Origin of the sequence: Oxynema mangrovii CENA135 (genome assembly GCF_016632315.1) — a bacterium.
GTDB lineage: Bacteria > Cyanobacteriota > Cyanobacteriia > Cyanobacteriales > Laspinemataceae > Oxynema > Oxynema aestuarii.
In genome coordinates this window covers 535,409-589,710 of the sequence record NZ_JAEOXH010000002.1, presented here as the reverse complement: position 1 = coordinate 589,710, position 54,302 = coordinate 535,409, and the positions used below count along the sequence as shown (strand labels likewise).

The following is a 54,302-nucleotide window of genomic DNA, read 5'->3' as shown; positions in this document are numbered from 1 at the left end:
CCTTCGGCACCCGTGGTGGTGTCGTCGCCTTCGGCACCCGTGGTGGTGTCGTCGCCTTCGGCACCCGTGGTGGTGTCGTCGCCTTCGGCACCCGTGGTGGTGTCGTCACCTTCGGCACCCGTGGTGGTGTCGTCGCCTTCAGCACCCGTGGTGGTGTCATCGCCTTCAGCACCGTCATCGGAATCGTCGTCACCTTCGCCACCAATCATGGTGTCGTCATAGTCGGCACCGTCACCGATGAGGATGTCATCATTGTCGCCACCGATTAAGGTGTCATCTCCGGAACCGCCGACCAGAATATCTTTGTCTTTGCTTCCTTCAAGCAAGTCATCGCCGCCGTTACCGAAGATGACTTCGCTACCGACTAAGGTTTCTCCTTCAGCCGAACCGAACAGAGCCGATTCAAAGTCGATTTCGAGATCGTCAATTTCGACTTTGTACTCTTCTTCTTCAATATCATCATCCGGCTTGGAGGCAATCAAACCTTCAAACTGACCGACTAAGAAGTAGTGTTCGAGGACAGTAGAGAACTCGCCACTGGCAATCAGTTGTTCGACTTCCGGATTCAGCTTCAGGTAGAGTTCTTCGTTGAATTCTTCACTGGCGGAGATACCTTGTTTAACACCCACCGAGATGAAGTGCTTGTAAACCAGTTGGAATTTTTGCGAAGCAGTCGCACCTTCGGGAATTTCGAGTTCAAGTTCGGGATTTTCCGCAACTTGTTCGGCGTTTTCGCTGATGAAGGCTTCGAGCTTCGCTAAGTATTGCTCGACATTGAAGAAAGGAATCGGGCTGCCAACTTCGCCGCCGTCATCATCACCTTCATCGTCATCCGATCCTTGAGATCCGCTTTGAGTGAAGGCTAAGAAAGCTTCAAAGGCACTGGAGAACTTGCCACTGGCAATGGCATCTTCAACTTCCGGATTGCTATCGAGGAAGAATTCGACGTTGAAGAAAGGAGTCGGGACTAAGCCTTGAGAGATTCCTTCTTTCAGGAAGAATTCGCGAACGCTGCTGAACTCGGCACCTTCGCCAATCCGGGCGAGGATCTCTTGACTCAACTGAGAGCTGAAGAATTCTTCGTTAAACAGTCCGCTTTCTTCTAAGGCACTGTCAACATCGACGTCAGGTTCTTCGGGTTCTGGGGGTTCGGGGATTTCGATGTCCGGAGGATTGGGAACGTCGGGCAGATCGTCGGGATTGGCGCTGTCTTCAATATCCCCACCGTCGGCATCGTCGCCGTCATCATCGGCGTCAGCACCATCGGCGTCGTCACCGTCATCATTGGCGTCAGCACCATCGGCGTCAGCACCGTCATCGATGTTGTCGCCACCTTCACCACCAACGGCGCCGTCATCGGAATCTTCCCCGGCGATGTTGTCGGAATCATCTTCATCCTCATCGCTGTCGGGGTCGGCACTGGCCAAGCGACCTTCTTCTAATCCAAATTGCAGGAAGTGGAGGAAGGCACTGAAGATCGAGCCTTGTTGAAGGGCTTCGGCAATGTCGCTATTGTTGTTGATGTAGGAGATCGCGCTAAATTCGCTGCTGAAAACGCGAGCTTCAAAAATCCCGAATTGGAAGAAGTGAGCGGCACCGCTTTCAAACTGACCGCTAGCAACAGCTTCTTGAACGTCAGTGTTGCTGGCGAGATATTCGTCTTCTTTGAAGAAGCGGCTGAATCCACGACGTTCTTTGCGACCGTGTTTCAGGAAGTGAGCGAAGGAACTGACGAACTCGCCACGGTTGACAGCTTGGGCAACGTCAATATTTTGTTCTTCGTAGTAGCTCGCTTCAAAGCCAACTAAAACGGTGCGTTGCTCTTTGTAGCCAAATTTGACGGCGTGTTCAAAACCACTGGAGAACTGTCCGGCTTCAATGGCGACGCGAACGTCTTCGTTGTACTGGAGATACAGTTCTTCATTAAAGCATTTAGAGAGAAACTCTTGGCTTTCGCCATCGAGACCGTCGGCGTCGTCCATGTCGTCGTCACCCATTTCGCCGCTCATGGCGTCGTCACCCATTTCGCCGTTCATGTCGTCGTCCATGTCGTCCATGTCGTCCATGTCGTCGTCCATGTCGTCCATGTTTTCAGTGACGGTGACTTCTCCTTCGGGAGCTTCTTGTCCTTCTTCAGGAACAACGGTAGTGGTGACGTCTCCTTCCTCACCAACATCATCCCCGGCATCGTCACCGACGACGTCATCTTCAGAGACGCTATCGTCGGTACTGTCATCGGCGACACCCGTGGTGACGGCTAATTCTTCGTCGGTTAAGCCTTCTTGAGGGGGAACGACTTCTCCTTCGGTTTCTGCAACGGGTTCGTCTACTGCGGTTGCCGTTGCTTCACCTTCGACGATGGGTTCTTCGGTCGCCGGGGCTTCTTCTTCGACCACAACAGGTTGTTCTTGTTGTTGTTCTTGTTCTTGTTGTTGTTGTTGTTCGAGTTCGTCCATTCCAATTCTCCTGGGTTATTTTTCGATCGCGAAAACTTGTTGGGAACACAAACCACCCCATGACGTTGACGAACGCCTGTTTGAGATGGATGATAACCGTGCTAGTTTCCGTGGCTAGCTAGTCGATGTAAAAATCTAGAATTTCTGGGTTGAGTGGCGACCCGATGGGGCGATTGCCAGATTGCTTGTTTCGATGACGCTCTCAAAATGTTAACCCCCTTTTAGCACTGAAGTTTATTTTCTAAGGGAACTGGTGTTGCGTATTGAGTCAGGTGGATTCAATTGGAAGTTGTGCAGTCGGTTTGGATGGGACTCGATGGACTCAGTTAAGCGGAACCAGTTTCATAGTCTACTACTTAGAAATTCTCAAAAACAGTAGGGTTTTTAGTTCGATATGGCTTGAGAGCGAATGGATTTGAAAGTTTTATCGTGTAGTTGCCACTTCGGGCGCTTACCCATTTTCTACTTTCACTCCATCCCATTCATCGGTCATCGATAATCTCAACCACCCATCATTTCATAATCCTCAACCTGTGAATATTAGGTTATAGATGAACCCTGCCAGACAAGTTATTGTTAACTTGTTGTTGCTCGGTCGTATGGTAGCGAGATCGTCGAACTCCGTTCGATCGATTGATTCCAATCGCGGGGGGTTCTCCAGACCTCAAGCTCAAGGCTTTACTAAAGCTAGAGACTACAACCAAATTGTTTGGGTTCCCAAAGGAGGTGCTAAAAATGCGACCTGCGTTGATAGACCACGGCTTGTTTGGGTTTGTTCCCCACTCAAAAGATTTTTTTTTAGAAATTTGTTGGCGAGTTGCCCGATCGCCTATCCGGCGCAATCGTCCGTATCTTCTATGCAGGCGATCGCGGTTCAAGTCTACCTTAAGGCACTTTTCAGGCGCTCCATTTCGTGCTTTCGCCCGTCGGACAGCCCGGTAATTTCAACCGTACACTCAGCAAAAAAATGACCGATCGCCCCGGCGATCGCGCCTTCATTCTTATTAACTTAGGAATTATCTTTTCAGGAAAAGTAAAATTTAAATTCCGTAATTCTTCGGGGGGAGTTTCGGGAATTACTCAACTTTTTTGAATTTCAAAAAAATCCTTAAAATTAACTTTTCTGAATTTTGATGAATTGACAAATTTGACAACCGTAGAAACACTGAATTTTGGAGTAATGAAAGATAACGATCGCAAAAAACCTGCATGGAGAGATCGGCTTTTCGATCGCGCCGTCCGGTCGTCTCCTGCTGTCCTTCGGCTCGTAGTGAGGCTGGGACTCGGCAGGTCGAGAGCGTGTCCGACCCCCTATAGGGCAGAATACCCAAATTCGCCGACAAGTTTAAAGCCGTCGCCAAAAAAATAAGGCGACCCCGGAAAAGAGATCGCCCGTTGCCCGTCAACAGAGCCGTCAACAGAGCCATAAAATGCCAAAATAACGCTCAATACGAGGAAATCGAAGCCGCTCGGCGTTGCGATCGGCAATTTCACCGAAAAACAGCGTAAATTTACCGATCGCCTCCTTCAATCGCCTATTTCCAATCCTCCCAAGAATTATTGAAAATCGAAGTATTCGGGAACGCCGTCGGATTCCCCTGACGGTTCAACCGCCCTTGTAAAACCTCCAAGTCCGGTTCCTTATAGGGCAAGTCATCCACCAACTCGTAAGGCAATAAATCCTTTTCCAATAACAAATCTGCAGTAACCCCTGCAGCGACACCGACAGACCATTCAAACGAATGAACCCGATAGGCGGCGGCGGCAATGTGACTGGTAGCGATACTCTTCCCCGCCACCAACAAATTATCGATCTCTTGAGGAATCATCGACCGCAGGGGAATTTGGAACGGATAAGCCGTTCCGGCGCCCCGTCGTTCCCCTTCCCGTTCCGTATTGCCGGGAGCTTCCGGGGGACTCTCCGTCATGCAGGGATGAAAGTCGATCGCGTAGTGAGCAATCCCGACGGAATCGGGGAAAATCGTAGAACGCGATCGGGTCGGTATATTCTCCGTATCCGGTTGTTCCCGAATCGCTTCCAACGCATTCAATCCGGCGAGGGATTCCCACAAGCGACGATATTCGTCCGGTAGCAAATTCAAACGATAAAAATCCTCGCTGTAGTCGGCGCGAGAAATATCGATTTCCCAGACTGTAAACCCATTGGGATGACCCCAACCGGGACGACCGATAATCCGGCGACCTTCGCGCATGTAAGGATATTTCGACAAGCCGTGAGCCGTCGCCATCGGCGAGTCCAACCCCGCCAAATAGCGATGATTCGGGTGTTTCTCCTTCACGCCGTCGCCGAGTTGGGAATCCGTCGTCCCTTCCACCAGCCAATAAAAAAACCCTTTGGCGTGTTCTTCTCCCGCCGCGAGGGTTTCGACGCGCAAACCGCCCAACCAGCCGCCGGGTTCGAGTTGTCCGTTGGCTTCGAGTTGGTCGCGGGTGTAGATTAAATTATCGACAGAAGTCCCCGGGCGGTAGTCGTTGCCCCAGGTCCAGTTTTGCATGGAAATATCCCCCGGATTGATGGGATATTGGCGGACGTTTCCGGGCAGATTTTTAGTATATTTGGCGCTCCAGATGCGGCGGTAGGTGTAGACCAGGGTAAAGTTGGCGAGGCGTTCGAGTTCGTAGCTGTAGTAGGGGGCGTAGCGATCGTAAAAGGGCGGTTTTTCGTGTTCTTGGGGTTCCTCCGTCGCTTGCATGGCAAACGTATAGGTGAAGCCCTGAGTGCAGTAGGGATCGCCCGTTTCGCTGGCGGAGGAAGGCTCGAAGCGCGATCGCGGGTCGATTCCGAGGCGGTAGGGAATGTCGGCGAGGGCGACGATTTCTCCAGTTTCCGTGGCTTCGATGACGTACCAATCGGCTTTACGGGAGCCGCCGTTACTCGCGGGGGTGGGAACGAAGCGGACGATCGTTTTGTCGAACCGCTCGGAATCTTCGTAGCGGTAGGCGTCTTCGAGCTTTTGGGAGAGGGTTTCGGTGTTGAGCGGCGGCGCCCCTTCCGCAGCCCGATGTTGGATGCCGATGGCGGCGGTAATTTGGCGTCCGTTGCCGCGATCGAGGATTTCGAGATCTTTAATCACCGTGTTCGGATACCATTTAAGCTGACCTTTCCCGCGTTTGGCAGCTTCTTCGAGTTGTTCCATGAGCAACTTGTGGCCGTCTTCGGGAAGAAAGCACGATTCGCTCACCCAACACTGACCGGGGTTGAGTTTGCCGTAGTGGTCTTGAATGCGATCGCGAAATTCTAAATACCCGCGCGGGTAAAAGAGTTTCTGCCGTTGGGTGGGGCGTTCGTCGAGGGCCGAGGTTCCTTGAGAGGAAATTTGGCCGCCCACCCAGTCGGTAATCTCGGTCATGCAAACGGTTCGTCCGGCGAGGAGGGCTTCGTAAGCAGTTCCCGATCCGGCCAATCCGCCACCGATAATCAAAATTTCGCACGTTTCTTCGAGATCGGGCGATCGCGGTGGGGTGGCACCGACTCCAGTGGCGAAGGGAGCCAGTTGCACGAGGCTCAAGAGCAAGCTCAATAAGGATCGGCGTTTCGAGATGCGCGGTAAACTTCCGGATGGCAATCGCTGCGGTTGACGCTGGATCATTTCCAAATGTGTTCGTCGGTAAAAAACAATCGATTTTGTTCGGGGATCGCCGAGTTCGCCAAGAACGATGACAATTCCCCCGTTCTCAATCATCGACTATACGCACCGACTGCGAACCGATCGGGCAAAGAAATCGATCGCGGTTGGCATAAGCGAAACCTATTGTATGGGTCGAAAAGCGACGATCGCGACGGTCGGCCAACGAAAAACCTGTCACACTGGTAAATGAGCGGTGGCCTGTCAAGTTCCGTGAGGGTGCTATTGCGATCGCCGCTTGCGATTGCAATACTTTCTACCAAGATCCCACACTCTCCCAATCTAACCCTAACCCAAGCTTCAAGCGAAAGAGGACTTCACGGTATCGTGCAATTTCCATCTCAACCTTCCCCCCGACCTTCGAGCAACTCTCCCGAAGCGCAATCGGTTCCGTCTTGCTCGCGCGATTGTGGCGCCGACTCGGAGGATCTGTTTGCCAGTTTGCTGGTCAATTTGCCGGGGGCCGTTTACCGTCGTGCGGCAGGATCCGGCTGGCCCGTACAGTATATCAGCGAGGGCATCGAAGCGATTTCCGGCTATCCGCGATCGGCGTTTACGGGCGATCGCCCCCGCACTCTGTGCAGTCTGATTCACCCCGAGGATCGCAGGCACGTCCGGGGGGCGATCGAAGGGGCGATCGCCGCCCAAACCTCGTTTGACGTCAAATATCGCCTGATCCGTGTCGATGGCGCTACCCGTTGGGTTCGCGAACGCGGTCGCCCAATTTTTGACAGCCAACAAACCCCCTGCTACCTCGACGGGGCGATTTTGGATATTGGCGAAACCCAAGCGGCGCGAGAGGTTCAGCGCGAAAGCGAGGAAACTTGCCGTCTGCTGGTCGAACATATTAAAGATTACGCCCTCGTGCGTCTCGATCGCCGGGGCCGGGTCGTCAGTTGGAATCTCGGCGCCCAAAATATTCTCGGCTACCAACCGGAGGAAATTTTCGGGCGACATTTCAGTTGTTTCTACCCTCCCGCCGAAGTTACCCGCGATCGCGCCAACCAGAAACTCGACCGTTGCGCTACTGACGGACGCCTGGAAGAACGAGGCTGGCAACTTCGCAAAGATGGCTCTCGTTTTTGGGCGGAAGTCAGTTTTTCCCCGTTATTCGACGCGGCGGGGCAACTGTGCGGTTTTTGCCAAGTCACTTGCGATCGCACGGAACGCAAAACCAGCGAAGACGCTTTGCACAAGGCTCACGCGGATATGGTCAACCTCCTCGACAATCTCAACGAAGCCTTTTTTAGTTTGGATTGGCAATTGCGCTTTACCTACATCAACAACCCGGCGGAATTGCTGCTGGAGCGATCGCGCCAAACCTTATTGGGTCAGCCGATTTCCGTGGTCTTTCTCGACCGCGTCGAATCCTTCGCCACCCAACTCCAAGCTTGCTTGGTCGAGCACGTCCCGGTCACCTTCGAGACCCGCGATCGCTTTGCGGATCGCTGGTGGGAGGTGCGCGCTTATCCCTCGGCATCGGGAATTTCCGTGTTTTTAAGCGATATCGGGGAGCGCAAAGCGGCGATCGACGCCCTCAAACACAGTGAAGAACTCTATCGCACCCTCGCTCGCAATTTCCCCAACGGGAGTGTCGCGTTATTCGATCGCGACCTGCACTATACCCTCGCCGAAGGCACCGAACTCGAACATTTCGGCAGGTCCGGCGATCGCTTCGTCGGATCGAGCCTCGATCGCGTCTGGCCCGCTTCTGTCGCCGAAATCCTCCACCCCTTGTACCGCAAAGCTCTCGACGGCGAACCGACGGAAATCGAAATCGCCGACGGCGATCGCGTCTACGCCATGCAGATCTTACCCGTCAAAAATGAGAGTGGCGAAATTTTTGCCGGAATGGCCGTGACTCAAAATATCACCGATCGCAAACAAGCCGAGGAGGAAAATCGCCGCCTGATCGAATCCCTCCAAAAAAGCGAAGCTCAAATGCGATCGATGGCGTCGTTACTCGCCGAAGCCGAAAAACTCGCCCACGTCGGCTGTTGGGAATTCGACCTCGAAACCGCAACCATGGCCTGGTCTGAGGAAATTTACCGCATTTTCAACCTCACCCCCGGCCCGCAGACGCCGACTTACGAGGACTATTTGCAGCAAATCCATCCCGACGATCGCGAGATGACCCAGCAGTTGCTCGACCGCGCGATCGCCGAATGCGAACCCTACGAATTCGACCAACGCCTCCTCACTGCTGACGGTTCGGTTAAATACCTCGCCGCCAAAGGCGAACCGATCCTCGACGAAAATGGTCGCGTCGTCAAATTGATCGGCAGCATTCTCGACATCACCGAACGCCAAAAAGCTCAAGAAGCGTTACAACAATCGGAAGCCGAACTCGAAAAACGGGCCCGGGAACTCGAACAAACCCTCAACGAACTGCGACGCACTCAAACCCAACTGATTCAAACCGAACGCATGTCCGGTTTGGGCCAGATGGTCGCCGGAATTGCCCACGAAATTAACAATCCGGTCAGTTTCGTCTACGGCAATATCGTTCACGCCAATTCTTATATCGAAGATATTTTTTATTTACTCGAACTCTACCGCCAGCACTATCCCCAACCCGTCCCGGAAATTGAAGAAGAAATTCAAGCGGTGGACCTCGAATTCGTCCGCGAAGACTTGCCCAAATTGGTGCGATCGATGCGCGTCGGCGCCGAACGCATTCGCGAAATCGTGCGCGGTTTACGCAATTTCTCCCGCTTGGACGAGGCGGACATGAAAGCGGTGGACATTCACGAGGGGATCGACAGTACGTTATTAATTCTGCAAAGCCGCTTGAAAGGTATCGGTCGCACTACCGAGGAGAGCGAAACGCCTTTTGTCGAAGTCGTGCGCGATTACGGCGATTTGCCCCCGGTCGATTGTTATGCCAGCGAACTCAATCAAGTCTTTCTCAATTTGCTCAATAACGCGATCGACGCCCTCGAACGCCAGCAACCGCCGCGTCAACTTCGCATCCGAACCTCGCGGGTCGATCCGCAAACGGACGACTTACCGGACGGCTCGACTTCGGATTGGGTGGAAATTCGGATCGCCGATAATGGGTTGGGGATTCCTCCGGAAATCCGCTCTCGTATTTTCGATCCTTTTTTCACGACCAAACCTGTCGGTAGCGGTACGGGTTTGGGCTTGTCGATCGGCTATCAGATTGTGGTCGAAAAGCACGGCGGTCAATTGATTTGTACGTCTGAGGTCGGCGAAGGCAGCGAGTTTATTGTTCGTTTACCCGTCCGTCAGGATTACGACGAGCCCGCTTTATTTGAAGATTAATCGGCCAGTGGAGGATCGATTCCGATTCGAGTCGCTTGACGATCCGCAGGATAAACCAGCAGATTAGGGCGCTGGTAAGGGCGATTTTCCACAAGCCGCAGCCGATCGCCGTTCCCAAGGCGGCGGATACCCAAATGGCGGCGGCGGAGGTCAAACCGCGTACTTTGCGATCGCGCAAGATCGTTCCGGCCCCAATAAAACCGACTCCGGAAATAATTCCACTCATGACTCGGGAGAGGGTTTCGGGATTTTGAACGGCTAAACCCAGTTGGATCGGCAGTAAGACGAATAAGCTGGAACCGAAACAGACGAGCATGTGGGTTCTCAGTCCGGCAGGTTTATTTTTGATTTCTCGTTCGCCGCCAATGAGAATACCGACAATCAGGGCCAGTCCCAATCTCAGGTAAAGGGATGGAGCATCAATGGGTTCGAGGGAGTAAAGCTCGGGCAATTTGTATCCTAGATCACATTCATGTCTTTAAATCCCAGTCTAGCGGCTTTGGGGAAGATCGCCTCCGCATTTCGAGGGCAACGGAGCAAAATGTAACAATAGTTACCAATATTTAGGGTGAAGTTCACCTAAATATGTCTTTTGATAGATGAATGCGCGGCGGATTATATACAAGAATAAACCGTCCCCAACGTTTGGTTTGCTCCTCGTGTCCTCACCCACTCGACCGCTATCACCCCCCCAAAACTCGGAAATTCTCTGCTATTATGTCAATCCGAGCGATCGCCTTCAAGTGCTTCGCAGTAGTTCGGATCGACGATGGCATTTCAAACGGATTATTTTTCCCGGCGAGCGCCTGTTTTTTAAAGCACCTTGTGGGGCTAGCGTTCGGATCGATCGCGGCCAAAATCAAACGGAAGTGTTAGGGTGCGATCGCCTCGAAGTTAGAGAACGGTAAATAATACTCATCTCTGGATTTAATCTATAGGTAATCCCTCTATCTCACATAAGACTGCGGGCTTTAGGTTCGTTTGCTAGAACGGAGAGCCACAAGTTCGCACTCGGGAATTATTAATTATCTAGAGATGGGACGAATTCCACAAAATACCGCGATCGCCTTGACTATACTTGTTTCTCTTCAAAAGTCACAAAAGCGATCGAAATCGCGATCGACAACAAACACAGATCTCCGACCCCCATCGATTAGAGTCTTCCTGTCTACGATGCGCCCGAAGCCCCAGATCGGATCGGCACCGAATCCACAACGGTCTCTTGTCATCGCTGGAGCGGGTTTGTGCTACAAATAATTCTATCAGCTAACCACTGACCAGATTGAGAGTGAACGTCAGGCTTGGCCGAGACCTCCAAATTCTGGGAACGGGATCGAACTTTGACCACCGGAGTTAGGCAGTTCCACCCAGAAACACCGAGCGACGGTCGGTGGTTGTGGGTGGGTACGAGGTAAGTAGACACCGATCGCCAGTTTGAGGAAAGTTGTCGTGGACGCCGATAAAAATCAACAAATTCTAGGGTATTTCATCGAAGAAGCTAAAGAACACCTAGAAACCTTAGAACGGGGGTTGCTCGACCTCAAAACGACCCTCCAAGACCCGGAACAAGTCAACGAAATGTTTCGCGCCGCTCACTCCGTTAAAGGGGGAGCGGCCATGTTAGGATTTAGCAGCATTCAGAAAACAGCCCACCGCCTCGAAGACAGTTTTAAAGTTCTCAAAGAACAACCCGTCGCCGTCGATCAAAAACTCGAATCCCTGTTTCTGAAAGGCTTTGACACCCTACAAGAATTACTCGAAAGCCTGCAAGGGCCGTTCGGTCTGCGGGAAGACGAAGCCGATAAAGTCGTCCAAAAGTCGGATCCGGTTTTTCAAGAACTACAAAATTACCTCAACAGCTTAGTCGGTGGGGGCGCCCCGGACGGCGGGGGCGACGGTGAGGCGGCATCGAAAAAGATGCCAGAAGATGCGGCCTTGGCGGCGATCGCCCTGTTGCGGCAAATGCTCGATCTATTCAGACAAGCAGAAGACGACAACAACCGCCAGCGTCTGAGAACCTTTTGCAATCAACTCGCCGAAATGCATTCCGATTTAGACGGGTGGCAGCAGTTAATCGCGATGGCGGACGCGGCGATCGCCCGCAGCGAAAATAACTACAAAACCTTAGCCCCGATCGTGATTAAAGAAATCAAACAAGCCACCGATTTAATCGCCTTGGACAAAACCGATCTGGTCGGTCCGAGTCCGGCTTTACTCGATTTAGCGGGAAAATCGGTCAAACCCGGGGTCACCCTCGCCGACAATCAAGCGATTATCGACCTCGAACCGAAAGCGGCGGCAAAAATCTTATTAAAAAATTTAAACAAACAGCAAGTGACCACCTTGGTCAAACTGCTCGTCAAAGCGGTGCAATCGAGTTAAAACCATCGGGAAATCGAGCGTTCGCGGGAGGGGAGTCAACGGGCGATCGTTCCGGGAAAGAACACTTTTCCCGGTAAAAACGGTCTAGATCTTGGCGATCTCCGCGCTTCGTGGAATGAGCTGGGGTAATCTGACAAGAACGGTCACATTACATCCCCTCCCATCGATTGTCCCGTTATTTTTGCATGACGTATGCCTAAAATTCCCTTTTTTGGCGGTTCCAAACCGAATAATCCGGTCAACCCGCCCAATACGAGCGGTAGTGGCTTGGGAACCTTTGGTGGCGTCTATACTCCGTCAATTCTGACGATTTTAGGCGTGATCATGTATTTGAGGTTTGGCTGGGTCGTCGGCAATGTCGGCTTAATCGGCACGCTGATTATCGTCAGTCTCTCGACCTCGATCACCTTTTTAACCTCCCTGTCCGTATCGGCGATCGCTACCGATCGCGTCGTCCGGACCGGAGGCGCCTACTACATGATCAGTCGCTCCCTGGGCATCGAAACCGGGGGCGCCGTCGGCATTCCCCTGTACTTCGCCCAAGCCCTCTCCGTCGCCCTCTACACCATCGGTTTTGCCGAAAGTATCGTCGAATCCTTTCCCGAATCCGACCTCAAATCGGTTCAACGCCTCATTGCCTTAGTCACCACTGTCGCCGTCGCCTTCTTGGCTCTCAAATCCGCCCGCACGGCGATCCGCGCCCAATACTTCATCATGGCGGCGATCGTCTTATCCCTGATTTCCTTCGCCTTCGGCCATCCCCTGGAAAACACCACGATCGAGATGTGGGGAGCCAAACCGGAAAATTCCGAGGATTTTTGGGTGGTTTTTGCCGTATTTTTCCCGGCAGTAACCGGAATTATGGCGGGAGTGAGCATGTCCGGGGACTTACGGGATCCGGCGCGATCGATTCCCATCGGTACCCTCGCCGCCGTCGGAACCGGATATGTCATCTATATGGGACTGCCGATTTTACTCGCCACGCGCGCCGACGCGATCACCTTGATTGAAAACCCCCTGATCATGAAACAGATGGCGTTTTGGGGCCCGGCGATTTCCTTGGGAGTGTGGGGCGCCACCCTATCGAGCGCCCTCGGCAGTATTCTCGGGGCGCCTCGGGTCATGCAAGCCCTCGCCCGCGACGGCATTTTACCGGGGTGGCTGCGGGTTCTCGGAACGGGTAAAGGTGCGGACGACGAGCCGTTTTACGCGACCTTAGTGACCTTGGGCATTGCAGTGGCGGCGGTTGCCGTCGGCGATCTCAATATCATCGCCCCAGTGCTGACCATGTTCTTTTTAACCACTTATTTAGTGTTGAACGTGGCGGCGGCGATCGAGGGATTTTTGCAAAGTCCGTCATTTCGTCCGGCGTTCCGGGTTCACTGGGCCTTGTCCTTGTTGGGGGCGATCGGGTGTATCGGCGTCATGTTGCTCATCGATCCGATCGCCACCGTCATCGCCGCTTTGATCGTCCTCGGCGTCTATCTCTGGTTGGAACGGCGCGAACTCGAAAGCGCTTGGGGAGATGTCCGACGCGGCTTGTGGATGGAAGTCGTTCGCACGGGGTTATTCAACCTCAGTCCGGTTCCCGATACCAAAAACTGGCGCCCTCACTTGCTCGTCCTCTCCGGCGCCCCCACCCGGCGCTGGGTGTTGGTCGAACTGGCTATGACCCTGACCCACAACCGAGGTATGGTGACCGTTTCTAGCGTGCTGCCCACGGGGGCTCGCGATGCCGCCCAACAGGCGGAATTAGAAACGACGATTCGCGAATATCTCGAACGTCGCGGCGTACAAGCTCTCGTGCGCGTGATTACGGCGCCCGATCCGTTTGTGGGCGCCCGACGGCTGATCGAAACTTACGGTCTCGGACCGCTCGTTCCCAATACGATTTTATTGGGGGATAGCGAGGAACCGTCCCGGCGCGATCGCTACTGCGAGACGATCTCCACCATCCACCAAGCCAAACGCAATGTGGTCATCCTACGGGAAAATGTCGAGCGCGGTTTCGGTCGTCGCCGTCGGATCGATGTCTGGTGGGGCGGTTTGCAAGCAAACGGCGGTTTAATGCTGATTTTGGCCTATTTGGTTCGTACCAGTGGCGAATGGCGCAACGCCCAAGTTCACCTAAAATTGGTCGTTCCCAACGCATCTGCCGCCCGCGATGCGGAACCGAACCTCAAGGCTTTAGTCGCCCAACTGCGGATCGGCGCCATCCCGCAAGTGATCGTCGCCGACGGCAAACCGTTTAACGAGATCTTGCACGAATCTTCGGCAAGTGCGGATTTAGTCTTTCTCGGCATGGCTTCCCCCGGAGAGCAGTTCACGGAATATTACGAAAATCTGCAAGTTAAAACCTCCGGCCTGCCGACGACGATTTTCGTGTTGGCCGCCCCAGACTTCGCTTTTGAGGAGGTTCTCACGGAGGGTACGACTTAAATCTCGCGATCGTCAAACAATTAAATACTGCATGTTTACACAAAAAAGGGATGGGATTTCCCATCCCCCGCCCGGTAATCGTTCAGGCGAATGCAGACGAGCCGAAATCCGGGGGGATATCCTGAAGGCGACCGGGACCGACGGCTTGCAAGGCATCTTTGAGAGACAGATCCCCGGTATAGAGCGCGCGACCGACGATCGCCCCGCTCACGCCTCGGGTTTCGAGGGCGAGCAAACTGAGTAAATCGCTGACGGAACTGACCCCACCGGAGGCAATAATCGGAATTTCGATCGCCTCGGCAAGTTCTTTTAAAGCGTCGAGATTCGGACCGCTTAAAGTGCCGTCGCGATGGATATCGGTATAGATAATCGCCGCAACGCCCAAGGCGGCCATATCCTGGGCCAAGGTCGGCGCGAGAACTTCGGAAGTTTCCAACCAGCCTCGGGTGGCGACGCGACCGTTACGGGCGTCAATTCCGACGACGATGCGATCGCGGAATTCCCGACAGAGTTCGCCGACTAATTCGGGTTGTTCCACCGCGACGGTACCGAGAATGGCGTAGCGCACGCCGAGGTCGAACAAGCGGGCGACGGCGCTGCGATCGCGCAATCCGCCCCCCACTTGCACGGGAACGGAAACGGTTTGGGCGATCGCCTCAATTGCCCCTAAATTCTTCGACTCCCCGGCTTTGGCCCCGTCGAGATCGACCAGGTGCAAGCGGGTTGCCCCTTGTTCGACCCACTCCCGGGCGACGGCGACGGGATCTTCATTAAAGGTCTGCGATCGCGCGTAATCTCCCTGGTAAAGCCGCACGCAGCGACCTTCTAATAAATCGATAGCGGGAATGACATCCATAGAATTGTAGATTTGAGATGTTAGATTTTAGCGTTTGCCGTTTAGATTTTAGATTTTTTAGTTTTATAAATTTGAGCGTCGAGAGTCATTTTTACTGAAATCGGATTCGTATTTTCCTGCACGATCGTCACCTACTGCAGAAAAGGCGATCGCTTGCCACCCTGGACGGGCGATCGCCCTTTGGTTTGCTATTGTTAGCATCCTGTTATCATACAAGCATCTCTGGCACTCGCTCAAATGCCCGAGAAAACTACCGTCGCGGACGAACTAACCGCCGAATTTACTCCCACTCTTCCCAGGCAAACCTTGCAAAAAATTAGCAACTCCTATGTGTGCAAGAGGCATTGACGTTTCCGACTGGCAAGATCCCGTCAACTGGTACAGTGTCGCTCAATCCGGTATGGCTTTTGCATTTACCAAAGCCACCGAAGGTGCTACATTCGTCGCCGATACCTTCCGAAGCAACTGGAATGCGATCCAATCCGTCGGTTTGGCACGCGGCGCCTATCACTTCTACCGCGCCAAACAAGACCCCGGCGCTCAAGCTGATTTATTCTTATCCACCGTCCCCTTGGGCCCGGACGATCTGCCCCCCGTCCTCGATATTGAAGCCACCGACGGTGTTTCCGCCAGTCGCATTCTCGACGGGATCGGCTACTGGCTCGATGTCGTCGAACGGGAAACCAAACGCCGACCGATTATTTATACTTATCCCAGTTTTTGGGAACGCATCGGCAATCCAAAAAGCTTTTCCGATTATCCCCTGTGGATCGCTCACTACGGCACCCAAAATCCTTGGGTTCCCGGGGGTTGGGACGGTTGGACTCTGTGGCAGTACACCGATACGGGAACGGTAAGCGGGATTAGTGGGGGGGTAGATATCAATTGGTTTAACGTGTCCCGAGAAGGGGCGCGCGGTTCCCACGTCCGCTACGTTCAGCAACGGTTAAACGAACGGGGGTTTTATCGGGGTTCGATCGACGGCCATTTTAGTTCGGCGCTCAGCCAAGCGGTGCTCAGTTTTCAGCGCGCGATGAACTTAACCGCCGATGGGATTGTGGGGATTAATACCTGGACGGCGTTGATGAGTTTGAGAGCGGCGTCTGCCACTCCTTCCCCACCACCGCCGCCACCGAGTCCGCCTCCGGTCTGGTCGCCGCCACCGCCGCCGCCACCGCCGAGAACGCCGACGCCGACGCCGATTATTCAACTGCTCGACGTTTTTCGTTTTTATCAAGGATTCGAGCATCAAACGCGGGCGATCGATTGGTTGCAAGGACAAATTTCTCAAGCGGTTTTGCTGGAGTTTGCCCGTTTGTGGCGCAATCAATCGACGAGCCAACCGAGTTTAATTCGTCTGCTCGACGTTTGCAAATATTATCGCGGTTTGCCTTATCAAGACCAAGCGGTGCGATGGTTGCAAGCACAGTTGAGTGAGGGGGTGTTGCAGGAGTTTGCCCGTCGCTGGCGCAGTCAAAATCCGGATCGGGAGGTGGCGCAAAGTTCGCCGCCGATTAGTTTGATTAATGTGTGCGAATACTATCAAGGGTTTGACGGACAAAAAGCGGCGTTGCAATGGTTGCAAGGTCAAATTCAGAGTTCGACTCTGGAAGAGTTTGCCCGTCGTTGGCGCAGTTGAGGGGGTACGGTTAGTGAGGGTCGGCGGTGGCGATCGCGATCGCCGACTGATGCAGCAGGGTTCGAGGGGGTTAAAAACAGTCTGTTGCTCAATGGGAATGGTTCGGTTTCGCTTCCCTTCTCAAATCCAAAATCTAAACGCTAAACGCTCTAAAAAAATTACAACACCAGTTTGGTGCCTTCACGGGCCAGACAGGCATCGGGATAGGCGGCGCTGACTTGCGCTTCGACATCGGCGAGAAAGTCGTCGCCGTGGGCCGGGTCGTGGTGAAAAATTACCAGTTTTTTAACTCCGGCGGCTTTACAAATTTTGACCGCTTCTTGCCAGGTGGAATGACCCCAACCGACTTTGGAGAATTGAGGGTGATAATATTCTTCGTCGGTATAGGTGGCGTCGTAGATAAAAACGTCGGCATCGCGAGCCAGGAAGAGAACGTTTTCGTCGAGGCGGTCGGCGTAATGTTCGGTGTCGGTACAGTAAACTGCCGTGCGACCTTGCCAGGTGACGCGATAACCGATCGCCTCGCTAGGATGATTGAGATGGGCGGTTTCGATTAAAATATCGTCAATTTTGACGCGATCGCCCGGTCGCAAATCGTGAAAGATCATCTCCGATCGCATTCCCCGCAAGGGAATCGGAAAATTCGGGTGCAGCATCTGATCGGACAGCCGTTGTTTGATGGTAGCGCCGTTGGGGGCGATCGCCCCGTAAATATGGAAGCTATTTCCCGGAATAAATGCGGGAACGAAAAAGGGAAACCCTTGAATATGATCCCAATGAGAATGGCTGAAAAATAGGTGCGCTTCGATCGGCATATTGGGGAGTAAGGTTTTCCCGAGAACGCGCAAACCCGTCCCGCCATCGAAAATTAAGAGTTTTCCCCCAACTCGAACCTCGACACAAGATGTATTGCCACCATACTCGACGGTTTCTTTACCGGGAGTGGCAATACTGCCGCGTACTCCCCAAAAGCGGACGAAGAAGTCAGAGGAACGGTTAGTTTCCATACTGGCTGATTCCATCAAAAGGCTGTGAACGAAGGGTTCGATCTGGCTACAATCCCACTGGGGTTTCACCCGGAGCGAGTTGGAGTCCGGCTCCCACGTTAAGATCTCGATAACGGCAGACTTGTTGCAAGCGGTTGCGCTCGTCTACAAAAACGACGGTGGGGGAGTAGGTTTTGGCTTCTTCCGAGGTAAATTGTCCGTAACTCATGATAATCACGCGATCGCCTGCCATTCCCAGCCGTGCTGCAGCACCGTTTAATTCGATATTGCCGGAACCGGAGGGAGCGGCGATCGCGTAAGTCATCAATCTCTGACCGTTAGCGACGTTAACAACCTGCACTTGTTCGTAGGGTAAAATGCCTGCGGCTTCTAGCAAGGCGAGATCGATACTAATACTACCGACATAATCTAAGTTGGCGCGGGTAAGCGTGCAATTATGAATTTTTGCCAAAAGGAGCGTTCGCTGCATGATGCTCGTTAAATAAAGAGTGACCGATCGCGATAGTCCTGACAAACTTTGCTGGCTAAAAGATTGGCCGACAATGAAGTTCTCAATGCTCTAATTTCCAAGAACTTCTACGGTGATTTTAGCGTTTCGGTTTTCGATCGGGAAGTCTTGGCGCTTTCTTTTACGCGAGCCGTCTCGTTGCAGTAGGATATTCCCCTTTATTTTTTAACTGCTTGAGTTGCTCGTTTCTCCAGTATATCCGACTCCCCCTTCGTCATACCCTTCGCCGTGCAATTCACTTCACTCTCGATGGGACGCCTGACAGTTGCCATTCCAACTGTCAGGTGTTGCAAGTACGAGCTAGGTTCAAACTCAAGCGCTCGTTGGTTCGCCACGGTTGCAACCGCGATCGTAAGGTGCGATCGATGCAACATCGGGAACATCGCCCCCTTTCCCGCCGTTCCCCCCGGTTAACGCCCGTGAGGGGGAAACGGGTTGGCAAAAGGGTGGTGCTTGGTGGCAAGCGCGCGATTATTTAGCCGCCGCTTTAATGCATTGTTCTACCAACGGCATGACGCTATCGACATCCTTCCAGCCGAGAATTTCTGTTTCTTTCTTTTCCAAGTTTTTGTAAGTTTTGAAAAACTCGGAGATTTCGTCAAGACGGTGACTGGCAACATCTTTAAGAGATTTGATGTTGGTATAGCGCGGATCGGTGACGGGAACGCACAACAATTTTTCATCGCGATCGCCGCCGTCAATCATCTCTAACATACCGATCGGTCGGGCGGCAATGACGCAGCCGGGAAAGGTCGGCTGGTCCATGATGACCAGACCGTCGAGGGGGTCGCCGTCATCGGCGAGGGTGTTGGGAATAAACCCGTAATCTAAAGGGTATTGAACCGACGAATACAAGACGCGATCGAGGGCAAAGGCTTGTAAGTCTTTATCAAATTCGTACTTATTTTTACTGCCCCCAGGGATTTCAATTAAAACGTTAACCGTACCGGGTTTGGGTTGAGCTGGAATCCGCGATAAATCCACTATTATCTCCTTGGCAACAAAAATCTCGGGATGTCGAGTAGGCGATCGCCCCTCCCACGCCGATCTCCGATAACTTTCAATGTTGTTGGCGATCGCGCGGGCGATCCGTGAGTCATCGTACCAGAAAGCCAGCTCTTACACACTCGATCCGGGTTTTGAATTCGGGTTTTTAATCGCGATCGCCTGGCGCGTCGGTTCGAGGGGACGATCGCGCGGCTAACCCCCCGGGTGAAACGGTCATTAAAATAATGCCGTCGTTCTGTTTCTAGAAGGGTTAACCTCCGAAAAGATCGACGACATTTTGAATTAAGTTTGCATTGTTATGGCGGCGATCCGAGCGCGGACATCAGCGAACGAACGCCATCGAGATCGTTAAACCGAAAACCGATCTAGGGCGAAGGGCAATCAATAGCGAAACCTACCTATCGGATAATTCCGTTGGGGTAAGGGATTTTGATTGCTCGGAGAATAGTGGGCGATCGCGAAGATCGGTAGGAGTAAAGTCAGCAAAGCAATAAGGGTTCCGACAAATTGAGAGAGTCTATGAGGAGGTTTTTCAGCCGAACTAGCAGACGGACTACCTGATTCCATACCGAATTGTTATAGGTGCGCTTTAAATTCAATCAGCTAAATCACTTTAACTGGGAAGGCTAAGGTTAACCCTCTATCCCTAGTATGACCTATTTACGAGTCCAATACTGTCGTACAGCAAACAATCTCAATGTTGCGCCGTGTAGCTCGAAGGAGACCAACGGTCAAAGGCTTATCGGAGAGTCGATCGCGGCGATCTCCACTGGATCGCGGCGGCGATCGGGATACACTTGCTTGTGTTCGGTTTCGAGGACGATGCGGGATCTATGTTGCTGTCCGTGCAGATTGAGAATTTTGCGTTGATCGACCGACTCCAAATCGAATTTGGCAAAGGTCTCAACGTTTTGACCGGGGAAACGGGAGCGGGAAAATCGATTATTCTCGATGCGGTCGATGTGGTCTTGGGGAGCAAAGTACAAGGGCGCGCGATCAGAGCGGGAGCCGATCGCGCCGCGATCGAAGCGACCTTTGAGTTAGACCCGCCGACGATCGCCTGGTTGCGCGAACAAGAAATCGACCCGCTCGACGACAATCTACTGGTCGTCAGTCGAGAATTGGTGGCGACCCGGGGGGGATCGATGCGGAGTCGATCGCGACTGAACGGGATTTTAGTCAACCGCCAACTGATGGAGCGCGTCCGCGAGCGTCTCGTCGAGATTACCGCCCAAGGGCAAACGGTACAACTGTTACAGGCGGCGCGCCAACGGGACTGGCTCGACAATTTTGGAGGCGACGCCTTACTCGCCCAACGGCAACGGGTCGCGGAAGCCTTTGCGAAAACGTCCCTCGCCTTGCAAGAACTCGAACGGCGGCGTCAGTCGGAACAACAGCGCTTGCAACGGATCGATTTGCTCGAATATCAACTCAAAGAGTTGAGCGAAGCTGATTTGAGCGAAGCGGACGAGGCGGAACGACTCGAACAAGAACGGCAGCGCTTGAGTCACGTGGTGGACTTGCAACAGCAGAGTTATCAAGCGTACCAATTTCTTTATCAGAATGATACGGGGGAGCAAGCTGCCGCCGATTTGTTGGGAGAAGTGCAATCGATCTTACAAGAAATCGTCGGTTATGATGGGAGCCTACAAGCGATTCTCGACATGGTCCAAGATGCGTTAGCGCAGACGATCGAAGCGGGACGGCAGATGAGTAGTTACAGCGCTAATTTAGAAGCCGATCCCGACCGTCTCGAACAAGTCGAACGGCGCTTGGTGCAGTTGCAGCAAATTTGCCGCAAGTACGGCCCGAGTTTGGGGGAAGCGATCGCCTACGCTCAAAGCATCGAAGCCGAACTCGAACAACTGACCGGAGGCGGGAAGTCGATCGAAGAGTTAGAACAGAATTATCGGGCGTGTCAGGGACAACTGAAGGCGGCGTGCGATCGCCTCACGGCCCTGCGGCGACGAGCCGCAAGAGCGTTGGAAACCCGCTTGCTCGAAGAACTCAAGCCCCTGGCGATGGAAAAAGTACAGTTCGAGGTGCAACTGTCCGAAATGCCGCCGAACAGTACCGGAGGCGATCGGGTGGCGTTCGCGATCGGGCCGAATCCCGGCGAACCCTTGCAACCGTTGCACGAAATCGCTTCCGGGGGCGAATTGAGTCGATTTCTACTGGCGCTCAAAGCCTGTTTTTCCCAAGCGGACGACGCGGTGACGCTGGTGTTTGACGAAATCGATGCGGGGGTGTCCGGACGGGTCGCCGGGGCGATCGCCCAAAAATTACACCAACTCTCTCTCTACCATCAGGTTTTATTCGTCACCCACCAACCGATCGTCGCCGCGATGGCAGAGTGTCACTTTCGGGTAGACAAGCAACTGATCGACGCGCCGACGCCTTCGGGAGAGGCGATCGATCCCGACATGGCGACCGCCACGGAAACGCGAACCGCCATTCGCGCGACCCGCTTGACCCCCCAACAGCGACGGGAAGAACTCGCCCAACTCGCCGGAGGAGAAGGGGCCGACGCGGCGATCGCCTTCGCCCAATCCTTACTCAACCAAGCCGCAGACTTACGCCAAGACCCCGACAATCGCCGTAAAAATACCAACGGTTCGAGGGAGGGTTGACCCAAACCCCCCGTAACATTCCCTACTTCGACGAAAAAATGTTAAAAATATGAGAATTCTCCCCGCAAAAGTAAGCGTTCCTTTAGGGAGATTCGTCAATGTTCAAATCTAAGTCGCTCAATTGAGTCAAGTAGAGCCGAGGCGATCGCCAACTTTTGTAATTTTTCCCAAAGCTCCCGGCTATTGTGTGTCAAATTAGTAGAGACAGTCACATCTATTTTTAAACAAGGATGCCAAAATATTTTTATCCCTGCCAAGCGCCTTTATAAAATGAAAATTCCTGTCGGTCCGATTTAGTTCCACCGCTCTCAAAGCGCTCGCCAAACGTAGGGCAATATCGTGCATCGGATGTCCTATTCTTCTCGACAGAGTACACTGGTGAGTAGTCTTCGATCTGCTCGGCGACGTGCCACGAATCTGCAAGGCTTGCTCCAGGCGATCGCTCGCCCGTCTGAGGAGGCAATCTCATCCCTGGTCTGAAGTAAAGAGTATAGATCTATGACAGCTGCATCTCCGAATCCGCATTCTTGGGACAGCCCTGGTGGTGCCGTCATCGATGTCACCCCCCAAGTGGAAGGCAAGAATGCGAATGCGAATCCATCATCAGCTCACCAACGTGCATCTGCTTCTGCCAACAGCAGCAGCGCCCTAACGGCAACCAGTGGAACGTTTTCCCAGTTCCTGGCACCGCTTACCCAAGATACCTTCAAACAGGTCGTCACCGACGTCGAGCAGAAACTCGAAGTCGTCAATCAAACCCTGTCGATGCTCGACAACCTGCTCGACTCTCAAGGGTTCGACGCCATTCTCGACGAAATGCTCCACTCGATTACCCTGAAGACCGGGGAACTCTTGGGAGCCGATCGCACGACGATCTTTTTATTAGATGAAGAAAAAAACGAACTGTGGTCGATCGTCGCCAAAGGCGAAGGTGAAGGCTCGTTAGAAATTCGCATTCCTGCCGATAAAGGCATCGCCGGAGAAGCCGCAACCTTTAAAAAAGAAATCAATATCCCCTACGACTTCTTTGACGACCCGCGATCGGGCGCCGCTAAAGAGCAGTATAAAAAAACCGGATATCGCACCTACACGATGCTCTGCTTGCCCCTGCTCAACGAGAAAGGGGATTTAGTGGCCGTCGTCCAACTTCTCAACAAACTTAAAAAAGAATACAACCCCCAAGCCGAACTCTTCGATCGCATCGATCCCAAAGGCTTTACCGACGAGGACGAGCGGGTTTTTGAAGAATTCGCCCCCTCGATTCGCTTAATTCTAGAATCGTCGCGATCTTTCTACAAAGCCACCCAACGGCAGCGCGCCGCCGCCGCCTTGATGTCGGCGACCCAATCCCTCAGTAAAAGCAGCCTCGACCTCGAAGAAACCCTCAAAAAGGTCATGGACGAGGCCAAACAACTGATGAACGCCGACCGCAGCACCTTGTGGCTGATCGATCGCGACAAAAACGACCTGTGGACTAAAATCCCGATCGGCGACCAACTCAAAGAAATTCGCATCCCGATGGGAGTCGGCTACGCCGGAACTGTCGCCAAAACCGGAGAACCGCTCAATATCCCCTTCGACTTGTACGACCATCCCGGCTCGGAAATGTCGAGAAAAGTAGACCAAACGAGCGGTTATCGAACCTGCAGTTTGCTCTGTATGCCCGTGTACAACGCCGACGGCGACTTGATCGGCGTGACCCAACTGGTTAACAAGAAAAAACAAGGGGACCATCCCGCTTACGACCCGGCAGAATGGCCGAAAGCTCCCGATTGTTGGAAAGCCAGTTTCAACCGCTCCGACCAGGAGTTCATGCAGGCGTTCAATACCCAAGCGGGAGTGGCGCTACAAAATGCCAAACTCTTCCAAACGGTCAAACAGCAAGAGCAAATGCAACGGGATATCTTGCGCTGTTTGAGCAATGGCGTGATCTCGACGGATAAATCCGGTCACGTGATCGCGGTCAACGAAAGCGCGATGAAACTGTTGGAAATTGACGACAGTACCCAGCTCGAAGGGAAACAGTTGCGCGATCTCATTCACGTCAAAGAAGGGGATTTTGCCAAGTGGTTTGACGCGGCCTTGAAAGGTGAAAATGAAAAGGCCAGACAGCAATATTATCCGGATCAAACCTTAGTTTCCGAAACCTCCGAAGAGCAGCACAGCGTTCATTTGTTCATCAATTCGATCGCCGACGCCACGGACCCGAGTAACGTTTACGGGGCCTTGGTGGTCATGGACGACATCAGCGACGAAAAACGGCTCAAGAGTACGATGTACCGCTACATGACCCAGGAAGTGGCGGAACAGTTGCTCGCCTCGGGAGAAACGGGATTGGGCGGCAAGCGCAAAGAAGTTTCGGTGCTGTTCTCGGATATTCGCAGCTACACCACCCTCACCGAAGGCATGGAAGCGGAAGAAGTGGTGATCATGCTCAACGAATATTTCGAGTCGATGGTCGATGCGGTTTTCAAGTACAAAGGAACCCTCGACAAGTACATCGGCGATGCGATCATGGCGGTGTTCGGTTCGCCGTTGCCCCTTAAAGATCATGCCTGGTGTGCGGTGCAAACGTCGTTGGAAATGCGCAAGCGGCTGATCGAATTTAACAAGCGCCGTTCGGCGGCGGGCAAACAGATTATTAGAATCGGGATCGGGATTCACTCGGACGAGGTGGTCAGTGGCAATATCGGATCGAGTAAGCGCATGGAGCTGACTTCGATTGGCGACGGGGTGAACCTCGGTTCGCGTCTGGAAGGAACCAGCAAAATGTACGGTACTGATATCGTGATTAGCGAAGATACCTACAAGCCCTGTGCGGATCTGATTTGGGTTCGCGAACTCGACTGCGTGCGGGTGAAAGGGCGCAACGAACCCGTGAATATTTACGAGGTGGTCGGATTGCGATCGGATCCGATTCCGGATGACAAGCTCGCCTTGTTGGAGCATTACCAAAAAGGACGGGAATGTTATTTGGGGCGGCAGTTTGCCAAGGCGCTGATCGAGTTCGGTCGCGTGATGGAAATCGATCCGAATAATAAAGCGGCCAACATCCACATGGAGCGCTGTCAGAACTTGTTGGAAGCTCCGCCGCCGGAGGATTGGGATGGGGTGGAAACTTTAACCTCGAAGTAGGCGATGGCTTGGGGTCTGGCGGTTGGCTCGAACCCTCGGCCCGATCGCCGCGCGGCGCTCGAGGATCGTCGATCGGCGGTCGAACCGAGCGTGTTAGGGTTAGGAGAGGACAAATGCACTTCCCCGGATCCGACGGGGGAGCCTTGTCATAAGTGAGTTGGTTGACGTTGTGTATGGAATATGGAAGTAGGGAGCCAGTTTGAGACATCTGCCCGAGGCATGTGCCACGAGGTCTCCGTTTTATTTTCGGAGATTAGCGGTTACGGCAGCTTGACGAAAGATTTGGAAAGTCAAGAGGTGGCCGACCTCCTCCATGAGTATTTCGAGTCGATGGTGGAGGCGGTTTACAAGTACAAAGAACGGTGTAAGAACCAGATAGAAATTGCCTGTGTGGGCAATTCTTTGATTGCCGTTTTCGGTTCGCCCCAACCCCTAGAAAATCATGCTTGGCTGGCGTTACAGACGGCCATCGAAATGCGTCAAAAACTCGAAGAGGTGAACCGACGACGCCGGGGGGCGAACAAGCCCGCGATCGAAATCGGTATGGGGATCAATTCGGATACGGCGATCGGCGCTCAGATTGCCTCGAAAAGACCGTTGGAGTTCAGCGCGATCGGGGAAGGGGTGAATCTGGGTTTCCGTCTCGAAGGGGTCAGTCGGCAGTACGGCTGCGATATTGTCCTCGGGGAGAATACGTATCATTATTGTGCCGATCGCATCTGGGCGAGAGAACTCGACACGATTCGCATCCGAGATAACCACAATCCGATTGCGATCTATCAGTTTTTGGGACTGAATTCGGAACCGATTCCCGACGATCGCAAGCAGTTGATCGAGCATTACGATAAGGGACGCGAGTTATATCTCAATCGGAAATTCGCGATCGCCATGGGGGAATTTGCCACGGTTTTAGAAATTGACAGCAACGATAAAGCCGCCGCGTTTCATTTGAAACGCTGTCAGCGTTTGCTGCGCGAACCCCCCAAGGAGCCGTGGGATGGAGCCTGGACCTTGGTCGAAAATTAGAGGAGCTTGGGGTAGCGATCGCGACCGTCCGGCTTCGTCGTCGCGCTCCTTCTCCTCACTGCCGGGGGTCGGGCGATCGGGCTACCGCTTTTGACCGAAAATTGGGGTTGGAGAGTGCGAGGCGATCGCGATCGCCAATGTTCTAATTCTCAACAATTCTCAACGGATGTCGAGTATCGATCGAGCCTTCGCGAGGGGCGATCGCGCGAACTCACCCCCTTGAGCTTCACCACAAGCGGTCACGAGTCTTGAGAGAGCTTTGGGAAAGTCTTCAGAAATCAATTGTTACAATCTATTAAGCGCTCGTTTCTAGACGATCCTCCATCTATGAATGCCAAGACCGTATCTCGTTCTGCCAACCCCGTAGAATCCAACCCCCTCTCCCGACCAGACGAGGCCAAAACCGCCTCCTCCCAGAGCATCCCCGTCTCTAGTGTCGCCGTCGAAGGCGAAGCCGACCCCGCCCGGAGCACCCCCCTCAAATCGGCTGCCGCCCCGGACGAAGAACTCGTCACCGAGAGTCGAGACTACGATGCCGTTGCGATCACCAACTACTACCGACCGCGCGTTTGGCTAGTTTGGCGGCGTCGCTTTGCCATCCTCTGGCCGATGCTCAAATTGGCATTCAAACTCTGGTTCGATCGCCGACGCGGTACCCTCAAGCAACACGAGTTGCAACGAGCCGAAGAACTGCGCGAAATGCTCACCCAACTCGGCCCGGCGTTTATCAAAGTCGGACAAGCCCTCTCCACCCGTCCCGACCTCGTACCGCCGTTGTATCTCGAAGAACTCGCCAAACTTCAAGACCAACTGCCGCCCTTCCCCAACGAAGTCGCCTACCAATTTATCGAAGAAGAACTCGGCGATCGCCCCGATCGCATCTACGCCGAACTCACCCCCGACCCCGTCGCCGCCGCCTCCCTCGGCCAAGTGTATAAAGGCAAACTGAAAACCGGGGAAACCGTCGCCGTCAAAGTCCAGCGTCCCGGCCTCGCCGAAAGCGTCGCCCTCGACATCTACATCCTGCGCGAACTCGCTCTTTGGGCCCAGAACAACATCAAGCAGATTCGCAGCGATTTAGTCGCGATCGCCGACGAATTCGCCGCGCGCATCTACGAAGAAATGGACTACACCAAAGAGGGCCACAACGCCGAACGCTTTGGCGACCTCTACGGCCACCTGCGCGATATCTACGTCCCCAAAATCTACTGGGACTACACCGCACGGCGCGTCCTGACGATGGAATGGGTCAACGGCACCAAACTCACCCAACTCGAAGCCCTCAAAGCTAAAGGCATCGACGCCAAATACCTCATCGAAGTCGGCGTCCAATGCTCCTTACGCCAACTCCTCGAACACGGCTTTTTCCACGCCGACCCCCACCCCGGCAACCTCCTCGCCACCAACGACGGCAAACTCGCCTATCTCGACTTCGGCATGATGAGCCAAGTCAAACCCTACCAACGCTACGGCTTGATCGAAGCCGTCGTTCACCTCGTCAATCGCGACTTTGAAGGATTAGCTCGCGATTACGTCAAACTCGAATTTCTCACCGAAGATACCGACCTCACCCCCATCATTCCCGCCCTCGCCGGGGTCTTTAACAACGCCTTGGGAGCCAGCGTCGCCGAACTCAATTTCAAAAGCATCACCGACCAACTCTCGGAAGTCATGTACGAATACCCCTTCCGAGTCCCCGCCTACTATGCCTTGATCATTCGATCGCTCGTCACCCTCGAAGGCATCGCCATCAACGTCGATCCTAACTTTAAAGTCCTCAGCAAAGCCTATCCCTACATCGCCAAACGCCTGCTGACCGACTCCTCCCCGCAATTGCGCGCTTCCTTGCGCGACTTACTCTTCAAAGACGGTGACTTTCGCTGGAACCGCCTCGAAAACTTGTTGCGAAACGCCCGCAGCAGCGACGATTACGACCTCTCCCAAGCCTTAAATCAAGCCTTAGAATTTCTCTTTTCCGAACGCGGCGAATTCATTCGCGAACGGATCGTCGAAGAATTGGTCAAAAGTATCGATACCCTCTCCCGCGACGCCGTCGGTAACGCCAGTGCGGTGTTGAGCGAGTGGTTCGGGCTGAAAATGCACCAACCGACCCCAGCTAGCGCCGCCGATACCCAAAAAATCGAACATATCAAACGAATTTGGGAAATCTTGCAAGAAACGCGCGGTTTCGACCCCACCAAACTGCTGCAAGCCTTACCCCCCTTGCTCATGAAGCGAGAAACTCAGGAAATGGGCCGTCAAATCGTCAATGGCTTGGCGGAACGAGTGGTCGCCCGTTTGATTCGGGAACTGTTACTCGAAGACATGCCCGCCGAACGCAACGGTCAGTACAACGGTCATAAACCCCCGTTGACCTTGCCGCCATCGAGTCGCAATGGCAAATCGGCTTGAGGCGATCGCGCAATAGAATAGTGGGGACTCGTAGGGACACCAACAATCTTGTCCCTGCATTCCCATACCCATTAGCGCCAATTGCCGACTAAAAGATAAGGTGCCCAAAAATAAGGCAGTTTGAAGCGGCGATCGTTCAATAAACTTAATTGAGCGCGCCTCAACGCTTCCGCCTTCGATATCCCTACATTTTCGGTTAATTCCTGATAAAAACGAACCATTAATATTGACGTCGAGCGATCGCTGACCCGCCACAACGTCCCCAGAGTGCTGCGAGCGCCCGCTCTGAGTGCAACTCCCGCCAACCCTAACGCCGCGCGTTCGTCTCCATCTGCGGTTTCGCAAGCGCTGAAAACGAGCAGTTCAATGGGATTGGAAACATCCCATTGACGATCGCGTAAAAGACGATCTAATTCCTTTACTTTGATTTTTCGATCCCAACTTAAAATAAAAGTGCGATCGGCTTGAGAACTAAATTGACCGTGAGTGGCAATATGGACGACCGGAAAGGGAAATTGCGCGATCGCCTGCTGTAAATTATCGCTGGTAAATGCTTGATTGAAAAGCAACTGACTCGATAATTGTACCTGAATACGTTCCAATTCCTCTTTAACATTGGGAAGCTCGGGAAACCCTTGACGGGCTTCGGACATTCCCGCACTCAATACTTGAAATTCGAGATCTTCAGACCCCTGAGAAGGAAGCAGTTGCAATCCCGGGGCGATCGCCACTGCATACTTTTCAATAAAATACTGCCGTCCGTCGTTCAGAGCGGCCATGGGAACGTTGCGTAACAGTCCGTCAAGGACGAAAACAACAGTTTCAATTTGACTCTGTTCTAATTGAACTTCAATGGGGCGAATTAACCAGTCATAAACTTGTCGGGATAACTCTAAAACCAACTGATTGTTCCCCGATCTTCGCCCGATATTTTGTTGTAACTCATCGAGAACTTGGCGAATCGTCGTTTCGGATTCGAGGGTGTGGTAAAGCTGTAACGACGAGTCCGGTAATGCCACAATCACCGTCAGGCGATCGGGTAAAATAATCGGATAAATTGCCGCCGCATGAGGGTCGATGCGATCGATTTGAATAGGTTTGGCATCCAAACAAGCTTCCTGAAAAAAGTTATCGAGTTCGGCTAATTGGAGAGATTCGATCGCCTGTCGTGCTTCCCTTAAATTTTCTTCAGTCGGTCGTACAGTAGGCTGGGTCAACAGATCGACAAATTCACGATAAACAGGTTCGACCGTTTCACGAAAAGAAAACTGAACGCTAGAAGAATTGGCATCGATCGCCACTAAATCTTTTCGTAAAGATTGCAACGTACTCACCGCCCCTCGATAGGCGGCGATCGCCTCATTTCGATTTCCTTTTTTGGCTAAAATACGACCGAGTTGCCATTGCCAACGGTAGGCGATTTCCCCCGCATTCATCTTTTGAGCGAGTCCTAACGCGCCTTCGGTAAGCTGTTGGGCGTCTTCAAAATTTCCGGTTAATTCATAAAGTTTTCCCAGACTTCCCAAAGCATAAGATTCAGCTTGAGGATCTTCCAAAGTTCTAGAGGTATCGATCGCCGTAGCTAATAACTCCGCCGTGCGACCGACGAGCGATCGGCGATTGCCTCCTCTTGTTTCATCTTTTAACGCATAAAGTTTCATCAAACTTTCGGCAAAATTAATACGAGCTTCGATCGCATAACGACTGAACGCGAGACGGTCGAGAGAACCCTCGATTTCAGGCAGTAACTCTGCCGTATATTCGAGTTGTTGCGTATCGATGAATAAACTGAGTTGGTTGAGCTGCGATCGCGATTGGAGGGCGGGCGATCGGGCAATTTCTGCGGCTTTTCGATAAGCATCGAGGGCGATTTCAAATTCCTGTTTTGCCCGTTCTCGTTCTTGCAAGGCGATCGCATTTTGCGCGATCGCCCGCGCCGTATTGCCGAGGCTAAGCTGAGTTGCCGCGATCGCCTCCGTTAAATTTAAACCTCGCGCAATGTCCAAACTTTGAGATAATAATTCGCGGGAACGTTCCAACTCGCCCATCGCCCGCAAAGCATTCGCCAAACTTTGCAATCCCGTCACTTTGAGGGCAGAATCGGGTTGATTTTTCAGGGAAATAGTCGAGGCTTCTAAAACTTGACGGGAACGGCGATAGAGTCCGAGAGATTGTAAGGCTTGAGCTTGGTTGAGTTGCGTCCCGATCGCCCCTTCATTGTCGCCGAGTTGGGTATAAAGTTGGTGGGCGGTTTCCCAATTTTCTAAGGCAGCTTGCCAATGACCTGTCTGTTGTTCTAAATGTCCTTTCGTATTAAAAATTTGGGCAAGAATGGATAAGACTTCCGGAGAACTTTCGTCAGTAAGATCGCCCGATTCGAGTAAACTTAAAGCCGTGGCGATCGTGGTTCTGGCTGCGGACCACTGTCCTAATTTCTGATAGACGAGGGATAAATAATTGAAGACTAAAGCGCGATCGAGGCGATCGGTTTCGCCTTGCAATTGACTCGCCGCGCGTTCCCATTGGCGTTTAGCTTCAGAGAACTGTTGAGCTTGAAACAATTCGCGACCCTGTTGCAACGATTGGAGCGCATCCGGTGCCGTTTGGGCGTTGATTCTCCCAGAAAATAACTGAAGATCGCCCCCAATCGGATCGAAATAGGCGATCGAATGGCGATCGATGCGATCGATATTAATACTCGTAACGGTCGCTACGATCGCCATTCCCAAACAGAATTGTCCGACCCATTTGGAGCGACCTAAACATCGCTGCAGACGGGCGATCGTTTTTTTTCCCCGATTCAATCGATCCATGATGACCCCCTCCCCAAATCGTTTCGAGCTGCGAGTCGCACTTATATTCTTTTCTGGCCTGGAACGAAATCAACTAGTGTATATTACTTACCGCATCTCAAGACATCGCCGTTGCGGGGTCGAGGGATGGGGTGATGTCTTTTCGGGGGATTCGGCGACGAGTTCGACTTGTCCGTTCGCCTTGACAGTCCATCCTTGCGCCTCCACCGATGGCGATCGCTCAGTAGACGCCGCCAGAGGGCGATCGCCGAGTTGTCCCCGGTCTTGCGGTTCGCGGGCGGTCGGTCGCAAATCGATCCAAGTGGCTTCGTCGGCGATCGCCTCGATCGGATTCGGCGGCAACCCGCCTCGCCCGGTGACGACGAACTCACTTTGTTGCTGACCCGGACGGCAACTCGAATCAATTTGGTTGCTGGCATCGACAAAATTATCCGGTAACTCGACTAATCCCGAGGTCGGGTCGATGTCGGGGGTATTAATCGTGACCGTCCCACTCAAGCTGGAATTGGCCCCCGTCGCGGTAATGTCGCTGGCGGCAGTGTTTTGGGGACGAAACGCCGTACCGAAGATGCCTCGGACGTTGAGAGTGACATTGCCCCCTTGAGCTTGGGCGGAATTGGCACTGATATCACTATCTCCTACCGCCGCCAAGGTCCCCGTATCGATCTTAATATTGCCGCCCGTCGCCTCGGCGATCGCGTTCGTGGCGATATTGCTATTGCGGGTGAGGATCGTGGAATTGGCGGAAATCTCGATATTGCCTTGGCTGCCAGCTTCGGTTTCGGCGATCAGATTCGATTGGTTGTCGAGTCGAACTCGGTCGGCGCTCACCCGGAGACTGCCGGGGGAGAAGTTACCTACTGCACTCACATTCACGAAAGAGCCATCTTGTAGGGTGAGTTCGTCGGAGGCGATCGTCAAATTGCCCGCATTTCCCCGACCAAAGCTTGCAGACGAGATCGCCGATCCGTCGGAGAGCGCCAATCGGTCAGCTTCCAGGATGACGTTCCCCCCACTGCCCTCACCCAGCATCGCAGCCGCGATTTCCGATCGATCGGCGAGGGTCAGTTCCCCCGTTTTTACGGTGAGATTGCCCGCCGTTCCACTGCCTTGAGAACCAACCAGAGTGACGACAACGCTGCCAACCCCAGAGCCACTGGAATCATTCAAGGCGATCGATTCCGACGCCATCAGTGTTAGGTTGCCGCCATTGCCCCGGCCCAGGGTTGCGGCGGAAATAAGGGCTCCATCCGCAAGGGTCAATTTTCCAGTCTGCACGGTCAGGTTGCCTGCATTCCCAGTGGCATCGGGTCCGACATCCGTCGCTAAAGCGCTACTGACTCCAGAGGCATTGAACCCATTCAAGCTGACGAATTCCGACGCGAGAATCGTCAGATTTCCCCCATTTCCGCGACCTAATGTCGAGGTGGAGATCCCCGCTCCATCGAAGAGGCTCAATCGCTGCGTTTCTAAGGTGACACTGCCTGCATTCCCACTGACGTCCGGACCGACGAGGGTGAGGATCGAGGTGGCCAGTCCAGATCGATTGAAACCCTTCAAAATTGCCGATTCCGAGGCGAGAATGGTGACATTGCCGCCATTGCCTTCACCCAATGTCGAGGTGGAGATCGCCGCTCCATCAGAGAGGCTCAAACGAGCGGTTTCGATCGCGAGGTCCCCTGCGTCCCCCGTGGCGTTGAGACCGACGGACGTCCTCAAAATGCTGCCCTTTCCCGATGTATCTAAGCCGCTCAATTCTATAGAGTCCGAGGCGATCGCCGTCAGTGTACCCCCATTGCCCCGACCGAAGGTAGAAGAGGAAATTCTCGCGCCATCAAAGAGGCTCAAGCGAGCGGTTTCGATCGCGAGGTCCCCTGCGTCCCCGGTGGCTTCGGAACCGACATCAGTGCTTAAAAAGCTGGGTTGTCCAGAACCGTTGAAGCCCGATAAGATTACAGAGTCGGAGGCGATCGCCGTCAAGTCCCCCCCTTGACCCCGACTCAAGGTTGAGGTCGAAATCCCGGCTCCGTCCGCAAGACTCAAGTGACGGGTTTCTACAGTGATGTTGCCTGCATTGGCACTCGCCTCGGAAGTAACTGAACTCAACACACTGCTGCCAAATCCAGACCCATCCAACCCCCTTAATTCAACGGATTCCGACGCCACAATCGAGAGATTGCCGCCATCGCCGTTACCCGATGTCGCGGCGGAAATCATGGCTCCGTCAGCGAGGATTAACTCGGTGGTTTCGATCGCGAGATCGCCTGCATGACCGAGGGTTGAGGACGTTGTATTGGTGCGTAAGCTGCTGCTGAATCCAAAATCATCTAATCCCTTTAATTCGACTGATTCCGAGACGAGAACGCTCAGATTTCCCCCGTTGCCTTGACCGGATGTGGAGGAGAAAACGATCGCTCCGTCAGAGAGGGTTAACTCGGTGGTGGCGATCGTCAGATCCCCGGCGTGACCCGTAGCTTGTGGGGCGACTGAGGTTTCTAAAAAACTTCCCAATCCAGAGGGATCTAATCCTTTCAATTCAACGGATTGTGAGGCAAAAACGGTCAGGTTCCCCCCATTGCCCCGTCCCAAGGTCGAAGCGGCGATCGCCGTTCCGTCGGCGAGGGTTAACTGACGGGTTTCTACGGTGAGATCGCCTCCGTTTGCACTGGCTTGTGGCTCGACCAGAGTGACTAACACGCTGGGAAAGCCGAAGTTATTAAAGCCGCTTAATTGTAGGGATTCAGAGCTTCGGACGAGCAAATCCCCCCCGGCTCGATTTCCCAGAGTGAGTCCCAAAATGGCGGACCCTTCGCTTAACGATACAGTGCGACCCTGGAGGTGGATGGCCCCTGCACCTTCGCCACTGCTATCTAAAGAGGCGGCAGCTTTGAGTTGAATTTCCCGAAAATCGGCAATTTCTGAATAGTCAAACGCCCAATTTTCCTCGATCTTACTTAGCGTCACTCGACTGCGATCGCCGACGCTGCCGAGTTCGATGCTGCCGCCGTTGCTGGTGATATTGCCGCCACTCAGTTCGATCGCCCCACCCAGAAGGGCGATCGTGCGATCGTTAACCTGCAAGCCTGGCGATCGGTTGTCTCTCACGATCCCATTAGTTTCGCTATCTCGACTCAGATCGTTACCCGGCCCGTTGACGACAATTGAACCCGGATTAGACCCCATTTGCAAACCCACCGGGACGCTAATCGTCAGTATAGGCGGGGTTTCGCTGGCTAGGGTACTAAAAGAGGTTCCATCGGCGAAGTCGATCCGATTGGCACTGGAGGCGAGGAAGGAACCGCCGAGGTCGAGTTGGGCGTTGGGTCCGAAGACGATGCCGTTGGGATTGAGCAGGAATAAATTCGCGACCCCATTGGCTCGAATCAAGCCGTCGATGTCAGAGAGGGATCCTCCCGTCACCCGAGTGAAGATATTCTCGATCTCCAGTGCGTTATTGAAAAATGCTTCGCCGTTCGTCGGAAGTGAGAATTCTTCAAAACTGTGGAATAAATTCGTTTCTGCTGGGGTTCCCCCTTCAATTTGATAACGATTTCCTTGGCGAGTGACGCTCGAATTAACGGGCAGGGTGCGATCGGGGACAATTTGGGCTTGGGCTGGGTAAATGAAGCTCGTGAATAAGAGGGGTAAAAGGTAATTTTTTAAGCGATGTTTTGGAAATACATTAACTTTATTTTGATTCAAAATAGGGTTTGAGTTTCGATCGGGGTGTTGCCGTTCCATGTTTTCGATACCCCTCAGTAAAAAAATGTTTTTTAAGAGTTATTCGATCGTTCAAAAAATATTTATTTTTGAGGCGAGAGTCGGCTGCTACAATTGCCAAGAATTAGAGAATTATTTCGGTAATTCCGTCTAAGATTCGGGAGTTTCTTCGAGTTCGATTAAATTCATCGGCACTTCCGTAAACTTCTCCAACCCTGCGGATTCGAGTAAAAATTTCCACTCTGCAATGACGGCGGGATTATCGGGATTTTCAAGATAAAGCCGCGCTAGAGTTGCGATCGCCTCGTGCCAAATTCCAGCTTCTGCATATAAGTTAGAACGGGCGATCGAGTCGGCTCGCTTTAACTGATTTTCTAACGTCGGATCGAGGTCAAGTCTTTGAACCCATCCATCAATTTCAACATTTTTTCTCAAATTATTAGGATTGCAAATTAGGGAAAAATACCAGTGATAGTTTTTATTCACAACAATTTCCGGAATTTCGGGCAAACGAACGATCGCAATTCCCGATTCTCCGGAGATTTCAAAAATCCTTCGATAAAGGTCGAATTCATCTTCATCTTTTAAGACAAACTCGACTTGTCGGGCGCTGGTTTGCGGCAGGTAAATCAAAAATTCCGGAGATGTAGACAGAGTATAGCTTAAATTTACACTGTCTTCGGAACCTAAATTGGGAGTCAATCCCGTTAATGTGAGGTCGTTTGGAGCTGCATCTCCTTCGCACTGTCCTCCACGAGTTGCACCGCCAACAGGGGGCGGCGGTCCCCCAAACCCTTGTGTTGGCGGTTTGTATTTTGCTAATTCATGACGCGGAAGGTTAATCGTCGATCGTTCATTGTGCGAACTCGCACTCAAACCCGGAGGAGGGATCGAAAGCGTGACAGTGACATCGAAGGTCAGCCAAACCACGAAGAAACAGACGGAGGGTTGAAAGACTTTCACGATCTTGCACGATTGTCAAGTTTAATTCTTCCCGAGACATAACATATCAGTCAGGCGATCGTCATCTGAATTGACCCTAAAAATGTTAATTTTTATGACGAGAGTGAAATTCGCTTAATACCCGATAAACCTGCATGGGTTCTTTACGACCTTTGAGAAATACTTTACCGATAAATTGGGTTTTAAAGCGATCGTACAATAATTTTTGAGTATGTTCGGAAATCAAAATTCGACAAATTCCCCCCTCAATTGATTTATCAAAACTTTCTAAACGTGAAGCGATATTAACCGTATCCCCAATAACCGTATAGTCCTGTCTTCGATCCGACCCCAAACTGCCAACTACCACCGTTCCCGTGGTAATTCCAACTCTCATTAAAACCGATGGTTTTCCCTGGCTTTCCCATTGTTCGTTAAGGGATTGAAGGGCTTTTTCCATAGCCAAAGCACAACGCACGGCTTGACGGGCATCTCTCGCAATTCCCTCGGCAGTTTTTGAGGGAATGGGAATCCCAAAAACAGCCATAATTGAATCGCCAATAAATTTGTCAATAATGCCGTTATATTCTAGGACGACTTGAGCCATGACTTTCATATAGTCGTTGAGCCAAGACATTAATTCCCTCGGTTCCATTCCTTCAGCAATACTACTGAAGTTTTTGAGATCGGTAAACAGAACAGTTGCGGTGATTTCTTGACCGTGGATTTGGCCGTCTTCTAAAATTTGATAGCGATTTTCCCAGATATTTTCGGCCACTTTATCGGTGACATTACGCTCGAAAAGATTCATGATGATTTCCCGATCTTTGCTCTCTACTGTGGCGATATAACCGATCGCGGCGATCGCGGATATTATTAAGCTGGAAAGAGCGGGAACGAGGGGAATCCACCAGCCTTGTAAAAACATGAAAAATGAAATACCGACGAGAAAAGTTACAGATAGAAAAAGGGTGACTGTTGTCTGAAAAATTGAATAATAAAATTTTTTACCGGGAAGGTAATTCTGCCAACTCGCCAAGCTAAAACCGATCGCCGCCCAGAAGAAGATCCACAAATTCTCTATTTCCTCAGTCCAGCTTTTGATTAAAGGGCGATCGTCGAGGGCTGCACTGAGAATTTGGCTGGTGAGATTGGCGTGAATTTCTACCCCAGAAGTGCGGCTAGGAAGGCCGAGTAAGGTACTATCATAAGGAGTAATAAAATAATCTTGTATGCTGAGGGCTGTAGACCCAATTAAAACAATGCGATCGCGGGCAAAGTTATCGGGAATCTGATTGGTTAAAACATCGGTCATCGAAACTTTTAGAAATGGCTTTTTGGGCTTTCTATAATTGAGAAAAATTTGATAGCCGCGATCGTCCGATTTGATATAACTGCCATCATTAGATCGCCAGCGCTCGAACACTGCTTGATTGAGTTGCAAATAGTCGGGGTTATCCGTTGCATTTTTCGGTTCTATTCCCCGATCTTCTAAATAGATTAAGGCTAAATTTAGAGCGATACTGGGTAGAATATCGCCATTTTGAGTTTCGGCGAACAGCAAACCCCGACGGACTTTTCCATCATTATCTAAAATAAGATTGCTGGCTGCAACTCGATCGCGATCGCGCAATATGCGGGGCGGATTCACTTCAATCCCGTTTTCATCGCTGCCGACTAATTGGACGCCAATTAAATTGGGTGTGTTTTTAAAAATTTCAATTAACTCTTGATGACCTTCGCCAACAGATAAATCTCGATAAATATCGAAGCCGATTGCTTTTGGTTGTTGTTGTTTGAGGCGATCGAGTAATTGAGCGATCGTCCGATCTGGGATGGGCCACTGTCCGGCAGTTTGAATATCGGATTCGGTAATAGCAACGATAACAATGCGATCGTCGGGGGGTTCGAGGGGACGCAGACGAAAAAACCAATCGATCGCCGCCCATTCTAGCAGTTGAAATGCACCTGTAAGCCGCAATAAAATTAAAATTACGGCAACGCAGGGCGCGATTGCTAACATTTCCCAAGGACGTCCAAAATGCAGGAGCGTCTTTTTTTTATTCATCGGTTTCTATGGCTTTAAAAGCATAGCTGAATTGAGGTAATTTACAATATTTTTTTGTTATTATCCTATATGTTATAAAACATGGTATGATGTTTTTAGCCTTTTTATAAGTTACCGATCGCCGAGGTTTCAAAAAATGTCAATTCAATCGCCGTCGCCGGATCGATTGACAAAAATAGAAAAGGTAAAAATACTTGAATTTCAACAAGCACGATCGGCTTTGTTTTTCTTTATAAAGATTGTAGCGATCGCCCCACGCAAATTCTACCTTCTCTATCTTTCTGACGCGGCGATCGCCGATCGGATCTGTCCCCGATGAGGTTAAAAATTGCGAGATTAACGATCGCTACAACCTATCTACCACGGCAATACTTCCCCATTGGCGTGCCAAAATGTACCGGAATTATCTAAATTTAATTCGTCGATGCGATCGATGAGTTTGGCGGCGGCTTCTTCCGGCGGGGTTCCTTGATATCCAGTCATCCGCGTGGCAATTAAACCCGGATGCAAAATAGCAACAGCAATTCCACGAGGTTTGAGGTCGATTGAGAGCGATTTTCCCGCCATACTCAAGGCGACTTTTGACATCCGATAGGCGTAAGAACTGCCGGAAGTATTATCGTCAATCGATGCCATTCGACTCGTCATAATGGCGATTTTAGAACCCTGATTTAACTGGGTTAAAAGAGCGCGGGTAATTCGTAATGTTCCCAGGGTGTTGACTTCAAATAACTTACGGATATCTTCTTCAAAATTCGGATCTTCTAATGCCGTTCTCGACCAAATCCCTGCATTATTAATCAACACGTCTAATTGAATCCCTTGGAGGCGATCGACTAAGGTTTCAATGCTGCTAGGATCGCTGAGGTCAACTCCGGTTTCGACTCGGACGCCCAAAGCGTCTAATTCCGAGGAAGATTCGCGACAAACGGCGATGATGGTTTCGCCTCGATCGCGCAACTGCTGGCAAAAAGCGAGACCGATACCGCGATTTGCACCTGTAATTAAATAAGTTCCCATTTTAGTCGCTTGAAGTCTATTTTTCTCTATCCAAACAGGGAAGGCGATCGCCCGTCAAGAGGGTCGCAAATTGGAGAAAGGTTAAAACGTCGAACGCAAAGTTATTTTTAAAAAGCAAATATTATCGAAGTAATATGCTTTTGTTTCGGGTTTTCATGGTATATTGTGTTCGTGAGTTTTATTCTATTTTCGTCAATCGAAAGATTGCTACGGTGAAAACTTTCTAATTCTCCATTCCAGACCCGTTACAATCACCGCCAGTATTCCTAAAAAACGAGTTAGCCAATCGCCCCAACGGACGTATAAAGTTTGGGTGTCTCGGCGATAAATTGTGGCGATATGTTCTTGATAGCGATTGATTTGCGATCGCCATAATATGCGTCCGTGAGGGTCGATAACACTAGATAATCCCGTATTCGTGGCGCGGACGATCCAGCGATCGCTTTCGATCGCGCGCATCAGATCGAGGGCATTATGTTGGTGCATCTGTACGGGGGTATAATGGGCGTCGTTAGACGCACTTAAAATAAATTGACCCCCCGCCGCCGCTTGGCGCCGAAAATGCTCTGGAAAGGCGGAATCGTAGCAAATTCCGACGATCGCCCGTCCGAAAGGGGTCTCGAAAATTTGATGTTTGTCTCCGTGAACTAAATGAGCCTCTAAAGGAGAAAGGCGATCGATAAATTTTCCTAAAATCTCTTCAAAAGGAATGTATTCTCCGAGGGGAACTAACTTGGTTTTATCGTAACGGCTGTAGGTTTCTCCCGTTCCCGTTACCGTTAATAAACTATTCGTAATATTACCATCTTCGGTTTGAGCAAAGGTTCCGACCCACGCCGGGATGTTTTTTTCTAAAATAACTCGATAAAAATCACGAGATTCTCGGCTTTTTTCCGTCCAGAGATACGGTAAAGCGGTTTCGGGAGTCAGGACGATATCGACGCCGCGATCGGCGAGGGTTTCATAACCCGTGGTATAGCCGTATAATGCTTTTTGATAGCCGAAGTAATTGAGTTTAATCTCGTTGGGAATATTCCCTTGAATGAGACCGACTTTTAAAGCGCGATCGCCGAGGTCATTTAAGGGACGAGAAAACCAGTAAAAGCCGATCGCATGAACCGTACAAAATAAAATTAAAGCCGTTAACAATAACCCGCGAATCCGACGAACCGATCGCCCCTCCTCGCAAGAGTTTTTAAAATAAGAAATCAGTCCTTCCGCGATCGCGCCGTTGACCGCAACGATCGCCGCCGCGACTGTATTCGGTCCCGAGAGTTGAGATAAGTGCAAAATCGCTAAATTATTCGGACTTTGAGTATAGGCGATCGCCGTCCACCACAAGTCCCCCGCACTCCAAACCGACTCTAAAATACACCAAGTTGCCGTTGCTAAAATCAAGCGAGTCATGACGTGAGTTCGCGTGGTCGCGATCGCCAGAACCGTTGCCCAAACCACGACCAACCCCGCCCCCCACAAGCTGATAAACCCCCAACAAAACAGGGCGATCGCCAAACTCGGCCACCAGGGAACCCCCATCCAGGTCATCGGATGGATGCCCAAAATCCACGATAAAGCCACGCCGTGATAGCCCAAGCCCCACACCAGGGGAAACGCCCACAGTCGCAACCAAAACCGTAATTTTGGCTCTTGTTTTAACGTTTTTAAAATAGAAAAGAGGCGATTTTTTTGAATGGGTTTCTGGTGGGAGAAAAATGAAAGAATCGCCGAATTGCGAGATTCAAAGGCGATCGCCATCCAAAGCGGCACCAACGCCACCCACCCTAAAGGCCATACATTCATTGGGGCGGGGGTCAACCCCCCCATCACAACCCCCCCAGCAAAGGTCAACCCCAAACGGGTCATTGTGGTTAATTTCATCAGCAATTCTTGCGATCTAAAACAGTGAGAGACGCGAAATTTCGCGCCTCTACAAATTGAATCAATAATAAAATTAATCCCGTCAATTTTGGCAGAACCCCGGTTTTTCTGGCTGTCCTGTCAACCGAAAAAACCGGGAAGTTCTAGGAAAATTCGACGGGTTAAGCCTCTACGCCGATCTCTTCGTCCCCTTCCGCCGACGGAGGAACCAACGCCACCGCGACGATCGCATCTTCGCGATCGATCCGTTGCACTCGTACCCCTTTCGCCGACCGGGATTGAGACGAAATCGCTTTCGCCGCCTGACGGATGATAATCCCCCGGTTGGTCACGATCATCAATTCGTCATCTTCGGTAACCACCCGCAGGGCAGCGAGTTGGTCGTTACTCTTGCGGAATTTAATCGCGATGATGCCTTTCCCGGCGCGATTTTGGAGGCGGAATTGAGAGACCGGAACCCGTTTGCCAAAACCGGCAGTAGTAATCACCAGAACCCACGGCCCTTGCTGGGCGGCCATTTCCGGTTCTTCGGCGTCCGTTTCTTCCCCGTCGAGTTCTTCGTCGCCGTCGAGGGTGTCGAGATCGACGGTTTGAACTTCTAATTCCTCGTCGAGGTCGCCGTTATCGCCGTTGGTGTCTTCTTCCAATCCGAGCAAAGTCTGACTGGAAATGACATCCATACTGATTAACTCGTCGTCTTTACGCAAGTTCATCGCTTTGACCCCACGGGTCGATCGCCCCAACGGTCGCAGTTGATTGCGATCGGCTTTGAAGTGGATCGTCATTCCCTTGCGAGATCCGACGATGATGCTATCTTCTTCGCGAGCCCGACGAACCCAGCGCAATTGATCGCCGTCCGCTAAAGAAATCGCGATCAAGCCATTAGAACGAATATTGCTAAATGCAGACAGGGCGGTCTTTTTGATGTAGCCGCCTTTCGTGAGCATGATCAGATATTCGTCATCGGAAAACTCGCTGACCGGGACGATCGAGGTAATTCGTTCTTCCCGAGGAATCGGCAACATTTGGACGATCGCCATCCCTCGGGCCGTGCGCGATCCGGTGGGAATTTGATAGGCTTTCATGGAGAAAACCACGCCGCGATCGGTGAAGAATAGAACGCTATCGTGATCGCAGCAGGTAAAGAAATGCTCGACGCGATCGTCTTCTTTCATCTTCGTTCCCGACTTACCCCGGGTCGCCCGACTTTGCGCCTCGAAGGTACTCACGGGCATCCGCTTGATATAACCTTGTTCCGTAATCAGGATTAAGGCTTTTTCGTTGGCGATCAAATCGGTGGCGTCGATTTCCCCTTCCGCATGTTCGATGACCGTTTGGCGGGGAGTGGCGAATTTCGTTTTGAGCTCACTCGCCTCGGTTTCGATAATGTCGAGAATGCGTTCGCGACGCGCCAAAATATCGCGCAAGTCGGCGATCAGTGCCTGTAATTCGGCGTGTTCTTGTTGAATTTTTTCCGCTTCTAAGGCAGTCAACCGCCGCAATTGCATTTGTAAAATGGCGTCGGCTTGCAGTTCGGACAAACCGAAAGAATCGATTAATTCTTGTTTCGCCGTCGGCGTATCTGGGGCGCGACGAATTAAGGCAATAATCGCGTCTAAGTTTTCCAGGGCGATCAGCAAACCTTGTAACAGGTGATCCCGTTCTTCGGCTTTGCGAAGTTCGTACTGGGTTCGGCGAACGATCGTCTCGACGCGGAAATCGAGGAAAACCTGCAAAAACTCGCGCAAAGTCAGCAGTTGCGGTTCGCCGTCCACGAGGGCGAGCATATTGCAACCGAAGTTACTTTGCAGGGGAGTTTGTTTGTAGAGGTTGTTGAGAACGACTCGGGGATAGGCGTCGCGTTTGAGTTCGATCACGATTCGCATTCCGTCGCGATCGCTCTCGTCGCGAATGTCGGAAATGCCTTCGAGTCGTTTCTCGTTGACCATATCGGCGATTTTTTCGATCATCGCCGCTTTGTTGGTTTGGTAGGGGAGTTCGGTGATGATAATCGCTTCGCGATCGGGGCGTCCCCGTTGTTCGAGGGTTTCGATCGTCGCTACACCGCGCATGGTGATCGACCCGCGCCCGGTGGTGTACGCTTCGCGGATGCTGGTGGTTCCCAGGATTTGTCCCCCGGTGGGAAAGTCCGGTCCGGGGATGTAGCGCATCAATTCGAGATCGTCGATCTCTGGATTGTGGATGAGGGCCACCAATCCGTCAATCAGTTCTCCCAAATTGTGGGGCGGGATGTTGGTCGCCATCCCGACGGCGATCCCGGACGATCCGTTGAGCAGAAGCTGCGGAACCCTTGCGGGCAGGACGATCGGTTCTTGTTGGGACCCGTCGAAGTTGTCGATAAAATCGACGGTTTCCGAGTCGATATCCCGCAACATGGCGTCGGTACTCAAGGGACGCAGGCGACATTCCGTGTACCGCATGGCGGCGGGAGGGTCGTTGTCGATCGAGCCGAAGTTCCCATGTCCGTCGATCAGGGGCGATCGCATCGAAAATGGCTGCGCCATCCGCACCAAGGCATCGTAAACCGCCGTATCGCCGTGAGGGTGGTACTTACCCAGCACTTCCCCCACAACCCGGGCGCACTTCCGGAAGGGGCGGTCTGGGGTCAACCCGAGTTCGTGCATGGCGTAGAGGATGCGCCGATGGACGGGTTTGAGACCATCCCTCGCATCTGGCAGCGCCCGACCTACAATGACGCTCATGGCGTATTCCAGGTAAGACCGGGACATTTCGTTCCGCAGATCCGTCGGGACTATCCGCTCCTGGGAGGTTGTCATAAGATGAAAAACTCCAAAAATATAAGACTCAAGAAGCTATGGCACTGAAAAAAACCACAGTCTTCGACTGAACTCTAAATATGGCCTAATTACTATCAAGATTTTAGCATATTTTATGTAGCTTGGCCGCTTATTCCGTTCCGCCCCATTATTCGAGTAAAGATATATCTTTAAATACGTCTATTTTAGACCTGTTTTAAGTTTAAATGTAGAAACCAATTTTTTTGAGTATTTAGTAACGAACTAAAGTCAAAAAAAATATTGATTTAACAATTTTTTATTGCCCTTTTTTATTGCCTTTTAATAAAAAGCGAGAGCCAACCTATTTGAACTTTTAAAAAATTAAATTTTATTTTCAATTTTTAAAATTCAAGCTTCAAAAGAATCGAGCCGGGGACGATCCGGCGATCGCGCGATCGCCTCGAAGCGGTTTCTCAAAACTCTCCTCGATCGGAGCCGATCTCGAAGGAAACATCGCGAGCGAATTTCTGCAATAATCGATCGCAGATGGGTCAGTGTTGAGGTTGCCTATGTTTTCCGCGATCTACTGCGATGAATTTCTCTTACACGATACCGGGCGGGCGCACCCGGAACGACCCGATCGCCTGCGCGCGATCGTCAAAGCCCTCAAAAGCGCGCCCTGGGCCGATCGCCTCCACTGGCAACACCCCACCCCGCCGAACGAGCGAGCGGTCTCCGAGGCGATCGCACGCATCCACACCCGCCGCCACATCCATGAAGTTGAAACGATCGCCCACAATGGCGGCGGCGGCTTGGATCTGGACACCCCCGTCTCGCCGCGCAGTTATGAAATCGCCGAACTCGCCGTCAGTGCCTGGCTCGATGGCATCGATTGGATTTGCCAAACCGGAGATCCGGCCTTTGTTTTAGCCCGTCCCCCCGGTCATCACGCCACCCCCGATCGCGGTATGGGCTTCTGTTTGTTCTCCAACGCCGCGATCGCCGCCTACTACGCGATCGAACAGTGCGGCATCGATCGCGTCGGGATCCTCGATTGGGATGTCCATCACGGCAATGGCACCCAGGCGATCGTCGAAACACACCCCCAAATCACCTACTGTTCCCTCCATCAATTCCCCTGCTATCCGGGAACCGGACGGGCTCAAGAAACCGGATCGTACAACAACGTCCTCAACATTCCCATGAAACCCGGAAGCACGGGCGCCGAATACAAACAGGCATTCGAGGAAAAAATCATGCCGTTTTTCGAGAACTTCAAACCCGACATCCTGATCGTCAGCGCCGGATATGACGGCAACTCCACCGATCCGCTCGCCGGGATCGACCTGCAACCCGAAGACTTCGGCCTCTTTACAAATTACTGCCTGCAACTCACTCGCCGAATCGTGTTCGGACTCGAAGGCGGTTACGAACTCGACAGCTTGAGTCGCTCCGTCCTTGCCACGATCGCCCCGTGTTTGTAGTCGCGATCCCCGCCGAACTCGAAGGAGGAATACTACACCCTTTCCAACTGCCCTTTCCTACTGGCCGACTTGCAAATAAGGTACGTCCAAGCCAATATTTAAAAGGGCTTCGCGCCACTTGTCCAAACGCATTTGAATCCGGTCTTTATTTTTCGTTGAAGACGTAATGGCCTCGCAAAACTCCGGATCTTGGCAGACCTGTTTTAAAGCTTCGACGATTTCATCTTTCATCGCCCGAATATCTTCGGATTGAAGATGGGCGAAAAAGAGCATTACCACGTCGTAAATCGCTCGATTGAGGGATTTTTCCCAACCATTTTCGAGGGTGTATCGCCGAAAGGCACGATCTTCAAACACGTAATAAACATCGTCGATCGTCCGTCGGAATAAAGCTCGATGTTGTTCGAGCGTCTCCTCGTCAAAGTCGATTCCCGATTCCAAATAGCGATCGAGAAAACGGGCGAGAGTCCCTTTATATTCGGACAAGTGGAAATGAAAGGCAAAAAAGCGCAAAATCATTTCACAATCGTGCATCCGCTTGTCAATATCACTCACCCGTCGCGCTTTTTGAAAGACCTCATCTTCTGAAAGTTGGTGAATGAGATCGTTTAACTTGCCGCGATAGACGCTATTTCTCAACTCTTGGGCATTGAGCGGCACAAAACCGCTATTGAGTCGCTCGAACACGTCGTATTTAATATCCGGATGCGACTCTTTAAGAATGACAATGCAACGGATCGTGCGCGACAATAACAGGCGCTTGTAAGGAGTGTCGAGTTGATAAAACTTCTGCCGATTCAGTTCCGAGAGAACTTTCAACGCTCTGAGGGGATATTCGTCATGGAGAAATCGATAAATCGCGGTGAGTCGTTGTTGACCGTCGATCACGCTGTAGGTTCCGTCTTCCAATTCGGCGAAATAGCAAACGGGAATCGGAACGTTGAGCAAGAGTGACTCGATCAACCGACTCGATTTCGTCCGATCCCAAACTTGACGGCGCTGGAATTTGTCGGCGAGAATCAGCGTTCCATCGTCGATCTGATCTTTGAGGGAACGAATGACGAAATCGTAGGGATGGGTTACTAATTTACGATCGGACAAAGGAATTTCCAATTCTGGGGAGTCTTCGTCTTCTTCAGCATCAAATTTTTCTTCTACCAACACCGCTTCTTCTTCTTCACTGTTGGTATCCGCGTTCGCAATGGTCAAACCTGTTTCGATCATGGGCTGTCTCCTGTGTTTCCGCTTCGACCTGTCAGATTGAGGTGAGGGAGATTTCTTCGAGCGTCGAATTATTTCATTCTCGTCGATTGAGGTCGTCTCCGGTTGAAAGAGTCGAGCCTGTTATTATTCGTCAGTTTAACAGTTATATCATTTTAAGTTTTGAATTTGAAATTGAAGCCGGGGGAATGCTACAAAAACTACACGGCGATCTAGAGGCGATCGCCTCGACGAGATTAAATTAAGAGAAATTTGAGACGACAGGGGGCGATCCTCCACCTCTGGATCCTCTCGAATCCGTACCGATGGGAATTGTTCCATACAGTCCATGAGGGCGATCGCCCCCCATTTCAACCGGGGTTCGACAGAGGCTCGCTCCTCCCCGCCTTCCTCGCTTCGCGATCGTCGTCGAGCAATCGACGGCTAACTGTAAACTGTAAACTCCAAACTCTAAAACCTATTATAAATTCTCCTATTCCGGTTCCCCCAACATCACCAAAGATAGGGATAATTGACGCAGGAGTTGAGTAGTCAGATCGTCGATTTCTAATCCCGCGACCGTTCGGCGCCGGGTCGATCGCAAAATCGCCAGATCGTAAGGCGCCGAGGCGGTCACGATCGCCCCCACCGGGTCGTCATCGGCTAAAATCGCGATCTGCGAGGGAGTGCTTCCCGACCACTGGGCCACCAACTGGGACAGTTGCGCGCCGATCTGCTCGTGGACTTCCGGCGAGGTATGCCGATCTCCGGCATATAAAAGGGTGACTTCCCCTTGATTGGCGCTCGCTAAAATAAATGCCACCCGTACCGACAGCACGGATTGAGCGATCGCGCGATCGACCAGAACTAGAATGCGTTGCATTTGCATCGGCGAGGCGAGCAATCGGGTCACCGCCACGGGACAGTGTGCCCCCCACAACACGGAATCGATCGCATTCCCGAACAGGCGCGATCGCAAACTCGTCGTTTCCGACCATCCCATGACGATCGCGCTAGCATTTTGCTCTCGACTCCCATGGACGATTCCCAAGGCGACGTCGCTGTCAATCCGCAGGATACCTCGGGCGCTCACTCCCAAGCTGCGGGCGAACTCGACCGCCTCGTTCGCGAGTCGTTCGCCGCGCGCGATCGCCTCGTCTAAGGCGCTCACCTCCATGTAGGCGATCGAACGGGCGATCGACAACGACACGATCTGTCCGGCTTCGGCACGGGCTAACAATCCCGCCAGTTCGACCAAATAGCGCTCGGTTTCGGGATTGCAAACAGGCACCACTACTGTAAATACATGACCGATTTGTGCTTCTGTCTCGTCGAAAGTCGTGGCGATCGCCCCTAAATCCGCTTCCGGTAAAGGCAGGGCTCCCGCCACCCGCGCCGTCACCCACGGTCCGAGGGTCGCCGTCACCAACATCATCACGATCGCGCTATTTAACACCTCTTCGGTTAAAATTCCCTGGCGATAGCCGACAATCGTCGCCGCTAAGGTCGCCGCGACTTGCGGAATCGAAAGGGACCAAATGGCGATCGTTTCGGCCCGGGTGTAGCGATACAGCCATTGGGTCCCCACCGCCGCGATCCATTTACTCCCCAATAAGGCGCCGATAATGGCGATCGTCAGCCCAAAGGAGGCTAACCCTTTGGCAAATTCTTGCAAGTCGATTAACAGTCCCAAGTTAATAATAAACATGGGAATAAATAAAACACTGCCGACAAAGACGACTTTTTCTTTAACGGTTTCCGATTCGACTACTTCGTTGACCGCCATTCCTGCTAAAAAAGCGCCGATAATTTTTTCGACGCCGATAACTTGGGCGCCGACCGCCGCGACAAAAACCGCTAATAAGATAAACAAAAATTGATTGCCTTCTTCGTCTCCCGATCGCCGAAAAAATTCTTTGCCGATCCAGTTGACTCCCCAGAGGACGACGGCGGAGTAAAGGCTCAAAGATACGATTAAAATGAGTAACTCGATGGGGGTGAAATCTCCCGTTTTTACGCCCACGCAAATCGCTAAAACGAGTAAGGCGGGAATATTGGTAAAAATTGTCCCTCCCAAGGCGACGATCACCGCTTCGTTCCCCATTAAACCCATGCGACTTAGAATGGGATATCCTAATGGAGTATGGGAAGAGAGTAAGGAACCGAGTAAGATCGAAGCATTCCAGTCGAAGCCAAACCAACGACCGACGATCGTTCCGGCAATGAGGGGAAAGAGAAAGGTGAGAAAACCAAATCCCAACGCGCGATCGCGCACGCGCTGGAATTGAGCGATGTCCATTTCTAATCCGGCCACAAACATCAAGTAAACGACTCCGATATCGGAGAGCAGTTTCATCGTTTCGCTTTGGGATTCGAGCAGTTGCAATCCATGGGGTCCGAAGACGACTCCCGCGACGAGCAAGCCTACTAAACCGGGAAGTTGCAAGCGCTCGAAACAGAGGGGAACGACTAAAATAATGCCGAGCAACAAGGCGAAGGGAAAAATCGGATCTTGAGCGAATAAATCTCTGAGAATTTCCATGTTCGAGGGGTTGAAGAGGACGACCGTTACACCGCCTACCTAGAGAAAAACCCGTTTCGAGAAGAAACGGGTCGGGTTGAAACCGTGGGGGGATTTAGATTTAAGAGGAGAGTCGAACGGGGTTTTTACAGGTGGTTTCCAGTTCGTCAACGACCCGGGCGAGGTCTTCGATTAAGGGGGTCGAATCGATTTGTTTGAAGGTTTCGACGAGCGATCGGTAGTACCATAAGGTTCCGTCGCGACCGCCTTTGAAGCGCTTCCACAGGTCTTCGCCGACTTGTCGGTAATCGTTGAGGATGGAACGGGCGTTGTGGAGTTTGTCCGCCGCACAGACGAGGCGGACGGAGGGGGAAGCGCTGAGGAGGTGGGCGAGGTAGGCTTCTTTTCGCTGGCGCCAGGGGGGTTTGGGCAGGGTGTCGGCGTCGGTGCACCCTTCGACGATCGCGGTAACGGTGTCGCCAAAGCGACGGCGAATTTGTTCCCGGACGATCGCGCCGCCTTGGTCTTCGATGGCGTCGTGAAGTAAGGCGGCGATCGCTTCGTCTTCGTTGGCGCCGTATTCGAGGGCGATGCTGGCGACGGCGAGTAAGTGGGCGATGTAGGGGATTCCCGACCCTTTGCGGGTCTGGGTGGCGTGCAATTCGGCAGCAAAACTGAGGGCTTCGTTAAATCGTTTGGACAACATGACGCTCGCTCCCGATCGATCTGGCGATCGCACTCTAGCGTAAAAATGGCGCGATCGGATCTCGAGGGGAAACGTCGCCGGATCGGCCCGAATGGCGGAAACGGGGTAATGTGATATAGATTACAGTCAGGCCGAAAAAAACGTGCTAATCTGCCTATACATCAGCGTGAAAAAGCGCTGGTAACCGTAAGGAATTCCACACAGTAGCGATCGGATGTTTGATGCGCGATCGTTCGCTTTCAATCTGAAATTCCCTCAATTTCGACTGAAATCGACCCTATCGATTTACAGGTCTTCGCCGCGATCGGTCTCGGTGCGAGGCGCGATCGTCGCGTAGCTTGTCCATCCCACTCGAAAAAAAGCGGCGCTCTCCCGGTAGCGATCGCCCCAGAATTTCTCCAAATCCCTTTTATTTTCATCCTTTAAATGGCGCGATCGCCGCGATCGGATTGTTATTACCTATCTCTATCTCTCGATTTCCAACCTCCTAGAGTTACTTCCGTAATATTTAGAAATAAACAACCCTCATCGATGAAAAGTCAATGAGAATTCATTTCATTTCCAGACTTGAAATGAACTAAAAATCGATCTACAATAATTCAATATTAGCATTTTTCAAATTTCACAAAGTTTTAACATTAAACACTTTTTTAAGATTTAAACCATTGATTTTCTAAAAACTCGTGTTTATGATCGAGCATAGCGTGTCAAAGAAGAAAACACACGTTTGACAACAGTTCTTATACAGAATTGCCGTACGCATAGAGGAATAAAACCTATGGTTTCCACCGCTCCTGAAAAAACGCCTCAAGGTTCCAAAGAAACCGCATTCGTTTTGTGGTTTGAAGAAGTCGGCATTGCCGATCTCGCCTTAGTCGGCGGTAAAAACTCCTCACTGGGTGAAATGATCCAGCAACTGGCGTCCAAAGGCGTCAGCGTTCCCACGGGGTTTGCCACCACCGCCTATGCCTATCGTTATTTCATCGAAAAAGCGGGATTAGAAGAAAAGCTACGCAAACTCTTTGCCGACCTCGACCTCGATGACGTCAACAACTTGCGGGAGCGGGGGAAACAGGCTCGCGCCCTCGTGATGAACACCCCCTTCCCCCAAGACCTGCAAGACGCCATTGCCGCCGCTTACCTGCAACTGTGTAAGCGTTACGGCGGCGATAGCCAGTTTTGCGAGCGCTTCGGCCCCGACTACCAAAAAGTTTGCGAAGAATACAGCAGCGACACCGACGTAGCCGTCCGTTCTAGCGCCACCGCCGAAGACTTACCCGACGCCAGTTTCGCCGGACAACAAGAAACCTACCTCAACGTCCACGGCGTCAAAGGGGTACTCGAAGCCTGCCACAAGTGCTTCGCCTCCTTGTTCACCGACCGCGCCATCTCCTACCGCCACCAATATGCTGAGAAGCGCGAAGACTTCGACGAATTCAGCGTCGCCCTCTCCGTCGGCGTCCAAAAAATGGTGCGTTCCGACCTCGCCACCTCCGGAGTCATGTTCTCCATCGACACGGAAACGGGCTTTAAGAATGCCGCCTTAATCACCGCCGCTTACGGTTTGGGTGAAAACGTGGTGCAAGGGGCCGTCAACCCCGACGAATACTTCGTCTTCAAACCGACCTTAAAAGAAGGCAAGCGTCCGATCCTCGAAAAACGGCTCGGCAGTAAAGAAATCAAAATGGTCTACGACTTGGGCGGTTCCAAGCTGACCAAAAACGTTCCCGTTCCCGAACCGGAGCGCGAAAAATTCTGCATCAGCGACGAAGAGATCCTGACTTTGGCGAAATGGGCTTGCATCATCGAAGACCACTACAGCCAAGTCCGGGGCAAAGACACGCCGATGGACATCGAGTGGGCGAAAGATGGGATGACGGGCGAACTGTTTATCGTGCAAGCCCGTCCGGAAACCGTCCAATCGCAAAAAGCCGGAAACGTCATCCGCAACTTCAAACTCAACGGAACGAGTGACGTTTTAGCACGCGGTCGTGCTGTCGGCGAAATGATCGGTCAAGGAAAAGCCCGGGTCATCCTCGACGTTCACAAGATCGACCAGTTCAAAGAAGGAGAAGTCCTCGTTACCAACAAGACGGACCCCGACTGGGAGCCGATCATGAAGAAATCGAGCGCGATCGTCACCAACCAAGGCGGACGCACCTGTCACGCCGCGATCATCGCTCGGGAAATGGGGATTCCGGCGATCGTCGGATGCGGAACCGCCACCGCCGACATCGAAACCGGACAAGAAATCACCGTTTCTTGCTCCGAAGGGGAAGAAGGAAAAGTCTACTCCGGCTTGATTCCCTTTGAAGTCCAAGAAACCAAAATCGACAACCTGCCGCGCACCAAGACTAAAATCTTGATGAACGTCGGCAACCCTGAAGAAGCCTTCGGTCTGTCCTCGATTCCTTGCGATGGCGTCGGTTTGGCTCGCTTCGAGTTCATCATCGCCAACCACATCAAAGCGCACCCCTTAGCGTTGATTCATTACGACGAACTCGAAGATGAAAGCGTCAAGAAAGAAATCGCCAAACTGACGGCCCTCTATCCGAAGAACAAACCGGAATTCTTCGTAGACAAGCTCGCTCACGGGATCGGCACGATCGCCGCAGCGTTCTATCCCAATCCCGTCGTCGTCCGCATGTCCGACTTCAAGAGCAACGAATATGCGAACCTCCTCGGCGGTAAGCAATTCGAGCCGAAAGAAGAAAACCCGATGATCGGCTGGCGCGGTGCCTCCCGCTACTACGATCCGAAGTACGAACAAGCTTACGGATTGGAATGTAAAGCCCTCAAACGGGTTCGCGACGAAATGGGTCTGACCAACGTCATCCCGATGATCCCGTTCTGCCGCACCCCGGACGAAGGTCGCAAAGTGCTAGAGACGATGGAGAAATACGGTCTCAAGCGCGGCGAAAACGGCCTGCAAGTCTACGTGATGTGCGAAATCCCGAGTAACGTCATCCTCGCCGACCAATACAGCGAAATCTTCGATGGCTTCTCGATCGGTTCCAACGACCTCACCCAGCTCACCTTGGGTCTCGATCGCGACTCCGCGTTAGTGGCTCACATCTTCGACGAACGCAACAAAGCGGTCAAAGATATGGTGCAAATGGTAATCGAAAAAGCCAAGAAAAACGGTCGCAAGATCGGGATCTGCGGTCAAGCGCCCTCCGACTATCCGGAATTCGCCCGCTTCTTGGTCGAACTCGGGATCGACTCGATCAGCTTGAACCCCGACTCCGTGATGAAGACCTTACTCGACATTGCCAAGTTGGAAGAATCCCTCAATCGTTAGATTGTCATTAGCCTCGGTGTAGGGGGAAGTTTTGATACTCCCCCGACTCCCATAAAGCCCGCTTCGGCGGGCTTTTTTATCAACTCGCGGATGGATATTGTAGAGCGGTAGGGCTAGTCATGCCAGCCGCAGCAACTAGCTATCCCGATCGCGGCTAACCATTACAGCGTCCTAGAAGCCGCGATCGCGCGATCGCCCGTCCCGCAATTCCCTGTAAAGGACGATTCCCGGTATCATGAACAACATAGGAAGCTTCTCGTTGAATATGAATCCGGAATCGACGCTCAACCAGCTTAAAGCGGCTTTGCCCGAAGGACAACTGCCTTCGAGTTATGGCGTGTACTTCAAAAATACCTTAGTCGCGCTCTGTCACGCCCTCGAAGATCACATTCTCCAAACCTCCTCGGACAAGAGTGAAGTCGATCCCTTGGTTTTAGCCACTTTTCAGCAAGGAAAATGGTATCTTCAAGAAGCCGAACGCTATCGAGAAATTGCCGATCGCTCGCGCCACATCCTCATCAGTGCAGTTTCCGATAGCGGTTTTTCCACCCACGAAACTAGCCAACTCGATAACGTTTCCTTAGTAAATCTCGATCCGGAAGATAGCTTAGTCAACGAGTGGAATCTAGTTATTCTCGCGCCGAGTTATCAGGCGATCGTCTTGTGTCACGAACTCGACCCCGACGAATACCGACCGGAAGATAGGCCCCAAGTGGATACCGAACGCAAATTTTACGGATTGTGGACCTTCGATCGCGCCGTCGTCTCCCAATCCACAGAAATCTTACTCGATCGCCTGCATCCGTACAATCCAGACCTCATCGATCGCCTCAAAGCCACCCAGCGCCAGATCCTAGAGTGCAAAGACGTTCCCCAAACGGATATGAGTGGGGTTGTTTCTCGCATTGTTTCCTACCTACAAAGTTCTCAGCAGCAAATCGTCGCCGTCAACCGCCAAACCCGCGAACTGTGGGAACTCGAAGGTCAAGCCCTCAAAGTCAGCCGCAACCTCAACGCCAACAAACTGCAAGCCTTTTTACGCATGGCGCAACGGGTAGACGAGCGCGATTGCGCCAATCCGGTCGCTTCCTTGCAAGTGTCGGCCCTATCGGAAACCTTGGGACAACTGCTCGACTTACCCACCCTCAAACTGCGGCGCCTGCGCTTGGCGGGCTTATTATTCCGGGTCGGTTTAGTTTCGGCCCCTCCAGAGGTCTTTTCCACTCCAGCCAGTCAGTTAGATGAGGTAACCCGGTCGTTTTGGCGCGATCGCGCGCGCATCGGCGCCCAACTGCTCGCCGCCATGCCCGAACTGACGCCAGTTAAAGAAATTGTCGAGCACCACCTCGAATATTGGGACGGAAGCGGACAACCGGACGGCTTGCGCGGGGAAGAAATCCCGATCGAAGCGCGGATTTTGGGATTAGTCGCCTATTTCCAAGAACTGACCCAAACCCGGG

At 52.2% G+C, this 54,302-nt stretch carries 32 protein-coding genes (1 of these 32 cut by a window edge); 14 read left to right on the top strand and 18 right to left on the bottom strand.

All coding sequences use genetic code 11. The features are described 5' to 3' along the window. Window positions 1–2,456, bottom strand: a 2,456-nt coding sequence (locus JJD41_RS16235) for a calcium-binding protein (RefSeq protein ID WP_200668353.1), incomplete at its 3' end; no start/stop codon positions are given. 1,535 nt (window positions 2,457–3,991) lie between these two features. Continuing rightward, window positions 3,992–6,067, bottom strand: coding sequence for an FAD-dependent oxidoreductase (locus tag JJD41_RS16230; RefSeq protein ID WP_200669236.1), 2,076 nt, complete (start codon window positions 6,065–6,067; stop codon window positions 3,992–3,994). A gap of 363 nt (window positions 6,068–6,430) precedes the next feature. Between JJD41_RS16230 and JJD41_RS16225 the strand changes: the two genes are divergently transcribed. Beyond that, window positions 6,431–9,388, top strand: a complete 2,958-nt coding sequence (locus JJD41_RS16225) for a PAS domain S-box protein (protein WP_200668351.1) — start codon at window positions 6,431–6,433, stop codon at window positions 9,386–9,388. Here JJD41_RS16225 and JJD41_RS16220 read toward each other — a convergent pair. Further along, window positions 9,330–9,839: an MgtC/SapB family protein gene (locus JJD41_RS16220; protein ID WP_168571021.1), complete on the bottom strand. Its 510-nt coding sequence runs from the start codon at window positions 9,837–9,839 to the stop codon at window positions 9,330–9,332. The genes JJD41_RS16225 and JJD41_RS16220 overlap by 59 nt on opposite strands. A 208-nt stretch (window positions 9,840–10,047) precedes the next feature. Here JJD41_RS16220 and JJD41_RS16215 point away from each other — a divergent pair, with 208 nt between their 5' ends. The 3 genes from JJD41_RS16215 (at window position 10,048) to JJD41_RS16205 (ending at window position 14,209) form a co-directional block, all read left to right on the top strand. Beyond that, complete coding sequence (locus JJD41_RS16215) at window positions 10,048–10,296, top strand: DUF1830 domain-containing protein (protein ID WP_200668349.1); 249 nt, start codon at window positions 10,048–10,050, stop codon at window positions 10,294–10,296. 541 nt (window positions 10,297–10,837) lie between these two features. Next, on the top strand, window positions 10,838–11,770 hold the full coding sequence (locus JJD41_RS16210; protein ID WP_200668346.1) for an Hpt domain-containing protein: 933 nt from the start codon (window positions 10,838–10,840) through the stop codon (window positions 11,768–11,770). Between the two features lie 192 nt (window positions 11,771–11,962). Next, window positions 11,963–14,209, top strand: coding sequence for an APC family permease (locus JJD41_RS16205; protein WP_200668336.1), 2,247 nt, complete (start codon window positions 11,963–11,965; stop codon window positions 14,207–14,209). An 82-nt stretch (window positions 14,210–14,291) separates the two neighbouring features. Here JJD41_RS16205 and hisA read toward each other — a convergent pair whose 3' ends face one another. Continuing rightward, window positions 14,292–15,065, bottom strand: a complete 774-nt coding sequence (gene hisA, locus JJD41_RS16200; RefSeq protein WP_200668333.1) for a 1-(5-phosphoribosyl)-5-[(5-phosphoribosylamino)methylideneamino]imidazole-4-carboxamide isomerase — start codon at window positions 15,063–15,065, stop codon at window positions 14,292–14,294. Window positions 15,066–15,393: 328 nt separating this feature from the next. On the opposite strand from hisA, the gene JJD41_RS16195 reads away from it, so the two are divergent. Further along, on the top strand, window positions 15,394–16,704 hold the full coding sequence (locus JJD41_RS16195; protein WP_200668317.1) for a GH25 family lysozyme: 1,311 nt from the start codon (window positions 15,394–15,396) through the stop codon (window positions 16,702–16,704). Between the two features lie 158 nt (window positions 16,705–16,862). On the opposite strand, the gene JJD41_RS16190 is transcribed toward JJD41_RS16195, so the two are convergent. The 4 genes from JJD41_RS16190 to JJD41_RS25925 all read right to left on the bottom strand — a co-directional run bounded on the left by JJD41_RS16190 (window position 16,863) and on the right by JJD41_RS25925 (window position 19,794). Next, on the bottom strand, window positions 16,863–17,711 hold the full coding sequence (locus JJD41_RS16190; RefSeq protein WP_200668299.1) for an MBL fold metallo-hydrolase: 849 nt from the start codon (window positions 17,709–17,711) through the stop codon (window positions 16,863–16,865). Between the two features lie 46 nt (window positions 17,712–17,757). Beyond that, on the bottom strand, window positions 17,758–18,180 hold the full coding sequence (gene panD / locus JJD41_RS16185) for an aspartate 1-decarboxylase (protein WP_200668297.1): 423 nt from the start codon (window positions 18,178–18,180) through the stop codon (window positions 17,758–17,760). A gap of 510 nt (window positions 18,181–18,690) precedes the next feature. After that, window positions 18,691–19,203, bottom strand: coding sequence for an inorganic diphosphatase (locus tag JJD41_RS16175; RefSeq protein ID WP_200668287.1), 513 nt, complete (start codon window positions 19,201–19,203; stop codon window positions 18,691–18,693). Between the two features lie 405 nt (window positions 19,204–19,608). Beyond that, entirely contained in the window at window positions 19,609–19,794 is a 186-nt protein-coding gene (locus JJD41_RS25925; protein ID WP_168571011.1) for a TLTLP motif-containing protein, read from the bottom strand. 266 nt (window positions 19,795–20,060) lie between these two features. Here JJD41_RS25925 and recN point away from each other — a divergent pair, with 266 nt between their 5' ends. The 5 genes from recN (at window position 20,061) to JJD41_RS16145 (ending at window position 28,430) form a co-directional block, all read left to right on the top strand. Continuing rightward, window positions 20,061–21,857 (top strand): DNA repair protein RecN, encoded by a 1,797-nt coding sequence (gene recN / locus JJD41_RS16165; protein WP_200669235.1) that lies wholly within the window; start codon window positions 20,061–20,063, stop codon window positions 21,855–21,857. Between the two features lie 498 nt (window positions 21,858–22,355). Then, complete coding sequence (locus tag JJD41_RS16160) at window positions 22,356–24,992, top strand: GAF domain-containing protein (RefSeq protein WP_200668285.1); 2,637 nt, start codon at window positions 22,356–22,358, stop codon at window positions 24,990–24,992. Between the two features lie 180 nt (window positions 24,993–25,172). Next, window positions 25,173–26,018, top strand: a complete 846-nt coding sequence (locus tag JJD41_RS16155; protein ID WP_234488869.1) for an adenylate/guanylate cyclase domain-containing protein — start codon at window positions 25,173–25,175, stop codon at window positions 26,016–26,018. Window positions 26,019–26,108: 90 nt separating this feature from the next. Further along, window positions 26,109–26,270, top strand: coding sequence for a hypothetical protein (locus JJD41_RS16150; RefSeq protein WP_200668274.1), 162 nt, complete (start codon window positions 26,109–26,111; stop codon window positions 26,268–26,270). 75 nt (window positions 26,271–26,345) lie between these two features. Further along, window positions 26,346–28,430: an ABC1 kinase family protein gene (locus JJD41_RS16145; RefSeq protein WP_200668272.1), complete on the top strand. Its 2,085-nt coding sequence runs from the start codon at window positions 26,346–26,348 to the stop codon at window positions 28,428–28,430. A gap of 71 nt (window positions 28,431–28,501) precedes the next feature. Here the strand turns inward: JJD41_RS16145 and JJD41_RS16140 are convergent, their stop codons facing one another. From JJD41_RS16140 to gyrA, 7 genes are all read right to left on the bottom strand, one after another. After that, window positions 28,502–31,243: a CHAT domain-containing protein gene (locus JJD41_RS16140; protein ID WP_234488868.1), complete on the bottom strand. Its 2,742-nt coding sequence runs from the start codon at window positions 31,241–31,243 to the stop codon at window positions 28,502–28,504. An 87-nt stretch (window positions 31,244–31,330) separates the two neighbouring features. Then, on the bottom strand, window positions 31,331–34,984 hold the full coding sequence (locus JJD41_RS16135) for a two-partner secretion domain-containing protein (RefSeq protein WP_200668270.1): 3,654 nt from the start codon (window positions 34,982–34,984) through the stop codon (window positions 31,331–31,333). Window positions 34,985–35,113: 129 nt separating this feature from the next. After that, window positions 35,114–35,926, bottom strand: coding sequence for a DUF928 domain-containing protein (locus JJD41_RS16130; protein ID WP_200668268.1), 813 nt, complete (start codon window positions 35,924–35,926; stop codon window positions 35,114–35,116). 85 nt (window positions 35,927–36,011) lie between these two features. After that, the gene (locus tag JJD41_RS16125) at window positions 36,012–37,973 is read right to left on the bottom strand and encodes a CHASE2 domain-containing protein (RefSeq protein WP_234488867.1); all 1,962 of its coding nucleotides are present in this window, start codon (window positions 37,971–37,973) and stop codon (window positions 36,012–36,014) included. A gap of 357 nt (window positions 37,974–38,330) precedes the next feature. Continuing rightward, window positions 38,331–38,993, bottom strand: a complete 663-nt coding sequence (locus JJD41_RS16120) for an SDR family oxidoreductase (protein ID WP_200668266.1) — start codon at window positions 38,991–38,993, stop codon at window positions 38,331–38,333. 207 nt (window positions 38,994–39,200) lie between these two features. Next, window positions 39,201–40,871: an apolipoprotein N-acyltransferase gene (gene lnt / locus JJD41_RS16115; RefSeq protein WP_200668264.1), complete on the bottom strand. Its 1,671-nt coding sequence runs from the start codon at window positions 40,869–40,871 to the stop codon at window positions 39,201–39,203. A 161-nt stretch (window positions 40,872–41,032) separates the two neighbouring features. Beyond that, window positions 41,033–43,669, bottom strand: coding sequence for a DNA gyrase subunit A (gene gyrA / locus JJD41_RS16110; protein WP_200668262.1), 2,637 nt, complete (start codon window positions 43,667–43,669; stop codon window positions 41,033–41,035). A gap of 530 nt (window positions 43,670–44,199) precedes the next feature. Here gyrA and JJD41_RS16105 point away from each other — a divergent pair. Beyond that, window positions 44,200–45,114: a histone deacetylase family protein gene (locus JJD41_RS16105; protein ID WP_200668260.1), complete on the top strand. Its 915-nt coding sequence runs from the start codon at window positions 44,200–44,202 to the stop codon at window positions 45,112–45,114. 57 nt (window positions 45,115–45,171) lie between these two features. Here JJD41_RS16105 and JJD41_RS16100 read toward each other — a convergent pair whose 3' ends face one another. Further along, on the bottom strand, window positions 45,172–46,338 hold the full coding sequence (locus JJD41_RS16100) for a DUF262 domain-containing protein (RefSeq protein ID WP_200668258.1): 1,167 nt from the start codon (window positions 46,336–46,338) through the stop codon (window positions 45,172–45,174). A 41-nt stretch (window positions 46,339–46,379) separates the two neighbouring features. Between JJD41_RS16100 and JJD41_RS16095 the strand changes: the two genes are divergently transcribed. Then, the gene (locus JJD41_RS16095) at window positions 46,380–46,580 is read left to right on the top strand and encodes a hypothetical protein (RefSeq protein WP_234488866.1); all 201 of its coding nucleotides are present in this window, start codon (window positions 46,380–46,382) and stop codon (window positions 46,578–46,580) included. A 227-nt stretch (window positions 46,581–46,807) separates the two neighbouring features. Here JJD41_RS16095 and JJD41_RS16090 read toward each other — a convergent pair whose 3' ends face one another. Further along, the gene (locus tag JJD41_RS16090) at window positions 46,808–48,856 is read right to left on the bottom strand and encodes a cation:proton antiporter domain-containing protein (RefSeq protein WP_200668254.1); all 2,049 of its coding nucleotides are present in this window, start codon (window positions 48,854–48,856) and stop codon (window positions 46,808–46,810) included. A gap of 100 nt (window positions 48,857–48,956) precedes the next feature. Continuing rightward, window positions 48,957–49,541, bottom strand: a complete 585-nt coding sequence (locus JJD41_RS16085) for an HD domain-containing protein (protein ID WP_200668245.1) — start codon at window positions 49,539–49,541, stop codon at window positions 48,957–48,959. Window positions 49,542–50,319: 778 nt separating this feature from the next. Here JJD41_RS16085 and ppsA point away from each other — a divergent pair. Both ppsA and JJD41_RS16075 read left to right on the top strand, forming a co-directional pair. Then, window positions 50,320–52,842 (top strand): phosphoenolpyruvate synthase, encoded by a 2,523-nt coding sequence (gene ppsA / locus JJD41_RS16080; protein ID WP_200668243.1) that lies wholly within the window; start codon window positions 50,320–50,322, stop codon window positions 52,840–52,842. Between the two features lie 265 nt (window positions 52,843–53,107). Then, window positions 53,108–54,302 carry the 5' portion of an HD domain-containing phosphohydrolase gene (locus JJD41_RS16075; protein WP_200669231.1) on the top strand. Its footprint extends 209 nt past the window's final position, so 1,195 of the gene's 1,404 nt are visible here — the first part of the coding sequence; the start codon lies at window positions 53,108–53,110; the stop codon falls past the right edge of the window.

Excerpts from the sequence above, each read along its gene's own strand:
- JJD41_RS16140 (WP_234488868.1), bottom strand. The coding sequence starts at position 31,243 with ATGGATCGATTGAATCGGGGAAAAAAAACGATCGCCCGTCTGCAGCGA.
- JJD41_RS16100 (WP_200668258.1), bottom strand. The coding sequence starts at position 46,338 with ATGATCGAAACAGGTTTGACCATTGCGAACGCGGATACCAACAGTGAA.
- JJD41_RS16120 (WP_200668266.1), bottom strand. The coding sequence starts at position 38,993 with ATGGGAACTTATTTAATTACAGGTGCAAATCGCGGTATCGGTCTCGCT.
- JJD41_RS16190 (WP_200668299.1), bottom strand. The coding sequence starts at position 17,711 with ATGGAAACTAACCGTTCCTCTGACTTCTTCGTCCGCTTTTGGGGAGTA.
- JJD41_RS16145 (WP_200668272.1), top strand. The coding sequence starts at position 26,346 with ATGAATGCCAAGACCGTATCTCGTTCTGCCAACCCCGTAGAATCCAAC.
- panD (WP_200668297.1), bottom strand. The coding sequence starts at position 18,180 with ATGCAGCGAACGCTCCTTTTGGCAAAAATTCATAATTGCACGCTTACC.
- JJD41_RS16125 (WP_234488867.1), bottom strand. The coding sequence starts at position 37,973 with ATGAATAAAAAAAAGACGCTCCTGCATTTTGGACGTCCTTGGGAAATG.
- JJD41_RS16230 (WP_200669236.1), bottom strand. The coding sequence starts at position 6,067 with ATGATCCAGCGTCAACCGCAGCGATTGCCATCCGGAAGTTTACCGCGC.
- hisA (WP_200668333.1), bottom strand. The coding sequence starts at position 15,065 with ATGGATGTCATTCCCGCTATCGATTTATTAGAAGGTCGCTGCGTGCGG.
- JJD41_RS16160 (WP_200668285.1), top strand. The coding sequence starts at position 22,356 with ATGACAGCTGCATCTCCGAATCCGCATTCTTGGGACAGCCCTGGTGGT.
- JJD41_RS16105 (WP_200668260.1), top strand. The coding sequence starts at position 44,200 with ATGTTTTCCGCGATCTACTGCGATGAATTTCTCTTACACGATACCGGG.
- JJD41_RS16195 (WP_200668317.1), top strand. The coding sequence starts at position 15,394 with ATGTGTGCAAGAGGCATTGACGTTTCCGACTGGCAAGATCCCGTCAAC.
- recN (WP_200669235.1), top strand. The coding sequence starts at position 20,061 with ATGTTGCTGTCCGTGCAGATTGAGAATTTTGCGTTGATCGACCGACTC.
- JJD41_RS16135 (WP_200668270.1), bottom strand. The coding sequence starts at position 34,984 with ATGGAACGGCAACACCCCGATCGAAACTCAAACCCTATTTTGAATCAA.
- lnt (WP_200668264.1), bottom strand. The coding sequence starts at position 40,871 with ATGAAATTAACCACAATGACCCGTTTGGGGTTGACCTTTGCTGGGGGG.
- JJD41_RS16085 (WP_200668245.1), bottom strand. The coding sequence starts at position 49,541 with ATGTTGTCCAAACGATTTAACGAAGCCCTCAGTTTTGCTGCCGAATTG.
- JJD41_RS25925 (WP_168571011.1), bottom strand. The coding sequence starts at position 19,794 with ATGGAATCAGGTAGTCCGTCTGCTAGTTCGGCTGAAAAACCTCCTCAT.
- ppsA (WP_200668243.1), top strand. The coding sequence starts at position 50,320 with ATGGTTTCCACCGCTCCTGAAAAAACGCCTCAAGGTTCCAAAGAAACC.
- gyrA (WP_200668262.1), bottom strand. The coding sequence starts at position 43,669 with ATGACAACCTCCCAGGAGCGGATAGTCCCGACGGATCTGCGGAACGAA.
- JJD41_RS16155 (WP_234488869.1), top strand. The coding sequence starts at position 25,173 with ATGGAAGTAGGGAGCCAGTTTGAGACATCTGCCCGAGGCATGTGCCAC.
- JJD41_RS16205 (WP_200668336.1), top strand. The coding sequence starts at position 11,963 with ATGCCTAAAATTCCCTTTTTTGGCGGTTCCAAACCGAATAATCCGGTC.
- JJD41_RS16090 (WP_200668254.1), bottom strand. The coding sequence starts at position 48,856 with ATGGAAATTCTCAGAGATTTATTCGCTCAAGATCCGATTTTTCCCTTC.